This window comes from Rhodococcus sp. UFZ-B548 (genome assembly GCF_903819475.1).
GTDB classification, from domain to species: domain Bacteria; phylum Actinomycetota; class Actinomycetes; order Mycobacteriales; family Mycobacteriaceae; genus Rhodococcus_F; species Rhodococcus_F erythropolis.
Genome location: NZ_CAIJDS010000009.1, coordinates 114,577 through 161,487 on the forward strand (window position 1 = coordinate 114,577; position 46,911 = coordinate 161,487).

Annotated in this window: 51 protein-coding genes (1 of these 51 only partly in view); 33 read left to right on the forward strand and 18 right to left on the reverse strand. The window is 63.0% G+C overall.

The genetic code is table 11. The annotated features are described in order from the left end of the window. On the reverse strand, positions 1-323 hold the 5' portion of the coding sequence (locus tag H7C86_RS11180; protein ID WP_019748023.1) for a hypothetical protein. 76 nt of this gene lie to the left of the window's left edge; only the first 323 of its 399 coding nucleotides appear in the window; the start codon lies at positions 321-323; the stop codon falls past the left edge of the window. Positions 324-485: 162 nt separating this feature from the next. Here H7C86_RS11180 and H7C86_RS11185 point away from each other — a divergent pair, with 162 nt between their 5' ends. After that, positions 486-1,079: a GNAT family N-acetyltransferase gene (locus H7C86_RS11185; RefSeq protein WP_135000349.1), complete on the forward strand. Its 594-nt coding sequence runs from the start codon at positions 486-488 to the stop codon at positions 1,077-1,079. Between the two features lie 17 nt (positions 1,080-1,096). Here H7C86_RS11185 and H7C86_RS11190 read toward each other — a convergent pair whose 3' ends face one another. The 4 genes from H7C86_RS11190 to H7C86_RS11205 form a co-directional block, all read right to left on the reverse strand. After that, complete coding sequence (locus tag H7C86_RS11190; RefSeq protein ID WP_225989566.1) at positions 1,097-2,173, reverse strand: ABC transporter substrate-binding protein; 1,077 nt, start codon at positions 2,171-2,173, stop codon at positions 1,097-1,099. Between the two features lie 142 nt (positions 2,174-2,315). Then, the gene (locus tag H7C86_RS11195) at positions 2,316-3,134 is read right to left on the reverse strand and encodes an AraC family transcriptional regulator (RefSeq protein WP_020907402.1); all 819 of its coding nucleotides are present in this window, start codon (positions 3,132-3,134) and stop codon (positions 2,316-2,318) included. Between the two features lie 54 nt (positions 3,135-3,188). Next, positions 3,189-3,515 carry a multidrug efflux SMR transporter gene (locus H7C86_RS11200; RefSeq protein ID WP_019748027.1) on the reverse strand — a complete coding sequence of 109 codons (327 nt, stop codon included), beginning with the start codon at positions 3,513-3,515 and terminating at the stop codon, positions 3,189-3,191. Then, on the reverse strand, positions 3,512-3,862 hold the full coding sequence (locus H7C86_RS11205) for a multidrug efflux SMR transporter (RefSeq protein WP_019748028.1): 351 nt from the start codon (positions 3,860-3,862) through the stop codon (positions 3,512-3,514). The genes H7C86_RS11200 and H7C86_RS11205 overlap by 4 nt, the downstream gene beginning before the upstream one ends. A gap of 53 nt (positions 3,863-3,915) precedes the next feature. Here H7C86_RS11205 and H7C86_RS11210 point away from each other — a divergent pair, with 53 nt between their 5' ends. From H7C86_RS11210 to H7C86_RS11230, 5 genes are all read left to right on the forward strand, one after another. Further along, positions 3,916-4,635, forward strand: a complete 720-nt coding sequence (locus H7C86_RS11210; RefSeq protein ID WP_042951657.1) for a transglutaminase domain-containing protein — start codon at positions 3,916-3,918, stop codon at positions 4,633-4,635. Positions 4,636-4,664: 29 nt separating this feature from the next. After that, the gene (map, locus tag H7C86_RS11215; protein ID WP_182261077.1) at positions 4,665-5,522 is read left to right on the forward strand and encodes a type I methionyl aminopeptidase; all 858 of its coding nucleotides are present in this window, start codon (positions 4,665-4,667) and stop codon (positions 5,520-5,522) included. An 8-nt stretch (positions 5,523-5,530) separates the two neighbouring features. Further along, positions 5,531-7,042, forward strand: coding sequence for a cobyric acid synthase (locus tag H7C86_RS11220; RefSeq protein ID WP_182261076.1), 1,512 nt, complete (start codon positions 5,531-5,533; stop codon positions 7,040-7,042). A gap of 84 nt (positions 7,043-7,126) precedes the next feature. Further along, the gene (locus H7C86_RS11225) at positions 7,127-7,696 is read left to right on the forward strand and encodes an RNA polymerase sigma factor (RefSeq protein ID WP_020969378.1); all 570 of its coding nucleotides are present in this window, start codon (positions 7,127-7,129) and stop codon (positions 7,694-7,696) included. 76 nt (positions 7,697-7,772) lie between these two features. Further along, on the forward strand, positions 7,773-8,606 hold the full coding sequence (locus H7C86_RS11230) for a GAF and ANTAR domain-containing protein (protein WP_019748033.1): 834 nt from the start codon (positions 7,773-7,775) through the stop codon (positions 8,604-8,606). On the opposite strand, the gene H7C86_RS11235 is transcribed toward H7C86_RS11230, so the two are convergent. Together H7C86_RS11235 and H7C86_RS11240 are read right to left on the reverse strand one after the other, a co-directional pair. Beyond that, a complete protein-coding gene (locus H7C86_RS11235; RefSeq protein WP_182261075.1) occupies positions 8,603-9,028 on the reverse strand; it encodes a DUF6069 family protein in 426 nt (141 codons plus the stop codon). The genes H7C86_RS11230 and H7C86_RS11235 overlap by 4 nt on opposite strands. A gap of 88 nt (positions 9,029-9,116) precedes the next feature. Next, the gene (locus H7C86_RS11240; RefSeq protein ID WP_259349030.1) at positions 9,117-9,986 is read right to left on the reverse strand and encodes a PhzF family phenazine biosynthesis protein; all 870 of its coding nucleotides are present in this window, start codon (positions 9,984-9,986) and stop codon (positions 9,117-9,119) included. A gap of 121 nt (positions 9,987-10,107) precedes the next feature. Between H7C86_RS11240 and H7C86_RS11245 the strand changes: the two genes are divergently transcribed. The 3 genes from H7C86_RS11245 to H7C86_RS11255 are packed head-to-tail and all read left to right on the forward strand — an operon-like array spanning position 10,108 to position 12,038. After that, positions 10,108-10,569 carry a PPOX class F420-dependent oxidoreductase gene (locus tag H7C86_RS11245; protein ID WP_020969381.1) on the forward strand — a complete coding sequence of 154 codons (462 nt, stop codon included), beginning with the start codon at positions 10,108-10,110 and terminating at the stop codon, positions 10,567-10,569. A 45-nt stretch (positions 10,570-10,614) separates the two neighbouring features. After that, positions 10,615-11,235, forward strand: a complete 621-nt coding sequence (locus H7C86_RS11250; protein ID WP_020907410.1) for a TetR/AcrR family transcriptional regulator — start codon at positions 10,615-10,617, stop codon at positions 11,233-11,235. Next, positions 11,232-12,038, forward strand: coding sequence for an enoyl-CoA hydratase/isomerase family protein (locus tag H7C86_RS11255; protein WP_020907411.1), 807 nt, complete (start codon positions 11,232-11,234; stop codon positions 12,036-12,038). Before H7C86_RS11250 ends, H7C86_RS11255 begins: the two co-directional genes overlap by 4 nt. Positions 12,039-12,072: 34 nt before the next feature. Here H7C86_RS11255 and H7C86_RS11260 read toward each other — a convergent pair whose 3' ends face one another. Both H7C86_RS11260 and H7C86_RS11265 read right to left on the reverse strand, forming a co-directional pair. Continuing rightward, positions 12,073-13,104 carry a phosphotransferase family protein gene (locus tag H7C86_RS11260; RefSeq protein ID WP_020907412.1) on the reverse strand — a complete coding sequence of 344 codons (1,032 nt, stop codon included), beginning with the start codon at positions 13,102-13,104 and terminating at the stop codon, positions 12,073-12,075. Continuing rightward, positions 13,097-14,242 (reverse strand): hypothetical protein, encoded by a 1,146-nt coding sequence (locus tag H7C86_RS11265; RefSeq protein ID WP_021343973.1) that lies wholly within the window; start codon positions 14,240-14,242, stop codon positions 13,097-13,099. The genes H7C86_RS11260 and H7C86_RS11265 overlap by 8 nt, the downstream gene beginning before the upstream one ends. Before the next feature lie 27 nt (positions 14,243-14,269). Between H7C86_RS11265 and H7C86_RS11270 the strand changes: the two genes are divergently transcribed. Both H7C86_RS11270 and H7C86_RS11275 read left to right on the forward strand, forming a co-directional pair. Continuing rightward, positions 14,270-14,974 (forward strand): TetR/AcrR family transcriptional regulator, encoded by a 705-nt coding sequence (locus H7C86_RS11270; RefSeq protein ID WP_259349029.1) that lies wholly within the window; start codon positions 14,270-14,272, stop codon positions 14,972-14,974. A gap of 233 nt (positions 14,975-15,207) precedes the next feature. Then, positions 15,208-15,753 carry an alpha/beta fold hydrolase gene (locus H7C86_RS11275; protein ID WP_003942671.1) on the forward strand — a complete coding sequence of 182 codons (546 nt, stop codon included), beginning with the start codon at positions 15,208-15,210 and terminating at the stop codon, positions 15,751-15,753. 77 nt (positions 15,754-15,830) lie between these two features. Here H7C86_RS11275 and mtr read toward each other — a convergent pair whose 3' ends face one another. Both mtr and H7C86_RS11285 read right to left on the reverse strand, forming a co-directional pair. Next, the gene (mtr, locus tag H7C86_RS11280; protein ID WP_070386967.1) at positions 15,831-17,207 is read right to left on the reverse strand and encodes a mycothione reductase; all 1,377 of its coding nucleotides are present in this window, start codon (positions 17,205-17,207) and stop codon (positions 15,831-15,833) included. After that, a complete protein-coding gene (locus tag H7C86_RS11285) occupies positions 17,204-18,253 on the reverse strand; it encodes an alpha/beta hydrolase (RefSeq protein ID WP_182261073.1) in 1,050 nt (349 codons plus the stop codon). The genes mtr and H7C86_RS11285 overlap by 4 nt, the downstream gene beginning before the upstream one ends. 146 nt (positions 18,254-18,399) lie before the next feature. Here H7C86_RS11285 and mqo point away from each other — a divergent pair, with 146 nt between their 5' ends. The 10 genes from mqo (at position 18,400) to H7C86_RS11335 (ending at position 29,802) form a co-directional block, all read left to right on the forward strand. Beyond that, entirely contained in the window at positions 18,400-19,938 is a 1,539-nt protein-coding gene (gene mqo / locus H7C86_RS11290) for a malate dehydrogenase (quinone) (protein ID WP_020907417.1), read from the forward strand. An 11-nt stretch (positions 19,939-19,949) separates the two neighbouring features. Continuing rightward, entirely contained in the window at positions 19,950-20,426 is a 477-nt protein-coding gene (locus tag H7C86_RS11295; RefSeq protein ID WP_003942808.1) for a GNAT family N-acetyltransferase, read from the forward strand. A 224-nt stretch (positions 20,427-20,650) separates the two neighbouring features. Further along, complete coding sequence (locus tag H7C86_RS11300) at positions 20,651-22,615, forward strand: magnesium chelatase subunit D family protein (RefSeq protein WP_259349028.1); 1,965 nt, start codon at positions 20,651-20,653, stop codon at positions 22,613-22,615. A 21-nt stretch (positions 22,616-22,636) separates the two neighbouring features. Further along, a complete protein-coding gene (gene cobO / locus H7C86_RS11305) occupies positions 22,637-23,251 on the forward strand; it encodes a cob(I)yrinic acid a,c-diamide adenosyltransferase (protein WP_019748043.1) in 615 nt (204 codons plus the stop codon). Next, positions 23,245-24,621, forward strand: a complete 1,377-nt coding sequence (locus H7C86_RS11310; RefSeq protein ID WP_182261072.1) for a cobyrinate a,c-diamide synthase — start codon at positions 23,245-23,247, stop codon at positions 24,619-24,621. The genes cobO and H7C86_RS11310 overlap by 7 nt, the downstream gene beginning before the upstream one ends. Then, entirely contained in the window at positions 24,605-25,018 is a 414-nt protein-coding gene (locus H7C86_RS11315; protein WP_080910479.1) for a cobalamin biosynthesis protein, read from the forward strand. Before H7C86_RS11310 ends, H7C86_RS11315 begins: the two co-directional genes overlap by 17 nt. Continuing rightward, positions 25,015-26,241, forward strand: a complete 1,227-nt coding sequence (gene cobA, locus H7C86_RS11320; RefSeq protein ID WP_047271356.1) for a uroporphyrinogen-III C-methyltransferase — start codon at positions 25,015-25,017, stop codon at positions 26,239-26,241. The genes H7C86_RS11315 and cobA overlap by 4 nt, the downstream gene beginning before the upstream one ends. 11 nt (positions 26,242-26,252) lie before the next feature. After that, positions 26,253-27,749: an MFS transporter gene (locus tag H7C86_RS11325; RefSeq protein WP_020969389.1), complete on the forward strand. Its 1,497-nt coding sequence runs from the start codon at positions 26,253-26,255 to the stop codon at positions 27,747-27,749. 80 nt (positions 27,750-27,829) lie between these two features. Continuing rightward, on the forward strand, positions 27,830-28,258 hold the full coding sequence (locus H7C86_RS11330) for a CBS domain-containing protein (RefSeq protein ID WP_007735005.1): 429 nt from the start codon (positions 27,830-27,832) through the stop codon (positions 28,256-28,258). 35 nt (positions 28,259-28,293) lie between these two features. Then, the gene (locus H7C86_RS11335) at positions 28,294-29,802 is read left to right on the forward strand and encodes a YdiU family protein (RefSeq protein WP_182261071.1); all 1,509 of its coding nucleotides are present in this window, start codon (positions 28,294-28,296) and stop codon (positions 29,800-29,802) included. Positions 29,803-29,814: 12 nt separating this feature from the next. Here H7C86_RS11335 and yaaA read toward each other — a convergent pair whose 3' ends face one another. Further along, complete coding sequence (yaaA, locus tag H7C86_RS11340; RefSeq protein WP_182261070.1) at positions 29,815-30,558, reverse strand: peroxide stress protein YaaA; 744 nt, start codon at positions 30,556-30,558, stop codon at positions 29,815-29,817. Between the two features lie 55 nt (positions 30,559-30,613). Here yaaA and H7C86_RS11345 point away from each other — a divergent pair, with 55 nt between their 5' ends. The 5 genes from H7C86_RS11345 to H7C86_RS11365 all read left to right on the forward strand — a co-directional run bounded on the left by H7C86_RS11345 (position 30,614) and on the right by H7C86_RS11365 (position 36,357). Continuing rightward, complete coding sequence (locus H7C86_RS11345; RefSeq protein ID WP_182261069.1) at positions 30,614-32,359, forward strand: proline--tRNA ligase; 1,746 nt, start codon at positions 30,614-30,616, stop codon at positions 32,357-32,359. A 79-nt stretch (positions 32,360-32,438) separates the two neighbouring features. Then, positions 32,439-33,110, forward strand: coding sequence for an O-methyltransferase (locus H7C86_RS11350; protein WP_182261068.1), 672 nt, complete (start codon positions 32,439-32,441; stop codon positions 33,108-33,110). A gap of 22 nt (positions 33,111-33,132) precedes the next feature. Next, positions 33,133-33,792: a rhomboid-like protein gene (locus tag H7C86_RS11355; RefSeq protein ID WP_182261159.1), complete on the forward strand. Its 660-nt coding sequence runs from the start codon at positions 33,133-33,135 to the stop codon at positions 33,790-33,792. Between the two features lie 58 nt (positions 33,793-33,850). Continuing rightward, positions 33,851-35,581, forward strand: a complete 1,731-nt coding sequence (locus H7C86_RS11360) for an acyl-CoA dehydrogenase family protein (RefSeq protein ID WP_182261067.1) — start codon at positions 33,851-33,853, stop codon at positions 35,579-35,581. Next, positions 35,578-36,357: a nuclear transport factor 2 family protein gene (locus H7C86_RS11365; RefSeq protein WP_021333004.1), complete on the forward strand. Its 780-nt coding sequence runs from the start codon at positions 35,578-35,580 to the stop codon at positions 36,355-36,357. The genes H7C86_RS11360 and H7C86_RS11365 overlap by 4 nt, the downstream gene beginning before the upstream one ends. A 76-nt stretch (positions 36,358-36,433) precedes the next feature. Here the strand turns inward: H7C86_RS11365 and H7C86_RS11370 are convergent, their stop codons facing one another. Beyond that, positions 36,434-36,859, reverse strand: a complete 426-nt coding sequence (locus tag H7C86_RS11370) for a pyridoxamine 5'-phosphate oxidase family protein (protein WP_020907428.1) — start codon at positions 36,857-36,859, stop codon at positions 36,434-36,436. Between the two features lie 159 nt (positions 36,860-37,018). Between H7C86_RS11370 and H7C86_RS11375 the strand changes: the two genes are divergently transcribed. Both H7C86_RS11375 and H7C86_RS11380 read left to right on the forward strand, forming a co-directional pair. Further along, positions 37,019-38,314 (forward strand): aromatic acid/H+ symport family MFS transporter, encoded by a 1,296-nt coding sequence (locus H7C86_RS11375; protein WP_099697944.1) that lies wholly within the window; start codon positions 37,019-37,021, stop codon positions 38,312-38,314. 91 nt (positions 38,315-38,405) lie between these two features. Continuing rightward, positions 38,406-39,362, forward strand: a complete 957-nt coding sequence (locus H7C86_RS11380; RefSeq protein WP_070386731.1) for a DMT family transporter — start codon at positions 38,406-38,408, stop codon at positions 39,360-39,362. Here H7C86_RS11380 and H7C86_RS11385 read toward each other — a convergent pair. From H7C86_RS11385 to H7C86_RS11395, 3 genes are all read right to left on the reverse strand, one after another. Further along, positions 39,324-40,163 (reverse strand): SDR family NAD(P)-dependent oxidoreductase, encoded by an 840-nt coding sequence (locus H7C86_RS11385; RefSeq protein ID WP_029255177.1) that lies wholly within the window; start codon positions 40,161-40,163, stop codon positions 39,324-39,326. The genes H7C86_RS11380 and H7C86_RS11385 overlap by 39 nt on opposite strands. After that, entirely contained in the window at positions 40,160-40,657 is a 498-nt protein-coding gene (locus tag H7C86_RS11390) for a nuclear transport factor 2 family protein (protein WP_182261066.1), read from the reverse strand. The genes H7C86_RS11385 and H7C86_RS11390 overlap by 4 nt, the downstream gene beginning before the upstream one ends. 93 nt (positions 40,658-40,750) lie before the next feature. Continuing rightward, positions 40,751-41,386, reverse strand: coding sequence for a TetR/AcrR family transcriptional regulator (locus H7C86_RS11395; protein ID WP_020969397.1), 636 nt, complete (start codon positions 41,384-41,386; stop codon positions 40,751-40,753). Between the two features lie 85 nt (positions 41,387-41,471). Between H7C86_RS11395 and H7C86_RS11400 the strand changes: the two genes are divergently transcribed. Next, complete coding sequence (locus H7C86_RS11400) at positions 41,472-42,896, forward strand: MFS transporter (protein WP_182261065.1); 1,425 nt, start codon at positions 41,472-41,474, stop codon at positions 42,894-42,896. Positions 42,897-42,950: 54 nt separating this feature from the next. On the opposite strand, the gene H7C86_RS11405 is transcribed toward H7C86_RS11400, so the two are convergent. Together H7C86_RS11405 and H7C86_RS11410 are read right to left on the reverse strand one after the other, a co-directional pair. Further along, positions 42,951-43,406, reverse strand: coding sequence for a ferritin-like domain-containing protein (locus H7C86_RS11405; protein ID WP_078377414.1), 456 nt, complete (start codon positions 43,404-43,406; stop codon positions 42,951-42,953). Next, positions 43,403-43,852: a hypothetical protein gene (locus H7C86_RS11410; protein WP_031331238.1), complete on the reverse strand. Its 450-nt coding sequence runs from the start codon at positions 43,850-43,852 to the stop codon at positions 43,403-43,405. Before H7C86_RS11410 ends, H7C86_RS11405 begins: the two co-directional genes overlap by 4 nt. A gap of 272 nt (positions 43,853-44,124) precedes the next feature. On the opposite strand from H7C86_RS11410, the gene rimP reads away from it, so the two are divergent. From rimP to H7C86_RS11430, 4 genes are all read left to right on the forward strand, one after another. Continuing rightward, positions 44,125-44,745 (forward strand): ribosome maturation factor RimP, encoded by a 621-nt coding sequence (gene rimP / locus H7C86_RS11415; RefSeq protein WP_182261064.1) that lies wholly within the window; start codon positions 44,125-44,127, stop codon positions 44,743-44,745. Further along, a complete protein-coding gene (gene nusA / locus H7C86_RS11420) occupies positions 44,742-45,773 on the forward strand; it encodes a transcription termination factor NusA (protein ID WP_003942738.1) in 1,032 nt (343 codons plus the stop codon). The genes rimP and nusA overlap by 4 nt, the downstream gene beginning before the upstream one ends. Before the next feature lie 44 nt (positions 45,774-45,817). After that, positions 45,818-46,168 (forward strand): YlxR family protein, encoded by a 351-nt coding sequence (locus H7C86_RS11425; protein WP_019748063.1) that lies wholly within the window; start codon positions 45,818-45,820, stop codon positions 46,166-46,168. A gap of 108 nt (positions 46,169-46,276) precedes the next feature. Then, on the forward strand, positions 46,277-46,911 hold a 635-nt coding region (locus H7C86_RS11430; RefSeq protein ID WP_259349086.1), incomplete at its 3' end, for a translation initiation factor IF-2 N-terminal domain-containing protein.

A 46,911-nucleotide genomic window follows, 5' to 3' on the forward strand; every position in this document is an offset into this window, starting at 1 on the left:
CACGGAGAGTGGGGTAGCCACAGGAAATTCGCGAGGATCGAGAGCGAACAGAAGATTATCGCGCCTACCCGTGCCCACGTCGCGCCGGTGAAGAGCATGATTCCGACAGCGGTGACGAGCACGCCGAGTACGAGGTGAATCCATCCCCAGGAGGTGAGGTCGAATTGGTACGCGTATTCAGGGCCGACAACGGTCACATCGTCCTTGGATATCGCCGAGATGCCTTGGAGAATTTCGAGCACGCCGACGGTGACGAGAAGAACGGCTCCGCCCAGCGCGCTTCCTTTTGCCACACCTTGCTTGACCAGTGATTCCTCGGCCATGACCGCCCCTTGGTATCAAGTGCGAAATTGCCTGGCGTAACTCCGTATTGCGACTATTTACGGTGGTGAAGTATCCCGCCACGGGGCAAATCAAACATTGAGCGCTGGACATCCTCGCGATATTCGCTCGCCCACGAATCCGAGAGGATCTACCGTGACGGCATGGATGTGGAGGACGCAGGCATGACGCCGACGACTGCGCCGGTAACAATTCGGACGGATCGACTGGTGCTTCGTACCTACCGTCCCGGCGATCATCAGGACCTTCTCACCTTCTACGGGCGTAGCGACGTGTGCCGGTATTTGTTCAACGAACCCTGGAGCCCGGACGATGCGCGAGAGGCAGTGCAGACCAGAATGTCTCGCCGCGACCTGAGAGCGGGCGCGGTGGCTCTTGTCGTCGAATACGAGGGCCGGGTTGTCGGAAGCGTGAGTGCCTGGCTAGTCGACGAATCAGGGGACGCTGTCGACACCGAGCGCACCGCCGAAGTCGGGTGGGCATTCTCGCCCGACTTCGGCGGCCGAGGATTCGCGACGGAAGCTGTGACCGCTCTGATCGACCTGGTCTTCGCGACACCCCGATTGCGCCGCGTGGTCGCGCAGATGGATGCGAGAAACGAATCCTCGGCGCGACTCGCGCGGCGAATCGGGTTGCGGCGAGAGGCACATTTTCGGCAGAACGCGTGGATCAAGAACGAGTGGACCGACACTGTGGTTTTTGCAACGCTGCGCAGTGAGTGGCCTACAAGTCTCTGATCAGGAGGGCCGAGCTGCTACTTCGCAACCAGTTCGGTCAACTGGGGGACCAGCTCGTCAGTTGCCCATGGAACGCTCAAAACGCTGACGTACATGGTGGCGGCTGTCAGGCGATTGTCGGTGATCCACAAGTCCTTCCCGTTGGCGATAACCGGCCACCGTGCGAACAGGGTGTTGGCCAACGTGCTGTCGACTTCCGACTGATCGCTTGCCCATCCGAGATATACGTCGGTGTTTATCGTGTCGAGCTTTTCCATGCTGATGCCGAACAGGAACGAGTCGCCTGCAAAGTTCTTGGCACCGTTGACCACGTCGGGAGCGACTGTGAGTCCGAGGTTTTCGACGAACTTCACGCGCGGATCGTCCGGGCCGTAGATGGCCGTTTCGGTTTCGCCTTCGCGGATGTAAGACCCGAAGGCGAACGTGACTCCATTGAATTCAGGATGGCTGGTCTTCGACTCTTCCACCGTCTTTTCGACGGACTTGATCAAATCCGCGGTCTGGGCCGGGCGCCCCAAGGCCTTGCCGACATCGGTGGCGAGGTTTTGCCACGAACTCGGCTGGTACGGCTTGGTGTCGTAGGGGAGTGTCGGGGCGATCGAGCTCAGACGCGAATAGTCCTGCTCGGAGAAACCGGAGTACGGGGCCAGAATCAGGTCGGGTGCGGCATTGAGGATCTGCTCGAACAGAAGCTCACCGCTGTCGGAGTAGTACGGCGCCGGTGTGGGCAGCGGCTGGCCCGACTTCTCGAGTTCCGCGCGCGTCCACGGGAGGAAGCCGTCGGCGTCGCCGGCCCACGAGTCCTTCTGCATTGCAATCGGAGTGACGCCGAGGGCGATGACAGTGTCGGCCGCTGCGGAATCGAGGGTGAGGATCCTGGTCGGTTCCTTGTCGATGGTGGTGCCGCCGAATGCGTGCTCGATCGTGACGGGGTATGCGCCGTCCTCGACAGCAGATGCCGACGAACTATTTTCCTGGGCGTCCGATGACGACTGCGTGCAGGCGGTCAGAGGCAGTGCGGCCGCCACCATCAGCGCAACGACAATTCGCCTCTTCCGTTGGGGACGAATTCTCTGACGGGCAGATCTGAACACGCGAAACTCCTCGGGATTGATCGGGGAAGTGCTTGCACGACTCAGTGCGGTACGCACATGAGAGCAGGCTTACCTAAGTGAATGTAGGGCGCGTGCGTGTAGCGAAGGGGCCAGCAGATGTCGACAACAGGTCAGGCTCGAGTCAGTTGACAGCGGCGAGCGCATTGCCAGGGGTGTAGCCGACCGTCTTACGGAAAGCAGCGATGAACGAGCTCGACGTCCCGTACCCGACTCGACGGCTGACGGCGTTCACACTCATCCCGGTCCCGAGCATGCCCAGTGCTGTGCTCATGCGAACCAGAGTGCGCCATTGCGCAAAACTGAGCGCAAGTTCCGCGGCAAAAATCCGGGTGACCGTGCGTCGGCTGAGGTTGAGAACGTGCGCCCACTGGTCGAGTGACCGATCGTCGGCGGGATCCGACAACACTTTGTCGACGAGTTGTCGAAGCCGGGGATCGCGGGGGATCGGTACATCGAAGTGAGGTGCCGATGCCGGGGTGAGGAGATCGACACAGACCTGCTGTGCCCGAAGGCGTTGTTCTGCAGGCATTCCGGTATGGGCGAGGTGTATCAGCAGTACCCGGGCTGCCTCACTCAAGGTCACGATGCACGGTTCGTTCCAGGTGGGAGTCCACAACTCGGGGGTGAAGAGAGTGGCGCGGAATGCGACGTGGGGATTGGCTTGACCTTCGTGGAGGACCCCGCGAGGGATCCACAGGCCGACGCCGGGCGTGACGGTCCAGAGTTGATTGTCGATGATCATGTTGACGACGCCGCGGTCGGACCAGATGAGTTCGTGCTCGGCATGAGCGTGCTGTGGCCACTGGGTGATGTGGTCGGTCTCGACGATGTACGTCGTCAGTTGGAACGGCGCCGGGACGGCGCGCGCCATCGGAGTGTGGCGGTCGGAATCCGACAGGTGGAGGCCACCGTCGATTTCACGAAGGGCAGGGATCGGCACTGCGGACTACCTCCAAAGCAAAGTTAGGTAAACCTTACACCCTGTTTGCTGGGTTCAGTGGCCCGCACCGAGTTCGATGAGAAGCACGCCTGCCGCGATAAGGCCGATCCCCACGATCATGAGCTTGGTCAGCGGTTCGCGAAAGAGAATGCGGGATGCGATTGCTGTTAGCGCCACCCCGCAAGCAGTCCAGATGCCGTACGCAACGCCGATCGTCAGGCCCGCGTCGAGTGCGAGCGTGAGGAAAGCGAAAGCGGCGAGGTACCCCACGGTGACAACCGCGAGCCATCGTTTGTCGCTGCCGTCCTGCGACGCCATCCGTAGTGACAACGTCGCGGTGACCTCGGAAATAATTGCAGCGATCAGAAATACGAAAGTCATGCCGGGTCCGCCGGCCCGCTGTCGGCAGCAACCTGGGAACCGAGTTCAACGCAGAGGACTCCGCCGATGACCAGGGCAATGCCGACGCCCATCGTGGCTGTCAGGGGGTCGCCGAAAAGGAAAGTCGCGAACACCGCGGTCAGGACAACTCCGGTTGCGCCCCAGATTCCGTATGCAACACCGAGTCCCATGCCCTCCCGCAGGACGAACGACAACGCGGTGAATGCTGCGAGATATCCGCCGACGACCACGACGTACCAGGCGGGGTGATCGAGGGCCGCGCGCAGAGACAGAGTCGCAGACACCTCGGTCAGGATCGCGGTGATCAACAGGAGCCATTTCTTCACGGTTCGGATTCTGTCAGGCTCCACCGATTCCGGTCGCGCACTACGGTTGAGACATGACGTGCGTGCTGCTCGGCGGAATCCGCCAAGGTGACATCCGCCACGATGTGTCCGGTGGCGATATAACCGCGACGCCGATTCTCGACTGGGGCCACGATGACGTGGCTCGCCTCTACGAGGACATTGCAGAAGGTGCGATCCAGTCGGCGCAGGAGTTCCTGGTGTCGGCGCATCGCAGCGTCGCTGCAAATATTCGGCCGGTGTACGGCCTCGACGACCGGCAACCCGTCTCGGTGACATTGAGCCGAGGACGCGGATCCTGCAGTCAGAGACTGGCTATCGTCGAAGCGTTGTCTCGCCGCCGAGGTATCGCCACCCGAGTTCGCGGTCTCGTACTTCGTGGGGAGTTCTGGTACCCGAGATTTCGGCGTCTACATGCGGTGATTCCGAAGTCAGTGCTGCTGGCGTGGCCGGAATTTCTGGTCGACGGGCGCTGGCAGGACATCTCCGAGATCGTTTCACCTGCGGTGGTCTCAGCGCTCGAACCGTTCACGAATACCGGCGAGGAGACACTGTTCGACGCGATCGGACGCGCTCCGATCAGTTGGGGCAAATCAATTTCGTGCGATTGCTTGGACTTCTCCGAATTCGTCGACCGTGATCTGGGCACCTTCGAATCTCGCGACAAGCTCTTCGAGGAATTCGGACAGACGATGTCGACCCCCATCAGAATTCTCGTCGATCCGGTTTTCCGGAACTGGAGTGCATCCGGCTGACGCGCGACGCGAGGTCTAGGCTGTTCTGCATGTCTGTGCGTACCCCATTGGTCCCTGGAACCGTCTCTCCCGTCCTCGCTGTGCCCTCGAAGATCGAGCGGCCCGAGTACGCGTGGAAGCCGACCGCCAAAGAGGGCAACGAGCCCTGGGTTCAGACGCCGGAGACGATCGAGGCGATGCGCATCGCCAGCAAGATCGCTGCCGGCGCGCTGCAGGAAGCCGGCAAGGCTGTCGCTCCCGGTGTCACGACCGACGAGCTCGACCGCATCGCACACGAGTTCATGCTCGACCACGGCGCATACCCGTCGACGTTGGGCTACAAGAGCTTTCCCAAGTCGTGCTGCACGTCTCTCAACGAGGTGATCTGCCACGGAATCCCCGACTCGACCGTGATCCAGGACGGAGACATCGTCAATATCGACGTCACCGCGTACATCAACGGGGTGCACGGGGACACCAATGCGACGTTGCTCGCCGGTGACGTGTCCGAAGAGAACCGCTTGCTCGTCGAGCGCACACACGAGGCAACGATGCGGGCCATCAAAGCCGTCAAGCCCGGCCGCGCGCTCAACGTGATCGGACGCGTCATCGAGTCCTACGCCCATCGGTTCGGGTACGGCGTCGTCCGGGACTTCACCGGACACGGAATCGGCGAGACCTTCCACAACGGCCTCGTGATCCTGCACTACGACGAGCCCGCGGTCGAGACGATCATCGAACCGGGCATGGTCTTCACGATCGAACCGATGATCAACCTCGGTGGTATCGACTACGAGATCTGGGAGGACGGCTGGACCGTCGTCACCAAGGACCGTAAGTGGACGGCGCAGTTCGAGCACACCTTGGTGGTCACCGAGACCGGTGCAGAGATTCTCACCCTGCCTTGAGTTCGGCGATGCGCGGCGCTCTGCTGGTAGCCGGCACTACTTCCGACGCAGGCAAGAGCGTTCTGGTAGCCGGATTGTGTCGCATGTTGGCGCGTCGAGGCGTCCGAGTGGCGCCGTTCAAGGCACAGAACATGTCGAACAACTCCGTGGTCACGCTGGACGGCGGAGAGATCGGCCGTGCGCAGGCACTTCAGGCGCGGGCATGCGGTCTGGAGCCGAGTGTTCGATTCAATCCCGTGCTGCTCAAGCCGGGGAGTGATCGCACTTCGCAACTGGTCGTTCGGGGCAAGGCGATGACCACGGTGGGTGCTCGCGATTACATGCAGCATCGGCAGTGGCTTCGCGCCGTCGTGGCCGAAGATCTCGAATCGCTTCGATCCGAGTTCGACGTCGTGATCTGTGAAGGCGCCGGTTCACCGGCCGAAATCAACTTGCGCGCAACGGATCTTGCCAACATGGGATTGGCTGAGGCTGCGCAGATTCCGGTCGTCGTCGTCGGTGACATCGATCGCGGCGGCGTCCTGGCCCATCTGTTCGGGACCGTTGCTGTGCTCTCGCCGAGCGACCAGGCATTGATCGCGGGATTTGTGATCAACAAATTCCGCGGTGACGTTGCACTGTTGGAACCCGGACTGGATCAACTGCGCAGCCTCACCGGTCGACCCACTCTCGGAGTGATCCCGTTTGCCGACGATCTTTGGCTCGACGCCGAGGATTCGCTTGGCGTCACCGGCAACGCCCCGGTAGGGCGCCCTGGCCCACCCGTCGGTTCGGCCTGGCTCACCGTTGCTGCGGTTCGGCTCCCGCGCATCTCCAACTCGACGGATGTCGAGGCGCTGGCATGTGAACCGGGCGTGGCAGTTTCGTGGGTGACCGATCCGTCGCGGATCCGCGACGCAGACCTCGTGGTGATCCCCGGTAGTAAGTCCACCGTGAGTGACCTCGAGTGGTTGCGGAGTACCGGCCTGGCTGACGAGATCATCGCCCGAGCGAGCCGCGGGCAGGCGGTGCTGGGAGTCTGCGGCGGATACCAGATGCTGGGTAATTCCATCGTCGATGACGTCGAATCAGGATCAGGGATCACCGCAGGACTCGGTCTGCTGGACCTCGACATCGAATTCGCTTCGGACAAAGTGCTGGCGCAGGTAACCGGTTCCGCCGACGGTATCTCGGTGTCGGGGTACGAGATTCATCACGGACGCGTCGTGCACAACGGGGACCGTCCATTGCTGGCGGACTCGGGCGGTGTGCCGGAAGGCAGTGTGCGAGGGTCTGTTCGAGGGACACACTGGCATGGTCTCCTGGAAAGTGACGACTTTCGGCGCAGCCTGCTGCGTGAGATCGCGGTTCCCGGTTTTGTTGCTGCACCCGACACCTCGGTTGCCGCGGTGCGAGAACAACAACTCGACCTTCTCGCTGATCTCGTCGAGCAGCACCTCGATCAGGATCTACTCGAGAAACTGATCAACGGTGGGGCGCCGATCGGGCTTCCCGTCATTGCCTCCGCACTCGAAGCCTGAGAGCGCTCCCGCGGGCGTCGACGTGGACGCGGTAGAATAGCCAGGCCTCACTCCCGCGACGGCTCCCTAGTAGGAGTGTGCGCGGTGACAGATCAATTCGACGGCTTGCTTACCGACTTCAGTGACGAGGTGCTGGTCGACTCGGCAATGCTCGGCGATCATGCGGCCTTCGACGTCATCGTTCGCCGATACGGCCCGCACTTGTATCGATTTGCCCGTCGACTCGTCACCAGTGAGAGTGACGTCGACGACATCGTCCAGGAAACCTGCGTTGCCGCCTGGCGCCAACTTCCGGGGTTTCAGCGGCGCTCGAGCATCAAGACCTGGTTGTTCGCGATCTGCTCTCGCAAGATCGCGGATGTCCATCGAAAAGTCGGCTCCTGCGCCGCCGATGTGGACGGACTTCGGGACGAAGTCGATACTCGATTGCGCGATCCGAGCGAGGAAGTATGCGGCACAGCATTTCTCGACGCTCTTGAAGCCGAACTCGATCGTCTACCGCTGCGTCAGCGCGCCGCCTGGGTCTTGCGGGAAGTCGAGGGCATGACGTATCCACAGATCGCAGTTGTCCTGGAACTGAGTCCGGACGCGGTTCGTGGCCAACACACTCGGGCGAGGCGGAATCTGGGTCTCGCGCTCGACCGATGGCGTTGACGACTCGGCGGTTTGCCGGGTTCTGTCACCGAACTCACTCTCCTGACGGCCCGGGTAGCTGGAAGAATGCTTCGTCGTGGATACCGCTTTCGACCCCAGAGGCTTCGACCCGAGAACCGAGGATTCGGTGCCGTCGGTAATGCCGGACGATGCGACGGCAACGGGTGCTGACGTCGCCGTCGAGGCTGCGGAAACTCGGCTGACTGCAAGCGCGGTCCGGGAGTTGCTGGCAGCGCTCGGAGGAAGTATCGGCGACGAGGACGAACTCGTGGTTTTGCTCCAGCGCGCCGTCGAAATCGCGAACGACGCCATCGAGGGCGCCGACAGCATCGGCGTCACCATCGATCTGGCCGGGCAGACCTACACCGCCGTTCATACCGATTCGCGGACTCTGCGTGTCGACATCGAGCAATACGACGCCGGCGACGGACCATGTCTGCACGCCGCTCGAACCGGTGAAACCGTTGTCGTCGATGCCGAGACCAGCGCGGAACGCTGGCCGCGGTTCGCGGCGGCGGCGAAGGACGAAGGGATCAAGTCCTTTCTCGCGGCGCCGCTCTTCACGCCGGATCAGCGACTGGGTTCGTTCAACCTGTACGGACGCGCCTCAGCGGCATTCGACCGCGTCGACGCGGATGTCATGGAGATTCTCACGACAACGGTCTCACGCGCGATCGGCGACTTCTCTCGTTTCAAGTCCGCCAAGGCGGTGGCTGATGCCTTGCAACGTGCGCTCGAGACCCGGGCGCCGATCGAACAGGCCAAAGGCATGCTGATGGCCATCCATCGGATCGACGCCGACACCGCATTTCACATGCTGCGCAAGCAGTCTCAGACGACGAATACCCGGTTGCGCGACGTGGCAGCCGAGATCGTCGAGACGTATTCGGCGCCGCCTACCGCTGTCTAGTTCGAGGGGGACCGACGTACAGCCTCGAGCGCGACGACGACGCCCGCGGCGACAACCACGTGCATCAGCGCGAGCATGACCGTGCTGGCGGCGTCGAAGTCCGCGGCAATGGTCAAAGCGATGGTGCCGAGCGCCACGACTGCACCCACGATCTGGGCGCTGCGGATGATCGGCTCCCACTTCAGTGAGATCAACATTGCGACCGACAAACCGACCAGCAGTGGCACCACCGTCAATGTGATGACCCCACCAGGCGCGACGCTCGCCGGCTTTCCCTGATCTGTCATCTCGAAGGATCCGCCCAATGCGAGGCCGATCAACCACAGGATCAGATTGACGACGAGAGCAATTACCGTGGCGCCGAGTACGGCACGTGGCTTGGTGACGTGGAGGTTGTGTGCGGTTGACGTGATTGCAGACATGGTGTTCTCCCGGCTCGATGCGATGGTCTTGTGACGTCGCTCTGGTGAATAGACCCGCCGGCTGGGAGAAACTCATCGCTGAGGTTGACTATTGCCCGTCGACGACGGGCACTGCGGTGCCGGTGACCGAGGTACCGCCGTCGACTGGGATGTCGACCTCGAGCACACTGGGACGCCCGACGTGTCGGCCCTGGTGGATGGTGATTCGCCGCGGAGTGGCCGCGGGTTCGAGTTTGCGCAGGTAACCGCCGGTCGACGCCGCTGCGGACCCGGTTGCGGGATCCTCGACGATGTTTCCCACCGGAAACAGATTTCGGGCTTCGAAGGTGTTGTCGTCGAGGGGATGCAGGATTGTCACCGTGCCGGCCCACCCCTGCGCGTCCATCAGAATTCGCATTGCGGATGGATCGAAGGTGAACTCGTCGAATGTCGACTGATCACGAAGTACGACGATCGGGTGAGTGTTGCCGGCGTACGAAAGCATTGCGGGATACCGCGCGTCGAGCGCAGACGAATCGACGCCGATGAGCCCGAGCAGCGCTGTCAGCACGGCGTGATCGATCGGCGAGACCGACGGTTCGACGCTGATGAAGGTCGCGGTCGACCTTCCGTCCTCGTCGGTCGCCGTGTCGATGGATACCGGTCCGATCGGTGTTTCGAATGTGAAGGTTCCGTCGCCGTCTCGCTCGGTGAGAGCGATGGCCGTCGCAATAGTGGCATGACCGCAGAACGGTACTTCGGCGATAGGGGAGAAGTACCGGATCCGGCTGTGGCGCGGGTTGCCTCCGAGTTCCGGTTCGATGAGGAACGCCGTCTCGGCATACCCGACTTCGGCTGCAACGGATTGTAATTCGGGGTCGTCGAGTCCGCGGGCGTCGAGCAGCACGCCGGCGGGATTACCGCCGGCCGGATCCGAACTGAACGCAGTCAGTCGGAGGATGTCGTGAGAAGTTGCCATGTCGACCATCTTTGTCCGCTGTCGTCCATCGGGGGAAGAGACATCGCGCGATTGCGGTCCGCGATCTTCGAACTGGACTGCCTCCGGAACAAACCGGCCGCACGGCGTCGTTGGTGCAGATATGAGCAATGACACAGACACCGACGACGCGTTGTTCGCACTCGTGGCCCAGGGAAAACAAGGCGTGCTGGCAACCGTCAAGCGTGACGGCCGCCCACAGTTGTCCAACATCATTTACCGCTGGGACGTCGAGTCGAAGACGGCTTCCGTGTCCATCACAGCCGATCGCGCCAAGAGTAAAAATGCGATCCGCGATCCGCGGGTTTCCCTTCACGTCAGCGCGCCCGACTTCTGGAGCTACGCCGTGATCGAAGGACTTGCCGTGGTGACACCCGTCGCGGCCGATCCTCACGACGAAGTGTCTGACGCACTGGTCGAGCTGTACCGGGACATCAGCGGTCAGGAGCATCCCGATTGGGAGGAGTACCGCGAAGCGATGGTTGCGGAGCGTCGACAGATCCTCACGGTGCGCGCTGATCACGTCTACGGAATGACGAGGCTCCCCAAGCCGTCCGGCACCTGAACTGCGTTCGTTCAGGTAGGAGATAACGTTACGAGTTAATATGTAATGGTGAAAACCGAGTCTCCCGCCCGTATCGGACGACCACGCGACCCAGGCAAGGACGAGGCTGTGCTGCTTGCAGCTCGCACACTGCTGGCCGAAGTCGGGTATCAGCAGACGACCATTTCGGCGATTGCCAGGACTGCCGGTGTCAATACGCCGGCCATCTACCGTCGCTGGTCGTCACGGGAAGCCCTGATCGAAGAAGCAGTGCATGGACCGGGCGGACATCCGTTGCCTCGGTCGACCGGTGATTTGCGGGTGGATCTGACGACGTGGGTGCACATCTTCCTGGTCCGCGCTGCCCGACCCGCGGCGCGGGCCGGAGTTCCTGGCCTGCTTGCCGATTCGCGGACGGCGGAGGCGCGACAACGTCTGTTGGCTATCGGTGCGCCGGTTCGTGCAGCGTTTCAGGATCTGCTGGACGACGCGGTGAGGCGTGGTGAGATCCCGGCAGGTGCAGACGCGATGTTCTTGTTCGATCTGCTGGCCGGAACGACGACAATGCAGGGGCTGACCCGTGGGCTCGAGGGTCAGGACCGCTTTGTAGATGCCCTCGCACGATCTCTGTACGTCCTGGCTGCGCATCCGGCCGACGCCGTCGGGACGGAAGCGGTGGGGCAATGATCTCGGTTTCGGTGGACGGCGGCGTTGCCGTCGTGACCCTCGACAGGCCTGACAAACGGAATGCCTTCAACAAGCGCATGGGTCGAGAATTGGGGCAGGCGTACCGAAAGCTCGACGAAGACGATTCCGTTCGCGTGATCGTGCTGACCGGTGCGCCACCAGCATTCTGCGCGGGTGCAGATCTTGGCGACGGCGCCGGCACCTTCGATTCACCTGACGGCGAGCAGTTTTCGTCATCACCGGTGGATCCGCCGGCGTTCGAGTTGCGAAAGCCGGTCATCGCAGCGGTGAACGGACATGCGATCGGAATCGGCCTCACCATCGCGATGCAGGCCGATATCAGAATCTTTGCAGCTGACGCCAAGTATGCAATTCCGCAGGTTCGCCTCGGTGTGTTGCCGGATGCGATGGCGCATTGGACGGTTCCGCGCATCGCAGGAATGGCTGTGGCCGCCGACATCCTTTTGACTGGAAGGACGTTCGACGGAGCCGAGGCAATCGCGCTCGGGTTGGGTAGCCGTTGCCTGCCCGCTGACGAAGTCCTTTCGGCGGCGTTGGTGATCGCCCGAGACATTGCGACGAACACTGCACCGATGTCGGTGGCACTCTCGAAGCGACTGCTCTGGCAGAGCCAGAGCAGCAGCTGTCGACCAGAGACGGTGGCGGCCATCGAAACGGACCTGCATCTACGCGTCATGGGGAAGCCGGACGCGGTGGAAGGTGTTCGTGCATTAATGGAACGGCGCACGCCTGTGTGGGTTTCGCGCTTGTCCGCCGAGTGGCAGGAAATCCCGTCGGAATGATTCGGGAGCCTTGCGGAAAATCACACGCGGACGACTACGCGTCTCGCAGCAACTGTTCGAGACGATGTTTGCAGAACGCGGTGATATCCGTATGTTCGCCGAGTTGGAGATGCGTGGACAGGCGCAGGAGCGGAACAGCGAGTAGAACCGCAGCGAGTACCTCGTTGAACAAAAGGTTCTCGACCCTCCAGCCGGTCAGTTCCTCGTAGCGGGCAATGGTCTCTTCTCGGCTGGGAGTGCCTGGCAAAGGTGTGTGTCCCTCGAATTCGCTACACGCCCAATCGAGAAACAACAGCCAGGCGAGGTCGGCCTCGTGATCGCCGAGGTAGGCCATCTCCCAGTCGAGAACCCCGGCGATCGACTGGTCCGGACCATAGAGGATGTTCGACATCCGGGCATCGCCCCAGCACAGTGTCACATGTTCGGGTTGGTAGATATTCTCCCTCAGCCAGGCCAGTGCTTTGTCGAATATCGGCGGTAGGTCCGGCGATGCCCAACGAACGGCCCAGTCGAGGTAGTTCACCGCCTGTTCGACCGGATGGGTGCCGAACTTGGGGTAGGCGAGGAATCCGAGTTCGAGCTTGTCCGGGTCCAAGCGATGAATCTGCGCAATCGTCTCGACGCATCCCCACCACATCTTCGCTCGGCCTGCCTCATCGGCTTCGAAGTATGTTCCGGCACTGTGATACGACGGAAAGTCGCTGGGCGCCTCGGCATTACCGATGCGGTCCATGACGTAGTAGGGGCTGCCGAGTGGGTTGTCGCCGCTGTCGATCCACCGAACGTGGGGGACTGCGAGGTCGGACTTCGCGAGCCTTTGTGTCACGAGGAACTGGCGGCGGAGATCGTAGTCGGGGAACAGCGAAACCTCCGGTGGACGCCGGAAAACAAAACCACTCGACTCGCCAGTGGCGCCATCGAGGTCGAACAGGTATGTCTCCGTCGAGAATCCGCGTTCGGTGCGCTTGAAGTTGACGATCTTGGCGCCCCGAGTACCCGGAATGTGCTCCCGGACAAGTGGTTCAAGGGCGGGTGCGATGTCTTCTGCGGCTGTTCGGTCAGTCATTGTTCGTACCTGTCCGTGTGTTGCTCCAATCGGTGTACCCGTAGCGGGGATTCACGCCCATGAAGACCATTTCCACGAGCCCGTATCCGACTTTGTCTCCCATGCGGACCTCGCACAGCGTCTCGCTGAGCATGCTCACCTGCCGGATTTCATCGAGGTTCGTGATGTCGACGGTGAAGCTGTCGCTGAAGTCCTTGCCGCGGTACATGCCGGAGGCGTACCCCCGGTACTCGTCGTAACCGGCCAGTCCGGGCCAGAAATCGCACACTGGATTCACCTCGATCACATCGGTGGTCCGGTCCGCTCGGTGCACGGTGAAAGTGCCGGATTCGACCACCCGCATGTCGTCACGGAATTTCAGGTCGTGCTCGACGTCGATGATCGGTAGCGCGTCCTTGCCGGAACCGATCGGGAAGAGCACCTCGCCCTCGAACTGCCAGCGCGCGCCGGTACTGGTTTCGCGCTGCGCGAAATGCACTACCTCGTCGTCGAATTGGAATATCCCCATGTAATAGAGGACTCCGTCCGGAACCTCGGACGGCTGCAGGTTCGCGCCCTCGGACAGACTGCCGCCGCCACCGCCGTGTCGTACGCCCCACGAGTGATCGCGGCCGAACCACCAGTTGTCGGGATCGATGTCGATGCGGGTGCCGTCGATTTCGATCCAACCCGTGATTGTGCCGTTCTGGTAGAAGCGTCGGGCGTCTTCGCGAACGCGGCCGCGCGTGCGATGGAACGCTGCCGTCTGCTCGTACACCGGGAAGTCGCCGTGGAAGTCGAGTTGCAGGCTCAATCCGTGTTCGTTTGCGTCGACCGTGGAACGTACCTGGCGGAGTGGTTCGACGATTTCATAGGTGTACGGCCCCACACTCCACGCTGCCAGTCCTCCGGTCTGAGGGTTCAACTCGGTGGACAGGCGCACCACGCGGGCTTCCTCACCCTTGCGCGTCACCATCGCGTAGGCGTCGAGGACGTTGCGGTTCGGGTATTTGGCCAGTCCCGTCATGATGCTGATCTCGCCCGTTTTGTCGAAGCCGTACATCACGATGCGTTCGGTCCAGCGCAGGTCACTTTGGGAGACGTGGTCGAGTGTCGTCGGGAGTTGATGAATGAGTAGTTCGTCGTGCGGTGTGATCACAGTCGGTCCTTGTGTCGACGGAGTGGGGTGTTCACAATCTATTACGGAGCGCTACGCAACGTAATGGTTTTCGGCGAAACCGGTCGGGTACTGTCCGCAGTTGTGGACGAACGCAAAGATCGACGCATCGGCACCGTCGGAGTCGGGCGCCCTCGAGATCCGCAAGTGGACGACGCCATCCTCACCGCCGCCCGCGACTTGCTGGCGGAGCAGGGTTACCAGAAGACCACGATCACAGCCATCGCGCGAAGGGCCGAACTGGGCACTGCCGCAATTTATCGGCGCTGGGCGACCAAGGAATCCATCATCGAGGATGCGGTCTTCGGAATGCAGGATGCGGCGCTACCGGTGACCACGTCGAATTTGCGTGACGACATGCAGGCCTGGACGAGATGGTTCCTCGCGAGAGTTGCCGAACCGGCAACGCGCGCAGCGATTCCCGGCCTGCTGTCGGCCTACCACCAAGAAGACGGCGCCTACGAACAACTGGTTCGGAGATCGGAAGACCCGGCCCGGCTCGCGCTCGCCGAGCGCGTGCGTGTCGAATTTCCCGAGCGGTCCGACGCGGAAATCGTGTCGACCGCCGATGTGGCCTTCGACATTCTCGTTGCAACCACCATCGTGCGGGGCCTCACGAGTGGCCTCGCCGACGGTGACGCGTTCTGCGCGCGCACTGCGGACGCACTGGTTCTGCTTGTTACGTCGACGGGAACCGAGATCAGCCGGCAATGAGGGGCTGACCGAGGCGCTTCCTCCGGTCAGGCGCTCGTTGCTTCGCCCACCCCCCCACTCGAGCGAACGGTACGTCGGTCGCCTCAGATGCGCCGAAAGCCACTTTCGCTCAGGGGAGAGGCGGTGCAGAGCGAACAAATCGGACTCGCCGGCGGTGGTGAGAATGTATGAGTGGTCATACTTCTGTCGACTCCAGGGTCCTCCACAGTGTGGATCGCGTACCGTTTCCAGACATGGAATTGACTCGAGTAGCGGTGGGCAGTGGTTCGTGCACCGTTCGGATCGACGGGCCGGTCAGCAAGCATGCGGTACTCCTGCTCCCCGGCAAGGGCGACCCCGTCGACTTGTACGACGATGTGTGTGAGCGACTGCACCATTCGGATCTGCGGACCGTCGCGGTGGAATCGATCGAGAATCTCGACGAGACCTCGGCCGTGGTACTTCTGGACGAGTTGAACATCGCCTGGGTGAACCTGGTCGGTCACCGGGAGGGCGCCGATCTCGCGTGGCTGTTGGCTGCACGTCAGTTCGGCCGCTTCGCGAGTTTGATCGCCGTGGACCGTGGACATCCGTCGGCGAGCGATATTGCCGGCGTACCGCCGGTCGAGGTTCCGACCACCGTCGTCGTGGGCAGTGGAGGTCGGGCCATCGCCGACGCCAGCGGTCGTTTCGTGTACTCCGACTTCCGCGTGACGGAACTTCCGGGTGTCGACGACGTCGTCAAGTCGGCACCGGCCGAACTCGCAACCGAGATCGTGCTGCGTACCAGCCCCTGGTGAAACTCTGACCTACGAAAAGGCGGGCACTCCCAATGTGCGGAGTGCCCGCCTTTTCGGCGTCATTAGGGCTGCGGGGCTCAGATGTCGAGGCCGAGCAGCGCGTTCTCGACCACTTCGGCCAGGGCCGGGTGGATCCAGTACTGGCCGCGTGCCATGTCCTGAGCTGACAAACCAAAGCTCATCGCCTGAATGAGCGGCTGGATGACGGTCGGAGCCTGCGTACCCATGACGTGGGCACCCAGGATGCGTCCGGTGCCGCGCTCGGCGATCACCTTGCAGATGCCTTCCTGATCCTCCATCGCCCAGCCGTACGCGACGTCGCCGTATGCCTGCACCTTGACGGTGATGTCGAGTCCGGCGTCGCGAGCCTGCTTCTCCGTCATTCCGACGTCGGCGATCTGCGGGTCGGTGAACACGGCTGCCGGCACGAAGCGGTGATCGGTGCTGCGAAGCTCGGACGTGTCCTTCCAAGCGTCCTGGAGCAGGTTGTGCTGAACAACGCGCGCTTCATGGTTGGCGACGTGCTTGAGCTGGTATGGCGACGAGACGTCGCCGAGTGCGAAGACGCCCTCGGCGGTGGTGCGTTGGTATTCGTCGACCACGATCGAGCCCTTGTCGTCGAGTTCGACGCCGGCCTTGTCGAGACCGAGTAGGTCACCGTTCGGCTGACGACCCACCGCGACGAGAAGGACGTCACCGGAAACGACTGTGCCGTTTGCCAGTTCGACGGCGATGTTGTCGCCGTCGCCGCGTACCGACGTGAGGGGGGAGCCCAGATGGACGTCCCACTTCTGTTCGGCCAACTCGGTGAAGCGCTCGGAGATCTCGTCGTCGAGGTGCCGCAGCAGTCTCTGGCTGCGACCGATGATCGAGACGCGAGAACCCAACGCGGAGAACACGTGTGCGAACTCGGTGGCGATGAATCCGGAGCCGACGATCACCAGGTGCTCGGGAAGTTCGGGCAGTCGCATGATGTCTTCGTTGGTGTAGTACTTCACACCGCTCGACGCGATCTCTTCCGGGATGATCGGCCGCGAACCGGCAGCGATGACCACCTGGTCGGCGGTGATCGTCTCGCCGGTTCCGGTGTCGATCGTCTTGTCGCCGGTGAACGTGGCGTGGCCGCGGTAGACGGTGGTGTTGGGACTGTCTTCGCTGCGGTACCGCTCACCACCTGCGGAAATGGGATCGATGCGGCCGAAGACGCGCTTGACGATGTCGGACCAACGGACGCCGTCGAGCGTGGCGTCGACGCCGTACTTCTCGGCAGTGGTGATGGTGCGTGCCACCTCGGCGGCGTAGACGAACATCTTGGTCGGGATACACCCGACATTGAGACACGTTCCGCCGAAGGTGCCCTCTTCGAGGATTGCGATCTTCTTGCCGTCGAACCGCTCGTCGGGCAGCGAGTTTCCGGATCCGCTGCCGATGATTGCAAGGTCGTAGTGCGTCACTGCGCGATCTCCTGTGTGTTGCTTGCTGTGCTTGCCGAACTTTCTGCGGCCGGAGTGAGGTGGCCGTCGAGCCACTCCAGCCACAGGTCGAGTTCGGAAAAGGCTGTGGCCAAGGGCTTCTCGGTCGAAAGAAACACGTCGTGACGGGCGCCGTCGATCGGGACGATGGTGGTGCGATCGCCGAGGCAACCCGCCCAGCGTGCGATCTGCTTGACGTCGAGAACGGAATCGGCGAGGTCGACGCTCGGGTTGTACGCCTTGGCGAACTGCGACTTCTTCGAGCGCAGAATCAGCGCAGGCACTCCGATGGCGAGGCCGCGGTGAAGTTTCGCGTGACCCGCTCGGACGGCCCGCATCCAGCCGAAGGTGACGGGGCAGCCGGCCAGAGGCTTCCAGTCGAGGTTGTAGTCCCACACTCCGTTTGCCGAAACATGAAGGCTGGAACCGTAAGTCGGTAGTCCGGTTCCCGGAATCACCGTCTTCGCCGATACCCGTCCGAGGGCGTCGATCGCCGTGGTCCCGACGTTGCGCACCACCGAGGGGCCCTGAAGATCGAACCAGGGACTGTTGAGCACCAGCCCGCAGATTCCGGCGCCGTCGCTGCCACCGGGCTTGCGCTGCAACCGGTTCAGCCACAGCGGAACGATCAGACCGCCGGTCGAGTGCGCCATGAGCAGCACCTCGCTCCCGTCGGTCTCGCTGCGGACGATGCGCAGCGCCTCGTTCAGTTCGGCGTCGTAGAGCGCAAGGTCGGAGACGTAGTGCGCCGTGTGTCCCGGCTTGAGGGATCGCCCGCACTTGCGCAGGTCGAGTGCGAAGAATGCGTAGCCCTGCTCGGCAAAATGCTCGGCCAGGTGCTTCTGGAAGAAGTAATCGGTGAATCCGTGCACGTACAAGACGGCACGACGTGTCTTCACCGCCTCCTTCCGCGGTTGGTAGCGGACCAGTGTTGCGTCCACCTCGCCTTCGCCGTCCGGATCCGTTCCGAGCGGGATCGTCAGCTGCTGATATCCGTCACCGAGGACGTCTGGAACCCAAGTAGTCACAAATCACAATCTAATCGTCGTTTCGGGTGCGCGTTGTAGAGCACAATTGGGGGTGGTGAACCGCGCGAGTACGCACGGGTAACCTATTCGGCGTAACACAGCAGGCGGATGCGCGCACGGCTAATGACAAGGAAGTCGATTCTCCAGTGTCGAATCAGAACGCGGTAGAGACGAAGACGGATGTAGTGCTCGTGGGCGCAGGCATCATGAGCGCCACGCTGGGTGCATTGCTGCGCCAGCTGCAGCCCGATTGGTCGATCTCGACCTTCGAGCGGCTCGATGCCGTCGCAGCCGAGAGCAGCGACCCCTGGAACAACGCGGGAACCGGTCACTCCGCCCTGTGTGAGCTCAATTACACCCCGGAGAACTCCGACGGCACGGTCGACATCAAGAAGGCCGTCAACGTCAACGAGCAGTTCCAGGTGTCCCGCCAGTTCTGGGCACACGCGGTCGAGCAGGGCGTCCTGACTCAGCCCAAGGAATTCATCAACCCCATCCCACACGTGAGCTTCGTTCACGGTGAGGCCAACGCCAAGTACCTGCGTGCTCGCTACGACGCACTTGCCGGCCACACGCTCTTCCGCGGCATGGAGTACATCGACGATCCGGCCGAGTTCAGCGAGCGTTTGCCGCTCATGGCCAAGGGACGCGACTTCTCCGATCCCATCGCCCTGAACTGGAGCCAGGACGGCACCGACGTCGATTTCGGAGCGCTCACCAAGCAGCTCATCGGCTACATCGGTAAGACCGGTGGCAAGATGTACTTCGGCCACGAGGTCACCAACCTGACCCAGAACTCGGACAAGTCCTGGACCGTCAAGGTCACCAACCGTCGCACCGGTGAAAAGCGCACCGTTCGCTCGCGCTTCGTGTTCGTCGGTGCCGGTGGCGGCGCCCTGCACCTGCTGCAGAAGTCCGGCATCAAGGAAGCCAAGGGCTTCGGTGGCTTCCCGGTCAGCGGTGCTTTCCTGCGATGCACAAACCCCGAACTCATCGACCAGCACAGCGCCAAGGTCTACGGCAAGGCTGCCGTCGGCGCCCCGCCCATGTCGGTGCCGCACCTCGACACCCGTGTCATCGGCAACAAGCCGGGTCTGCTGTTCGGCCCATACGCCGGATGGTCGCCGAAGTTCCTCAAGCAGGGTCGCGTCACGGACCTGCCCGGCTCGGTCAAGCCGAACAACATCCTCTCGATGCTCGGCGTCGGCGTCAGCGAGCTCGGCCTGGTCAAGTACCTGGTCAGCGAACTCGCCAAGAACGAAGCCGGTCGCATCTGGGATCTGCGTGAATTCGCGCCCAAGGCGCAGGCTCAGGACTGGGAGCTCATCACCGCGGGCCAGCGCGTCCAGGTGATCCGCCGTGCCAAGGGCAAGGGCGGCGTCCTCGAATTCGGTACCGCTGTGGTCGCCGCTGAGGACGGCTCCATCGCCGGCCTGCTCGGCGCTTCGCCCGGTGCGTCCACGGCCGTCCCGGCGATGCTGGACGTCCTCGAGCGCTGCTTCCCGACCGAGTTCCAGGGTTGGAAAGGCAAGCTTCGTGAGATGGTTCCGTCCATCGGCGTCAAACTCACTGACAACGAAGGCCTGTTCAACCAGGTCTGGGATTGGTCCTCGAAGGTTCTCGAGCTCGATTCCGCTGGTGCTTCCGAATCGGCTCCGGTCGCGGATACCGTCGCGACTGTGTGATAGTCCAACCCATGACGGCAACAGCAGCTTTGAAGCGTTCATGGGCACTCGACCTCGACAACAAGACGTTCTACGAGTTGTTGAAGCTTCGAGTGGAGGTCTTTGTCGTCGAGCAGGCCTGCCCGTATCCCGAGTTGGACGGGCGGGACCTGCTGACGGAAACACGCCACTTCTGGCTCGAGCAGGACGGCCAGGTGGTGTGCACACTCCGTCTGCTCGAAGAGCACGACGACGGAAACAAGAGCTTCCGAATCGGACGCCTCTGCACGTCGCGTCAGGCTCGCGGTCAGGGCCACACGACCCGCCTCCTGCAGGCCGCACTTGCCGAGGTCGGCGAAGCGCCGTGTCGGATCAACGCCCAGACCTACCTGGTCGAGATGTACGCCAAGCACGGATTCAAGGCTGACGGCGAAGAGTTCATCGAAGACGGCATCCCGCACACCCCGATGCGCCGTGGCGGGGGAGAGCCTTTCGTGGCTGTCAGCTAGTTTGTCGGAGATTTGACCCTGGTCGGCTCGTGGAAAAGCGAGCCGACTAGGGTTTTTTCGATACCGAATGTTCGCGGGGAAGTCCTGTTCGATCCAGGCGCGGTCCCGCCACTGTGAAAGATCTCTCCTCTACCGACTGACCGGGAGATCTCAGCCAGGTTGCCGCGACATTCGAGTGCAGCCAAATTCTCGGCGAGGAAACCGAGAGGTGGAGGGATATCGACGTGCGAAGTGAAGAAGATCGACCAGTGGCGGGCTTCCCGTTCAGTGCTGTGGTCGGCCAGGATCAATTGCGGTTGGCGCTGATTCTGTGTGCTGTGCATCCGGGGATCGGTGGAGTCCTGGTCCGCGGCGAGAAGGGAACTGCCAAGTCGACGGTCGTGCGCGCGCTGACTGCGCTGCTGCCCGCGGTCGACGACGCCGGAACGACACGACCGGCCCGCTTGGTGGAACTGCCCGTCGGCGCCACCGAGGACCGAGTGATCGGGTCCATCGACCTCGAAAAGGTTCTCCGCGACGGTGAGCGCGCTTTCCAACCTGGACTGCTCGCCGCGGCTCACCAGGGAGTTCTGTACGTCGACGAGGTGAATCTGCTTCACGACCACCTGGTCGACGTGCTTCTCGACGCCGCGGCGATGGGTCGCGTTCACATCGAGCGTGACGGAATCTCCCATTCGCACCCGGCCAAATTCGTACTCGTCGGCACGATGAATCCCGAAGAGGGAGAACTGCGTCCACAGTTGTTGGACCGTTTCGGACTGGCGGTCGATGTCGCAGCTTCCCGCGACGTCGACGTACGCATGGAAGTGGTGCGTCGCCGGCTCGACTACGAGCGCGACCCCGAGGCGTTTGTCGCTCGGTACGAATCCGCCGATGAAGAGCTCGCGTCCGAAATCCTCACGGCGCGTGGGAAACTGGACTCGGTCGAGCTGAGCAACCGCGAGCTGCGTCGTATCGCCTCACTGTGTGCGTCGTTCGACGTCGACGGTATGCGCGCGGACTTGGTGCTGGCGCGCACCGCGACCGCCCACGCTGCCTGGCGAGGCGACAGTGAGGTCACTGCGGAGGACGTGCGAGTGGCTGCGGAACTGACGCTGCCGCATCGCCGCCGCCGCGATCCGTTCGACGAGCCCGGCCTGGATCAGCAGCAGTTGGACGATGCACTCGAGCAGGCCGATCAGGACGCCCAGTCGCAGGTAGAGGACGACGCGCGCGACGGAGAGCCCGAACCTCCCGAGAATCCCGAAGACCGTGGCCCTGACGAAGACCGTGGCCCGGAAGATGGTGGCCCCGAAGACGGCGGTCCGGACGACGAGGGTCCGGACGACGACGGCCCGGAAGACCCTGACGGACCTGGTGGGGGAGTACGCGCTACCGATCGCCCCTCGGCGCCACCGGCCGGCGAATTCAAGGCCAAGCTCCTCGAGGTTCCTGGTGTCGGCGAAGGTGCACCGGGACGCCGCTCGCGGTCCATGTCGTCCCGTGGACGAGTCGTGCGGTCCACGCGGGAACGTGGCCACGGATTGCATCTGACGAGCACGGTCTTCGCCGCAGCCGAGTCTCAAGTTGCGCGCGGCCGCACTGCTGGACGGCTGCGGCTGGCACCTGCTGATCTCCGCGGCGCGATTCGTGAAGGGCGAGAAGGCAATCTGATCGTCTTCGTTGTCGACGCGTCGGGGTCGATGGCAGCACGCGACCGCCTCTCCGCGGTCACCGGTGCGGTTGTCTCGTTGCTCCGCGACGCCTATCAGCGCCGCGACAAGGTCGCGGTCATCACTGTCCGTGGTCGTGAAGCAGAGCTCGTACTGCCGCCGACCTCTTCGGTGGACATCGCCGTCCGTCGCCTGCAGTCGATGCGTACCGGCGGCAAATCCCCACTCGCAGAGGGATTCCTGCGTGCTCGCGAAGTGGTTCTGCGGGAACGGCTTCGTGACCCGCAGCGCCGCGCCCTCGTCGTCACGCTCACCGACGGCCGGGCTACCGGAGGCAAGGACGCGCTGCATCGCGCCCGCGTAGCCGCGCGTCTTCTTGCCGACGCGTCCGTCGCTTCCATCGTCGTCGACTGCGAGACCGGCCTCGTGCGTCTGGGGCTGGCAGCCGAGTTGGCCCGAGAACTACGTGGCGGTTACGTCCGCCTTGCCGAATTGTCAGCGCAGCAGGTCGCGGGTGTCGTCCGCGCCGCAGCCTAGATCCCAGCTCAGGAGTTCACGATGCCCAAGGGTGTTCCCGAGACAGTTCCCGACGACGGTCTGACCACGCGTCAGCGTCGTAACGCGCCGGTACTTGCCGTGCACACCGGCCCGGGAAAGGGTAAGTCCACCGCCGCTTTCGGCATGGCGCTGCGTGCCTGGAATCAAGGGTTCGACATCGGCGTGTTCCAGTTCGTGAAGAGCGCCAAGTGGAAGGTCGGCGAGGAAGCCGCGTTCCGCGCGCTCGGAAACCTGCATGACGAAACCGGCGTCGGTGGGCCGGTGCAGTGGCACAAGATGGGCGAAGGTTGGTCATGGACACGCAAGGCCGGTAGCGAGGAAGATCATGCTGCTGCCGCTGCGGAGGGTTGGCAGGAGATCGCGAGAAGGCTTGCAGGCGAGGAGCATCGATTCTATGTCCTCGACGAGTTCACGTACCCGCTCAAGTGGGGTTGGGTGGACGTGGACGAGGTAGTGCAGACACTGCGCGATCGCCCAGGCAACCAGCACGTCGTCATCACGGGGCGTGACGCCCCGCAGGCGCTGATCGACGCCGCCGACCTCGTGACCGAGATGACGAAGATCAAGCACCCGATGGATGCCGGCCGAAAGGGTCAACGGGGCATCGAATGGTAAGTCCTTCCACTCCGGCCGTAGTGATCGCCGCTCCTGCCTCGGGTAGCGGAAAGACCACGGTGGCAACGGGATTGATCGGTGCGCTGCGACGGTCCGGTAGCAGCGTTGCCCCCTTCAAGGTGGGGCCGGACTACATCGACCCGGGTTATCACGGACTCGCGGCAGGGCGGCCCGGACGCAACCTCGACACTGTTCTGGTCGGCCCGGATCGCATCGGACCGCTCTACCGGCATGGAACCGCCGGCTGTGACATCGCCGTGGTCGAAGGCGTCATGGGTCTGTTCGACGGAAAGATCGACGAGGCCAACTCGCAGCCGTCGGCGGAGGGATCGACGGCGCAGGTAGCGTCGATCCTCGGTTCGCCGGTAATCCTCGTGATCGACGCCCGTGGGCACAGTCAGAGTCTGGCCGCCGTACTCCACGGCTTCGCGACCTACGACGCAGGTGTGCGCATCGGCGGCGTCATTCTCAATCGCGTCGGGAGCGCTCGTCACGAGCAGGTGTTGCGTCATGCGTGCGACAAGGTCGGCGTCGCAGTGCTCGGAGTTGTGCCACGGTTGACGGAACTCGAAGTTCCCTCCCGGCACCTCGGTCTGATTCCGGCAGCCGAGCACGGCGCCGCCGCTGTGGCCGCAGTGGACGCGATGTCCGACTTGATTGCCTCGCACGTCGAACTGGACGCTGTTCGCGCACTGGCCGCCTCGAACGTGGGTGCAGCTGCATGGGATCCGGTTGCCGAGGTCGGCGCACACGCAGTGTCTCGCCCTGTGGTTGCCATGGCGGGCGGCCCGGCCTTCACCTTCGGCTATGCCGAGCACCGTGAACTCCTGAATGCCGCCGGCGCGGACGTGCAGGTGTTCGACCCGTTACGGGACGAGCTTCCCGCGGGAACTGCTGCTCTTGTCCTTCCTGGCGGGTTCCCGGAAGAGCATGCGGTGGACCTCGCGGCCAATACCGTTCTGCTGCAGCAGGTTCGTGACCTGGCGGACGGCGGCGCACCGATCCACGCCGAGTGTGCCGGTCTGCTCTACCTCGCTCGCAGCTTGGACGGTCACAGCATGGCCGGTGTTGTCGGGGTGGATGCCACATTCGGGAAACGCCTGACCCTCGGGTACCGCGAAGCAGTGGCGATCAGCGACTCCAGCCTCTTCGAAGCAGGCTCCCGCGTCACCGGTCACGAGTTCCACCGAACGTCTCTCGTCTCGGCAGACGCGGACGGTTGCGGAAGTGCGTGGGGGTGGCGGCCCTGGGACGGCGGCAGTGTCCGCGAAGGATTTGTTCGCGGCGGCGTCCACGCGTCGTATCTCCACACTCATCCGGTGGGGCAGCCCGAATCGATCGCGAAGTTCGTCGATGCCGCACGGGGATGACCTCTGTATAGGCGTTGGATTCACGTCGAGCGCCACCGCGAAGGACATCGTCGCTGCGGTGAACGCGGTGCTGCAGGAGCGAGCGAGGATCGTGGTCCTCGCCACTGCGACCGGCAAGGCGGCGTCTGCAGCTCTGCTCGCTGCCGCCGATGAACTGAACGTCCCGATTGTGAGTTTCGACCCGGACGTACTTGGGCGAGTTCAGGTTCCGTCACCGTCGACTCGCGTCGAGCACGCGATCGGGACGGCAAGCGTCGCGGAAGCGGCGGCGATCCTCGCCTCCGGGGGCGGCCCGCTCCTAGTGGCCAAGACTGCCAGGGATGGAGTGACCGTGGCGGCGGCCCGTAAAGTTCCCTCCAGCTTGAACAATTCTGACGACGAAACGGAGTGCGAGTGAGCGAGTCCACCGCAGACGAGACCAACTACTTGGTCGGCCTCAACCTGACCGATCGACGCGTGGTCGTGTTCGGTGGCGGCACTGTGGCTCAGCGCCGACTCGGACTGCTGGTCGCCTCTGGTGCCCGTGTTCACGTCATCAGTCGCGCGTTCACTCCAGCCGTCGAAGGTATGGCCACGGCCGGGCAGATCACGGTCGAAGAGCGCCCGTACGCCGACGGCGACCTCGAAGGTGCGTGGTATGCCATCGCCTCGACCGACGAGCCGGAAACCAATGCGGCGATCGTCGCCGAAGCGGAGCGTCGCCACATCTTCTGCGTGCGCGCCGACAACGCGAAGCACGGCACCGCGGTAACTCCCGCCAGCGCCGAGTACGACGGTATGAGTATCGGAATTCTTGCCGGCGGCGATCACCGTCGTTCGGCAGCAGTCCGCACCGCGGTCGTCGAAGGTCTTCAGTCGGGCGTGCTCGCCGATACGGCCGAGCCGGCCGCTGCGGGCGTTGCTCTCGTCGGTGGTGGCCCCGGTGACCCCGACCTGATCACCGTGCGCGGACGCCGTTTGCTCGCACGCGCTGACGTCGTCGTGGCCGACCGATTGGCTCCTCCGGAGTTGCTCGCCGAACTGGGTCCCGACGTCGAGGTGATCGACGCCGCGAAGATCCCGTACGGCCGTGCCATGGCTCAGGAGGCCATCAACGCCGCGCTGATCGACAACGCGAAGGCAGGCAAGTTCGTGGTCCGCCTCAAGGGCGGGGACCCGTACGTCTTCGGGCGGGGATACGAAGAACTCGAAGCGTGTGCCGCTGCCGGCGTTCCGGTGACCGTAGTGCCCGGAATCACGAGCGCGATCTCGGTCCCGTCGGCCGCAGGCATCCCGGTGACCCACCGCGGTGTCACCCACGAGTTCGTCGTCGTCAGTGGGCACGTGGCTCCGGATCATCCGGATTCGCTGGTCGACTGGTCGGCACTGGCCAAGTTGCGCGGCACGATCGTGCTGCTCATGGCGGTCGAGCGCATCGATCAGTTCGCGAAGGCGCTCGTCGACGGTGGACGCCCGTCAACAACGCCGGTCACCGTGATCCAAGAGGGCACTCTGCGCACTCAGCGTGAACTTCGGGCCGATCTGGCGACCGTTGCTCAGCGCGTCAAAGACGAGGAGATCAAGCCTCCGGCGATCATCGTGATCGGGCCGGTCGCGGGCTTTTCCGTCGACGCTGGGTAACGTGAAGTCTTGTGTCTGATTCCCCAACATCTGAAACCGCTTCGGCGAATGCCCCGGTAGCCACTCGAGTCATCGGGCTCGCCATCATCGTCCTGAGTGGTTTGCAGATGATGGTGGTGCTCGACGGCACTGTCGCGAACCTCGCGCTGGCGCCGTTGCAGTCTGATCTCGGATTGAGCGACAGTGGCCGTAACTGGGTCTTGACCTCCTACGCGCTGGCGTATGGAGGTCTCATGCTCCTCGGTGGTCGCCTCGGTGACGCGTACGGGCGCAAGAAGATGTTCATCGCGGGAGTCTCGCTGTTCACGGTGGCGTCGTTGCTCTGTGGTCTCGCCCTGAACGAGGGCATGTTGATCGCAGCGCGGGCGCTTCAAGGCGTCGGCGCAGCTGTGGCGTCGCCCACCGCCTTCGCCCTTGTTGCCACGACTTTCGCCGCGGGTCCGGCTCGTAATCAGGCCATCGCGATTTTTGCCGCCATGACGGGCGTCGGATCGATCGCCGGTCTGATCATCGGCGGCGCATTGACCGAGGTGTCATGGCGACTGATCTTCCTTATCAACGTCCCGATCGGGATCGCGCTCGTCGGCATGGCGTTCCGCGCCCTTCGAGAGACGAATCAGACGCGTCTGGCTTTGGATGTCCCCGGCGCGATCCTCGCGACTCTCGGGTGCACCGGTGTTGTTTTTGCTCTCACCGAAGGCCCGGAAATGGGATGGGGGAGTATCGCCGTCATCGGTGCATTGGCGGCCGGATTGGTCGCCCTCGCCGCCTTCCTCTTCGTCGAGCGAACTGCGGACAACCCGCTCTTGCCCTTCTCGTTGTTCGCCGATCGCAACCGTGTCGCGACGTTCCTCGCCATCTTCTTCGTCGGTGGCGCGATGTTCAGCATGACGGCCTTCGTCGCACTGTTCGTGCAGGACATCATGCAGTATTCGCCGTTGCGTGCCGGTATCGCGTTCATTCCGTTCGCGTTCGGATTGGGCGCTGCCGCGTCGGTTGCTTCCAAGCTCGCCGTAAAGGTTCAACCCCGTTGGCTGGTCCTCACCGGCGTCGTGATCATGATCGTCGGACTCCTCTACGGATCTACTCTCGATTCCGATTCCACCTACCTGGCCAACTTGTTCGTGCCCGTGATCGGGATCGGATTCGGTATCGGCCTCGCGATGGTGCCCTTGCCACTGTGCGCGATCGCCGGTGTGCCGGAGACCGAGATCGGCCCGCTGACGGCCATCGCTCAGGTTGCCCAGACGCTCGGTGGACCACTGGCGCTGTCGGTGATCGGTGCGATGGCGACGTCGAAGACGCTCTCGCTCGGCGGCACTTCGGGCAAGGCAGCGGACATGAATCCGGCGCAATTGATCGCACTCGGAGAGGGATACACCTTCGCACTTGTGGGCTGCGCGGTCTGCGCGGTGTTCGCCGGTATCGCGGCGCTGTGCATCAGGTTCACACCTTCTCAGGTAGCCCAGGCTCAGGCTGCGGAGAAGGCAGCTCAGGGAATCGCCTGATCAGTCCTGTTTTTCCGCTTCGCTAGCCGATACGATCGTTGCAGGACGTGCCGAGAGTCTCGACGAATCGGGGTGCCGTGATGCGGATCGCGGACATATTGCGAAACAAGGGCAACAGCATCGTCACGATCGACGCCCACACGACGGTCAACGGGTTGCTGTGCGATCTTGCCCGCCACAACATCGGAGCCATGGTGGTGGTCGACGACGACGCGGTGGTCGGCATCATCTCCGAACGCGATGTCGTTCGACGCCTCCACGAGCGTGGCCCGGACCTTCTCGGGATCCAGGTGTCCGAGGTCATGACCGCTCTGATGTACACGTGCGTTCCGGCAGACGCGGTGGACAGCATTGCCGCGATCATGACCGAGCGTCGAATCCGGCATCTGCCGGTGATCGAGGACGGCAACCTCCTCGGCATCGTCAGTATCGGTGACGTGGTGAAGAGCCGCATCGACGAGCTCAAGAGCGAACGCGATCAGCTCGAGTCGTACATCGATCAGGGCTGATCGATAGGTTGTCGCACGGTGACTACTCTCGTGTGATGGCCGCATTCCAGGAATCCACAGCAGAGACGGTCACCATCGTGGCCGGCCTCGAGAGCACCTTCGCCGACGAACTCGGCGCTCTGACGGTGCCGTGGCAAGGTGCTGCCGCGCCCGACCCGCAGTTGCTCGTGCTGAACGAGCAACTGGCTGCGTCGTTGAGATTGGACGTAGCAGCGCTGCGAAGTGTGGACGGGATCGGCGTCCTGTCCGGTTCGACGGTGCCGGTCGGGGCCACACCGGTGGCGATGGCATATGCGGGTCATCAGTTCGGTGGGTACGCGCCAATTCTCGGGGACGGTCGGGCGTTGTTACTCGGCGAACTCGTCAGCAGTGACGGGCAGCGTGTGGACTTGCATCTGAAGGGCTCTGGGCGCACCCCGTTCTCTCGGGGCGGCGACGGGTATGCGGTCGTAGGGCCGATGCTGCGCGAATATCTCGTCAGCGAGGCGATGAATGCCCTCGGTGTCCCCACTACGCGCGCGCTGTCGGTGGTGGCGACGGGCCGAGACGTTCGCCGCAACGGCGCAGAACCCGGTGCCGTGCTTGCTCGGATCGCGTCGAGTCACCTACGCGTTGGGACCTTCGAGTTCGCGGCCCGGCAGGGCGAGGTATTGCAGCCGCTCACCGATTACGCGATTGCCCGGCACTACCCGGAGCTGACCGAACTTCCGGCAACGGGTACACACAATCGCTACCTGAAGTTCCTCGAGGCGGTGGTCGAGGCTCAGGCATCACTGGTGGCGAGGTGGATGCTCATCGGTTTCGTGCACGGGGTCATGAACACCGACAACACGACAATTTCGGGGGAGACCATCGATTACGGTCCGTGCGCCTTCCTCGACGCGTTCGATCCGGCGGCAGTGTTCAGCTCGATCGACCACGGGGGCCGCTATGCATTCGGCAATCAGCCCGCTGTACTGAAGTGGAACCTGGCGCGCTTGGCAGAAACGCTGTTGCCACTGATCGATTCCACACCCGACGAAGCAATTTCCGCGGCGTCAGCAGTTCTCGAGACCTTCGACGAGCGCTACGAGGGTCACTACGCGGCCGGTCTCGCGGCAAAGCTCGGTCTGGCCCAGCCGTTTGTCGATCGGGCGCTCGTCGACGATCTGCTGACGTTGTTGGCGGAACACGGTGCTGATTGGACGGGCAGTGTCCGCGCTCTCGCCGACGAATTGCGCGGAAATTCGGTGCCTCTCGACAACCTCGTGCCACGGGAGCACATCGCGCCCTGGTTGCAGCGGTGGCAGGGAGCCCTGACCGAAAACGGACACGGGGCCGCGGAGACCGCGAGCGCGATGGATCGCGTCAACCCGCTGTACATTCCGCGTAATCATCGGCTCGACGCTGCCCTGCGCGCCGCGACCGACGGCGACCTCGCTCCCTTCGAGAAGCTGCTGGAGGTGGTCACGCATCCCTTCGACCGACGCGACGAGTGGGCTGACTACACCGAGGCGGCTCCGCAGTCTTTCAGCGAAACATTCCAAACCTTCTGTGGCACTTGACAGACGAAGCCATCAATCCGTCAGGATGATCAATTCACGCTCCGACGCGATTTCGACGCGCAAGCCCGCCTTCGACGCCACCCGCGCAACCCCCTTGATGTCGGTCGGTTCGGCACGCGAGACCACCAGCGCACGGGCGAGCAGACCTTTGTGGTGCTTGTTGAAGTGACTGACGACAGTGCGGGTGCCGTCCGGCTTCTCGGTGAGGACCGTTGCGATCAGTGCGTCCGGAACCGGTCCGAGGTCTTGGTAGGTGCCGGACCGTAGATCGATGACAAGGCCGTCGGCTTCGGCCGCCAAGGCCTTCGGCAACTCCGGCTTCCACAGTGAGCGGAGCGTGCCCATCCCGGGCAGCTTGGACCCGCCGGAAAGGCGGTAGGCGGGGATCAGATCTCCCGCACGGACTGCACCGAACAGGGCGGAGCCGATCGCGATCCGATCGAGAGCCTTGGCCTTCTGGGCACGGGTGAACGACTTGGCGTCGAGGGCGTCGAAGAGCACCCCGGTGTAGCGCTGCAGCGCGGGCCGCGTCGCGGACACCCACAGCTTGGCGTTGCGTTCCACTTCGTCTGCTTGCGTCGGACCGAGCCCGAGCGCTTCGCACGACGCCTCGACGTCAGCGGCCAGATCGACCAGCGTCTGAACCAGCAATTCGCGCGTTTCGGTCAAGTGTGGCATCGACAGTTCGGCCAGATCGAGGGGCGCATCCTTGCCGCCGTCGGACTTGGTTTCTGAGGGAGGCAGCAGTACAAGCACGCTGTAACCGTACCGAGGCCCGCTCGGCCGACTGCGGCGACTATCCTTACACCTCGTGATTACCCGTCTGTCCCACCTGTTCCTGCGTACCCTGCGTGACGATCCCTCGGACGCCGAAGTTGCCAGCCACAAATTGCTGGTTCGTGCCGGCTACGTGCGTCGTATCGCTCCAGGCGTCTACTCGTGGTTGCCGCTGGGATTGCGGGTGCTGCGCGAGGTTGAGCGTGTTGTCCGCGAAGAAATGAATGCCATTGGTGGGCAGGAAATTCTGCTGCCTGCTCTGCTCCCGCGCGATCCGTACGAGGCGTCGAACCGCTGGACCGAGTACGGCCCCAACCTGTTCCGCCTCAAGGACCGCAAGGGCAACGACTACATGCTCGGCCCGACCCACGAGGAGCTCTTTGCTCTGACGGTCAAGGGTGAGTACAACTCGTACAAGGACTTCCCAGTCACCCTGTACCAGGTGCAGACCAAGTACCGCGACGAAGAGCGTCCGCGTGCGGGCATTCTGCGTGGTCGCGAGTTCCTCATGAAGGATTCGTACTCCTTCGACCTCAGCGACGAAGGCCTGACGGAGTCGTACCAGGCGCACCGCGGTGCCTACGAGAAGATCTTCACGCGTCTGGGCGTCAAATACGTCATCGTCTCGGCGACCTCCGGTGCGATGGGCGGCAGCGCGTCCGAGGAGTTCCTTGCCGAGAGCGAGATCGGCGAAGACACGTACGTGCGCTGCCTCGAATCCGGCTACGCCGCCAACGTCGAGGCCGTCAAGACTGTTGTTCCCGACTCGATTCCGTTCGACGGGCTGCCCGAAGCCAAGGTGTACGACACCGCGAACACACCCACCATCGACACGCTCGTGGACTGGGCGAACGGTGCCGACCTCGGCCGCACCATCACCGCCGCCGACACTCTCAAGAACATCATGGTCAAGACCCGCCTGCCCGGCGGCGAGTGGGAACTGCTCGGTATCGGCATCCCCGGCGACCGTGAGGTCGACGAAAAGCGCCTCGAAGCTTCGCTGGAGCCGGCCGAGTTCGTGATGATCACCGAGACCGACTTCAAGAACAACCCGTTCCTGGCCAAGGGTTACATCGGCCCGAAGGCACTGCAGGCCAACGGCGTTCGCTACCTTGTCGACCCGCGCGTCGTCGACGGCACCAGCTGGATTACCGGCGCCGACGAAGACGGCAAGCACGTGGTCGGCCTCGTTGCCGGTCGCGACTTCACCCCTGACGGAACCATCGAAGCCGCCGAGGTTCGTGACGGCGACGCCTCTCCCGACGGCGCCGGCACGCTGGTCTCGGCTCGCGGTATCGAGATCGGGCACGTCTTCCAGCTCGGCCGCAAGTACACCGATGTCTTCACCGTCGACGTCCTCGCCGAGAACGGCAAGCCCGTCCGCCCGACCATGGGTTCGTACGGCGTCGGCGTCTCGCGTCTGGTGGCCGTCATTGCCGAGCAGCACCATGACGAGAAGGGTCTGCGCTGGCCTGCCGAAGTTTCACCGGCCGACGTCTACCTCGTCATCGCGAACAAGGACGAGACTGCACGCGAAGGCGCCGAAGGCCTCGCCGCGCAACTCGACCGTGCCGGACTCGAAGTAATCCTCGACGACCGCAAGGCATCGCCGGGCGTGAAGTTCAAGGACTCCGAGCTGATCGGCGTTCCGCTGATCGTTGTCGTCGGCCGTGGTTGGGCCGACGGCAAGGTCGAGATTCGCGACCGCTTCACCGGCGAGAGCCGTGAGATCGACGCCGTCTCGGCGATCGAGGAGATCATCAGCGCAGTTCGCGGCTGATTCGAATAGTCGTCTGGGCCGCCGCAGCCACCTTCCGAGGTGTCTGCGGCGGCCCTTCTTTTCTGCCACAATCGTGGCTATGGAACGCGAACCGGATTGGGCAGAAGTCGACGGTTACCTTGTCTCCACGTTGGTAGGTGAAGATCCGGTTCTCGACGCGGCACTCGCCGCCAACTCCGAGGCCGGCCTCCCTCCGATCGACGTGGCGCCGAACCAGGGCAAGCTCCTCAACCTTCTGGCGCGAATGTGCTTGGCGCGCAATGTCCTCGAGATCGGAACGCTCGGCGGATACAGCACGATCTGGCTCGCTCGCGCGGTCGGCCCCTCGGGCCAAGTCATCACGCTGGAATTCGATCTCACCCATGCGGATGTCGCTCGGGCGAATATCGAGCGCGCCGGCTTGGCTGACCGTGTCGACATCCGCGTCGGGGCTGCGCTCGACAGCCTCCCGTCGATCGCGAAGGAAGAGTTGGGACCTTTCGACTTGGTCTTCATCGACGCCGACAAGGAGAACAACACCGAGTACGTGCGGTGGGCGTTGGCCCTTTCGCATCCCGGAACCGTCATCATCGTGGACAACGTGGTGCGTGGGGGACATGTGTCCAACCCGGATATCGACGATGAGCGCGTCAAAGCGAGCCGAGCGGTGTTGGAGATGATCGCGGCCGAGCCGAAACTCGACGGCACCGCCATTCAAACCGTGGGTTCGAAGGGATGGGACGGGTTTGCCGTTGCAGTAGTGAACGAGTGAGCGCAGACTCGAAGCGGTGAGGATGCTGGGGGCAGCAAAGGCGGCATGGCGATGGGTGCGCAGTGCTCCCGGTACCTACGTCTGGTTGCTGGCCCTGCTGTTCACCACACTGTTCCTGCGGCATCTGCCTGACAATGTCGAGGAGCGTTTTCTCGGCAAGCGCTCGACCAATCTGCATCACCTGGCCGAAGACCCGCTACGAGTCCTGTTCTCGAGTGCCTTCTGGCTCGAAGGTGGCGGTTGGTTGGGATACCTGCTTCTCTTCACCATCTTTCATGCAACGGCTGAGCGTTGGCTCGGGACGTGGCGGTGGCTGTGTGTTGTCGTCATCGCCCACGTCGGAGCCACGTACATCAGCGAAGGTGTTCTGTACGAAGGTATTCGGCACGGATACGTGGCGGAGTCGGCGGTCAACACTCTCGACGTGGGAGTGAGCTACGGTCTGGCCGGCATCATGGGGATTCTGGTGTACCGCATCGTCGATCCGTGGCGATACGTCTATCTCGCGGGGCTGTTGGTCTTCTACGGTGTACCTCTGATTTTCGCCACCAATTTCACCGCCATCGGCCACATGTCTGCGTTGTTGCTGGGATTGGCGTGCTATCCGATCACGCGTGCTCGGGCGGGCACGTGGAATCCGATGGACCTGTGGCATTCGCGAAGAATCGCAGGTCTTCCATGAATCGCACCGCGGAAAGTTACCCGCTGGTAGTTTAGCGTCATCGACGAAAGGTAATGACGTGTCTGGCACCGATGGATTGCTCTTCAACCCCCATACTTACGACCCCGCTCAGTTCGATCCGGAGACCCGCCGTTTGCTGCGAGCCACCATCGAATGGTTCGAGAACCGCGGCAAGAAGCAACTGCTTCAGGACGACCTCGACGCAGTGTGGGTCTCCGACTTTCTCGAGTTCGTCGGCAAGGAGAAGTTGTTCGCGACGTTCCAGACTCCGGCGGCATTCGCCGACGGTGACGAGAACCGTCGTTGGGACGGTGCCCGCAACGCGGCCTTGAGTGAGATCTTCGGTTTCTACGGACTCGCTTACTGGTACGCCTGGCAGGTCACGATCCTCGGACTCGGACCGATCTGGATGAGTGACAACGACGCAGCGAAGAAGCGTGCAGCGCAGGAACTCGTCGACGGTGGTGTCATGGCGTTCGGCCTGTCCGAGCGTGATCGCGGCGCCGACGTGTACTCCACCGACATGCTTCTCACTCCCACCGACGGCGACGTCGCCTTCCGCGCGAGCGGCGAGAAGTACTACATCGGAAACGGCAACGTAGCCGGAATGGTGTCTGTGTTCGGGCGTCGTACCGACGTCGAGGGTCCCGAAGGCTACGTGTTCTTCGTCGCCGACAGTGCACATCCGAACTATCAGCTTGTGGACAATGTCCTGCGCGGCCAAATGTACGTCAGCAATTTCCGCCTCGACGACTACCCGGTGCGCGAGGAAGACATTCTGCACACCGGCGTCGCCGCATTCGAGGCCGCGCTCAACACGGTCAACGTCGGAAAGTTCAACCTGTGCACCGGCTCCATCGGGATCACCGAACATGCGTTCTTCGAAGCAATCACTCACGCGCAGAATCGAATTCTCTACGGTAATCCGGTCACCGACTTCGCCCATGTACGCGCCGCCTTCGTCGACGCGTACTCACGTCTGATCGCGATGAAACAGTTCAGCGCGCGGGCGGTCGACTACTTCCGCAGCGCCAGCCTCGAAGACCGTCGCTACCTGCTGTTCAATCCCATGACCAAGGCCAAGGTCACCTCGGAAGGTGAAAAGGTCGTCGGGTTGCTGCACGACGTGATCGCGGCAAAGGGGTACGAGAAGTCCACGTACTTCCGTGAAGCAGCGCAGATGATCGGCACGCTGCCCAAGCTCGAGGGCACCGTCCACGTCAACGTCGGCCTGATCCTCAAGTTCTTGCCGAACTACCTGTTCAACCCCGCGGAGTTCCCGGAGATCGTCACGCGCGACGACGCAGCCGACGACGAGTTCTTCTGGAATCAGGGACCGACCCGCGGCGCTGCGAAGATCCAGTTCCACGAGTGGAAGCCCGTCTACGAGAAGCACTCTTCGATCCCGAACGTCGCTCGTTTCTACGAGCAGGCGATCGCACTCACCGAATTGCTCACTGCCGCAGCGCCGGACGCGCAGCAGCAGAAGGATCTCGATTTCATGCTCAATGTCGGGCACCTGTTCTCCCTCGTCGTCTACGGTCATCTGATTCTCGAGCAGGCCGAGATCAGCGGACTCGACGCCGACGTTGTCGATCAGATCTTCGACTTCCAGATTCGCGACTTCTCGGGATACGCGATCGCACTGCACGGAAAGCCGTCGTCGACGCCGGAGCAGCAGAAGTGGGCCTTGGCCGCAGTGCGGAAGCCTGTTGTGGACAGTGAACGCTTCGACCGGGTGTGGCAGCAGGTCAAGGCGTACGACGGTGCATACGAGATGCGCGCATGACCGCGCCGGTGGTGCGTGAGCAGTTGATGGCCGTCGTGGAGGGATCCCCGAAAGCCGTCGGCGCGCATGATCGCTCGACCTGGGTTGCGCTGTTTGCCGAAGACGGCCAGATCAACGACCCTGTAGGTTCACGTCCGCATAACGGGCAGGCGGCGATCGAGAGTTTTTACGACACGTTCATCGCCCCCAATTCGATCACCTTCCACGTCGAGCGCGATATCGTGTGCGGCCGCACAGTGTGGCGCGATCTGAGCCTCGCTACCGAGATGTCGACCGGAGTCGTCCTCGACGTGCCGATGCATTTGCGCTACGACTTGGTGGGGGAGCCCGATTCCTTGCGGATCGGAACCCTCTATGCGCATTGGGAATTGGCAACGATGCTGAGCCAGCTCGCTACCGCCGGCGTTGCCGGGGTGAAGGCTGCCGCGAAATTGACCCCGCAGCTGCTCTCGAACCAGGGGATCGGCGGAGCGCTCGGATTCTCGCGCGGCATCTTCGGAGTCGGAGACAAAGGCAAGAAGGCGGCTTCGCGGTTCCTCGATGCGGCCGCTGTCGGTCGAACGCCGCCGGTACCCGTCGAGCTTCCGGCGGGGACGCAGTTGTCCAATGCTGACGTCAACGCTCTGCTCACCGGCGTGACGAAGAGCAAGATGCTGGTTGCCGGTCGAACTGTGACGGCGAGCGTAATCGTGTGCGGGGAACCGGCCATCGCCCTGTTCGGCTTCGAGGCGAGCGGTCATCGCCTCAATCGGGTGCGCTTCTTCACCGAGAGCTGATACCGAGAACACTCGAATGCAGGTCAGGCTCGGCGCGCCACTCCGGCGCGCCGAGCCTTCGCTTTTCGGTGAAGTGTCAGATCGCCCCGAGATCCGCAGACAGCCAGTGCTGCGGATTCATGTAGATCGCTACCTGCTCGCCCAACTGCGATCGCGCGAATTCGAGATATCCGTCGACCTTGTCCGGGGTCAGGTATCGCCGCGAGACTTCGACCAGCATCTCGTCGGTGCCCGGAACGATCTTGTCGACGGATCCGCTGACGCTGACGTAACGGATTGTCGGATCGAGCCTTTCGGCCATCAACGAGAAATGCCCGGCCGACTCGATGAGTCGTGCCTTTCGTGAATCCTTGCCCGTGAGGATCCATGGTTTGCCACCGGGTGAGTACAGGTACCAGATCGGGACGGTCAACGGACCGCGTTCGGTGCCGTCCGCTACGGACAGCGCCCCGATGTGGGGTTCGGCCAGAAACTGTTCACGCTCATTTTCGGAGAGTGCCATTCCTCGAGATTACCGCGACGTTTGACATGGCGTTGTGACTCCGTACACAATCGATGTGCTCATTATGAACATGCGTTCGCAATGCGAACAGATCTCGATCTGGACTACTGGATCTGAACCGGTAGCGAACGCCCACAAGCAGTGAATGTCGAGGATCCGATGACCGCACCGCATACGCAATCGAGTTCGATCACCGGTTCGCCTGGGGCGCGTGCCGCAATGTGGGTAGCACCGTTGTGTTGGATAGCTGTGCTTCTGGACGGATTCGATCTGGTCGTACTCGGCGCGGTCATTCCTTCACTTCTCGACTACGACGCGTGGGGATTGAGTACCGGCACGATCACGATGATCTCGACCTTCGGGCTCATCGGCATGACCATCGGCGCCCTCGTGATCGGCACTCTCACTGACGTCATCGGTCGACGCCGCGCGCTGCTGTACGCCGTTGCCGCATTCTCGATTCTGACTCTGTTGTGCGCAATTGCGCCCAATCCGTTCATCTTCGGTCTGCTGCGCTTCCTCGCCGGGGTGGGACTGGGTGGCGCCCTTCCGACGGCATTGGCTCTGGTCAACGAATTCTCGAAGAAACAAGGCGGTGGATCTGCGTCGACCATGCTGATGACCGGCTATCACGTCGGCGCCGTTGCCACCGCCGCGCTGGCGCTCGTCGTGATCGAACCTTTCGGTTGGCGAGCGATGTTCGTTGTCGGCGCACTTCCTGCCGTCGTCCTGATTCCACTCATGTTGCGGTATCTGCCGGAATCCCCGTCGTACCTTCTCGCTCACGGAAAGCGTGCCGAGGCCGAGGAAATCGCTGCCCGCTACGGTGTCGAGCTCGAGGCTGCGCCTACGTCCGAAGCTGGGCGCGCCGAAGCCGCCAACCCCGTTCGCGCACTGTTCTCTTCGAAGTTCCTGCGCAACAGCATCGCCATCTGGATCACCAGTTTCATGGGCTTGCTGCTCGTCTACGGATTGAACACGTGGCTTCCGACGATCATGCGCGAGGCCGGTTACAACCTCGGAGCCTCGTTGACGTTCCTTCTGATCCTCAATGCCGGAGCCGTCGTCGGACTGTTGATCGCCGGGGGCGTCGCGAACAAGATCGGCCCGCGGACTGCAGCCATCGTGTGGTTCACGGGAGCAGCGTTGTTCCTGGCGCTTCTGAGTGTGAAGGTGTCGTTCGGAATCTACGTGATGGTCTTCCTCGCCGGATGCTTCGTTTTCAGTGCACAGGTACTGGTCTACGCCTTCACGAGCGCCAATCACCCACCGCAGATTCGCGCGACAGCGCTCGGATGGTCGGCGGGTGTCGGCCGGGTCGGTGCGATCTGTGGCCCGATTCTGGGCGGAGTTCTCCTGGGTGCGGGTTACGCCGTGCCGTGGGGCTTCTACGCTTTCGCGCTCGTCGGACTGCTCGGTGCAATTTCGATCTCCTGCACACGGGTTCGCGCCTGAAATACCAGTTTCGCAGGTTGGTGCGCTACTGCTATCGTTGAATATGAGTATGAAGAGTAGCGCTATCGTCACGTCACGGGCACCGCTACCGATGCCATCGTCTCGATCCGGTTTGTGGTGGGGCTTGCTCGGTGTTCTGGCGTTCTCGTTCACCGTTCCGCTCACGAGGGTCGCCGTCGCGGATCTCGACCCCCTGTTCGTCGGCGCGGGCCGCGCCGTCGTTGCCGGGGCCCTTGCGATTGTGATGCTGTCGGTTACTCGCGCGACGCTTCCGACGCTTCGGCAGTGGTTGCGCATCGCACTCGTGACCGTTGGCGCGGTACTGGGGTTTTCACTGTTCACCACGTTTGCGTTGCAGACATCGCCGGCGAGTCACGCGGCAGTCGTGATCGGACTACTTCCCGCTGCGACCGCGGTATTTGCCGTCGTCCGAGGAAAAGAGCGTCCCAGTAAGGGATTCTGGTGGGCAAGCGCCGCCGGCGCGGTATCGGTCGTAGGGTTCGTGGCCGTCGCAAACGGCGGACTCGGCTCGTTTCATCTCGCTGATCTTCTTCTGTTCGCCGCGGTTGTGTGTGCAGCGCTGGCATATTCGGAAGGTGCGTTGCTGGCCCGCGAGATCGGGTCGTGGCAGACGATTGCCTGGGCATTGATTCTCGGACTGCCGGTCACGATTGCGTTGACGGTGGCGTCCATGGCCCAGGCTCCGGTTTCTGCCGATGTGAATTCGTGGCTTTCGTTTGCCTACCTGGGATGCGTGAGTATGTTTCTCGGGTTCTTTCCCTGGTACCGGGGTCTGGCGATCGGTCCCATTTCCACTGTGAGCCAAACACAGTTGGTTCAACCGGTGCTCAGCATTGCCTGGTCGGCGCTGATACTCGGTGAGGCGTTGTCACCCTCGATCGTGGCCGGCGGCGTCGTCGTCATCGGGTGTGCCTGGCTTGCCCTGAAGGCGCGAGTGGCAGCGCCGCGTGCTGTGCCGGCACGCGACGCGACCACCGCCACCGATGATTCAGAAAAGCGGGCCGCCACCGAAGGCACTGCGGTGTGACGCAGGTTGTTTCCCGTTGGCGTCGGTGATTCCGTACTCGACGGCCGTCTCGGCGGTGATCAGTGTGTGACCGCTGCGCGCGTTCACTTCTGGATCGTTGGCCAATGCAGTGATGACCTGGCCGACGAATTCCGGGGTTTCGGCCTCGGCCAGTGAGAAGCCTTCGAAGCTCTCGATCCCACTCGCCTCCATCCGCTCGTTGCGGATCAACCCGAGCCAGAAGGAAAGTGCGGTGACGCCGGTTCCCTTCAATTCGACAGCCATGTCGGCGGCCATCTTGTCCAAACCTGCTTTTGACATCCCGTACAGGACAGAGTGCAGGTACCCGCGGGTGCCGAATGACGAGATATTGCCGATCACTCCACTGCCCCGGGGGACCATCAACTTCGCCGCTTCCACCGAAGCAACGTAGTGGGCGCGCAGTCCGATTCCGATCAGCGAATCCCAATCGTCGATCGGCCTCTTCCAGAACGGATCGGCGAAGCCGGCATAGCCCGCCGGGTTGGCCCAGACGTTGTTGACCAGAAGATCGAGGCGGCCTGACTGTTCCTCGGCGATGCGTGCAAACAGGTCGACGATCTGTTGATCGTCGGCGTGATCGCACTGCACGGCAATGCCGTGACCGCCGCGCTCGGTGATCTCCGCTGCGGTGCGATCGAGCGGGCTGTCGGCGCCGACGGTGCCTCGGGCCGTCACGTACACCGTCCATCCGTCGCTTCCCAGTGCGAGTGCAATGCCTTTACCGACGCTCCTACTCGCGCCGGTCACGAGCGCTACTTTGCCGTTTGTCGACGTGGTCATCGGGGGCCTCCCAACGAACCCTCAGGGATATCAGTGTCGGGGGACAGGGGAGTGGTGATCGACCACGTCTCCGTGAAGTGACATTGACTCATTTTCCACACACCGTCCTCGATCACGTATTTGTCGTCGTATTCGCCGGTCATCAACTTCTCGGTGCGTCCGACAGTGTCGACCTGGCGGAACTGCAGGGTCCATCGCCCCACTGCCGACGTCTCCGAGGTCAGTGTGATGTCGGGATGCAATCCGTGATGCATGTCGAGTACCGCGTACCGGCCGTCGACCTTGCGAAGAGCGATCTTCTCGAAGATGTCCGCCATCGGCCCGGCGTCGTCGAACGCGCCGAGACGGCCGTAGTCGATCGACGCTCCTGAACGGATGAAGCTGCTGCGGAACCGAACCGGATCCTTGGCGTCACATGCTCGCCAGTAGCCATGTTTGAGCTTCTTGATTTCCTCGATCTGTTCGAGCGCGTCGAGGCGTTGTGCGAGATCCACCGTCGGTCCTTTTCGTCTGGGTTTCCCGGAGACATGTCGGATCGACTGTAGGGTGTCCTCAGTCACATGTGTGTAGTTTTTCCCAGTGACCGGTCAGGAAACGGTGTCGGTTTCGCTCGAGGATTCGTCGCCGGTGAGAGTGATCGCAGTCGAGTCGCTGAAGACGCTGCCCCAGAGTTCGCCGAGGGCCGGATCTTCTTCGGCGTGTTCGGGTGCCATCATTGCGAGCAGATTGTTGATCAGCATGCCGTTCGCGATGAACAAGCGGGCTTGCTCGGGCGTGCAACCGGTGCGCTCGCGCAGCAAGGTGTAGATGCCGGACATGGCGGTCCGGGACACGGCGGCGACGTCGTCGGTGCTGGTTGCGAAGCCGTGCAACATGACGAGCAGCAGGTCTCGATCGAGGACCAGCTCGCCGTAGGCGGATCCGAGTTCGGCCCAGAACTGCGGATTGCTCGGATCGATTGTGACGGTGTCCAATTTGTCGTTGAAGGTGCGGACGATTTCGTCGAGCGCACGCGTGAACACCGCGTGGAACAAATCTGCCTTGGTCCCGAACATGCGCACGACGTAGGGCTGCGAGACGCCGGCTTCCTTGGCGACGGCGTCCGTGCTGGTGCCGGAGTATCCGCCCTTTGCAAATGCCCGCGTTGCCGCGGCAAGGACCAGTGCGCGACGTTCCGGTGCGCTCATCCTGCGGGTACGTGGTTCAGCTGCACCGATCGACATATTGACACGTTATCACCGGATAGCTTAGTTTCGACTTAAGTAATCAATTGATGCCTTAAGGCACCTTCACCATCGAGGAATCACGATGACCGTTTTGACGAAGTCCGGATCGGACGCCGCATCCGGGTCGGAAAACAGTGGAGGACGTAAGGTTCCGATCGCGATAGCGATGGTTGCTGCTTCTCTGCCCATGTTCATGGCTACCCTCGACAACCTCGTGATGACGAGTGCGCTGCCGGTGATCGAGAAGGAACTGAACGCGTCCGTCGGGCAGCTCCAATGGTTCATGAATGCGTACACGCTCTGCTTTGCGACGCTGATGCTTTCGGCGACGACGCTCGGCGATCGGTGGGGACGCCGCCGGATGTTCGTGTTCGGAATCGGGCTGTTCACGGCTGCATCGATCGCTTCGGCGCTGTCGACAACTCCCGCCCTGCTGATTGCGGCCCGGGCATTTCAAGGCGCGGGCGCAGCCGCGATCATGCCGCTTTCGCTGACCCTCCTCGTCGCAGCGGTACCGGAAGCCAAGCGCGCCATGGCAATCGGCGTCTGGGGTGGCGTCTCCGGACTGGGAATCGCGATGGGTCCCGTGGTCGGTGGAGCGGTAGTCGACGGGTTCTCGTGGCAGGGGATCTTCTGGATCAACGTCCCGGTTGCGATCGTTGCCGTTCCTCTCGCGTTGTATGCGTTGCGTGAATCGACCGGTCGCACACAACCTCTCGACCTTCCCGGTGTCGCACTCGCCGGACTCGGTGTGTTTCTGGCGGTGTGGGGGATCGTTCACGGCAACGACGACGGCTGGGGATCGCTTGGAGTGGTTGCGTCGTTGGTCGGTTCCGCAGTCGCGTTGGCGCTGTTCGTTCTTCGCGAGAAGAAGACGTCACATCCGGTCATGCCCCTACGTCTGTTCCGTTCACGCAGCTTCTCGATGGCGAACGTCATCGGCTTGACCTTCTCGATCGGGATCTTCGGAGCGGTGTTCCTGCTGTCGCAGTACCTCCAGATCGTGATGGGCTACAGCCCGTTCCAAGCAGGCCTGCGGACGCTTCCGTGGACGGCAGCGCCGATGATCTTCGCTCCTCTCGCCGGTTTTCTGGCGCCGAAGGTCGGGCTCCGTTCACTTCTGCTGACCGGTCTGCTGCTCCAGGCCGGAGCATTGTTCTGGTTGGCCGCGTTGATCGGTCCCGACGTGACGTACGGTTCGCTGGTTCCGGCTCTACTGATGGCGGGCATCGGCATGGGCCTGACCTTCGCGCCGAGTTCCACGGCTGTCCTCGTCGACATGGACGAGCCTGATCACGGAACGGCCAGTTCGACCAACTCGACGCTTCGCGAGATCGGTGTTGCGCTGGGAATCGCGGTTCTCACCGCAGTCTTCCTTGCCGCTGGTGGCGCGCTCACGCCGCTGGGCTACGGAGATGCGCTGACACCTGCACTGCGCGTCGGCGGTTGCTTCGTGTTGGTGGCCGTGGTTGCGGCTTGGTTCGTGCCCTCGCATCGCAAGGCCTGAGCACTGCTGTGCGCCTTTATTAACCGCCGGCGGTTAATAAAGGCGCACAGCAGTCTACGAAGCCGGGTCCCCTGGGAACGCTGAGGTGGACGGAGCGGTTCCCAGCGCGGACCGCCATCCGGCGCCGCGGATTGCCGCATCGGTCAGGCCGTCGATTCCGAACGCGCGGAGTTGGTCGGTATCGACCTGTTCGACGAATGCCCGGTAGGTCACGGCGGTGTCGGATTCGATCTGTGCTGCCAGTTGTGCCGCGGTTACGGCGTCCGTCACCGGGAACGGGATCTCGTAGGCTGCCGCGGCTGTCGGCGGGGTCTCGCCTGCGTCGGTCGACAGGGCAACCAGCGCATCACGTCGCGCGCGGTGCGCGGCTGTATGTGTGGCAACTTCGTTGACACGGGCAGGATTCGAAAACGCGGCAACCACTCCGTAAGCGAAGATCGCGGCATTCTCTGATTCGATTGCGGTCAGCAAGGCAGAACTCTCGGTTCGACGGGTGTGCGAAGTGATCATGGAAGCAACACCGCAACCTGGGTCGAGCACGACGCGCTGATCGAACCGAGCAAGCCCGCGCGATAGCCGGACATCGTGCGAGCGAGATCCGCGGCACTGCGCGCCGAATCGTTAAGCGAGGTCCTCAAGGTGTCGACGCCCGTCGGAGCGTTCGCGACCGAGGTCGACGGGGGCGCAGTGGTCGTAGCGCCGCCGCCCGCTGCTCGCGCAATCTCGGCGTCGAGTTCGAGTGCATGCGCTGTGCGTTCGGCGCTGATCGTGGTCAGTGATGCCGACTTGTCCGGCGCAAGAGCGATGGCGGCGGTTGCGGCTGCCGCGTCGGAGCGAGCTCGCTCGGCCTGGGCCGTCAACTGGTCGACTTCTGCAGCCGCCTCCGCTGTGCCGGTGTCGGTGCAGGCGGACAACGAGAAGGCTGCAGCGCCCAACGCTGCTGCGGTTCCCGTCATCTTGAGCGCACTCCGCCGGGAGAGTGGGGTAGTAGTCATGGGCGTCAGCACCAGTCCATCGTGCCAGGTGGTCGGCCGATCGTTCGAATCCGCGGCACGTGTTCAAGTGTGACGTGCGTCGGGCACTCTGGTCACGGAGACGCGTAATGAGCGGTACTCTTGGATGCTTGCAGCATTGAGGCACCTGGTGTCTTTTCATGCTCGCAGCCGCCCACGTCGACAGTCGACACAAGTCGGACAATCGACGACAACTGAAATGAGGAGTTCGCGAGATGCCGGTGCCATCCAGGGAGAGGGTGATCGAGCTGATCTCCGAACTCGTGCACGCCCAGGGTTACGACGTCGAAGACGTTGTCGTGACCAGTGCGGGCAAGCACAGCGCGGTGCGCATCATGGTCGACAGCGATGCCGGGATCGAACTCGATGCCGCCGCAGAGATCAGCAGACTCGTTTCGGAACTTTTCGACAGCCTCGAGGAAATCGGTGAAACGCCGTACACCCTCGAGGTGACCTCCCCGGGAATCGATCGTCCACTGACGCTCGAGCGTCACTGGCGTCGAGCTCGTGGACGCAAAGCGCGTATCGATCTGGCCGGCGAGACCGTGGTCGGCCGTATCGGAACGTTGAACGACGATTCCGTGGCGGTTGTCATCGGTGGCCGTGGCGGACTGACCGTGCGAGAGATTGCACTGGGCGACGTTCAGAAGGCCGTAGTTCAGGTGGAGTTCTCGAAGCCCAGTGAGGCGGAGTTGGAACTCGCGGGCGGCATCCCGGACGGGCGCGCAGTTCCCTCGGATGCGGTTGACCTCACCGACGACTCGGGCGTGGACAGTGTCGAAGACGACGAAGCAGAATTAGAAGACGTAGAAAACGAAGAAGGGTTCGACAAGTGAATATCGACATTGCAGCGTTGCGAGCGATCGAAGCCGAAAAGGGCGTTTCGATCGAAACTGTGATCGCCACGATCCAGACCGCGCTGCTGACGGCGTACCGCCACACCGAGGGGCACAAGCAGAACGCTCGGATCGATGTCAACATCAAGACCGGTTCGGTGCGAGTGATGGCACACGACACCGATGCCGACGGCAACATGATCGGCGAGGAGTGGGACGACACTCCCGAAGGATTCGGTCGAATCGCGGCGACCACCGCACGCCAGGTCATCCTGCAGCGTTTGCGCGACGCCGAGCACGAGCGCAGTTTCGGTGAGTTCTCCACCCATGAGGGTGAAATCGTCGGCGGTGTCATTCAGCGCGACACGCGTGCAAACTCTCGCGGGATGGTCGTCGTTCGAATCGGCAGCGAATCCAATGGCGCCGAAGGATTGTTGCCGCCCGCAGAACAGGTTCCCGGCGAGAACTACGAACACGGCGAGCGCATCAAGTGCTACGTCGTCGGGGTTGCTCGCGGCGCCCGTGGCCCCCAGATCACCCTCTCGCGGACCCATCCGAACCTGGTTCGCAAGTTGTTCGCACTCGAGGTTCCGGAGATCGCGGACGGCAGCGTCGAGATCATCAACGTCGCGCGCGAAGCGGGACACCGTTCCAAGATCGCCGTTGCCTCACGCGTGCAGGGGCTGAACGCAAAGGGCGCATGCATCGGCCCCATGGGTCAGCGCGTACGCAACGTCATGAGCGAACTTGCGGGGGAGAAGATCGACATCATCGACTTCGACGAAGATCCCGCGACGTTTGTGGGCAACGCACTTTCCCCGTCGAAAGTGGTCTCCGTCACTGTCGTCGATCCCGAGGCTCGTGCGGCCCGTGTCATCGTGCCCGATTTCCAGCTTTCGTTGGCCATCGGAAAAGAGGGTCAAAATGCCCGCCTGGCTGCACGGTTGACGGGTTGGCGTATCGACATTCGGAGCGATGCGGCACCCGTTGGCGACGCGTCCGACCGGCCCGCCACGTCCAACGGATAACGGTGGAATGCAGTGATCGAGACGGTTCGGCGGTAGAGTGGACAATGGTTCGACGTGAGTCCTCGGATTCTGCGCGCGTGAAACCCGGTTCGCCGGTCAGAACGTGTGTGGGGTGCAGGGAACAAGGGTCGGCTGTCGATCTGTTGAGGGTCGTGGTTGGTGAGCAGGGGCCGGAGGGTTCCCCGCTCGTCCCCGACGTATCGCGAAGACTCCCCGGTCGAGGTGCATGGCTGCACCTGGATCCGAGTTGTCTGAGCCTGGCAGAGCGGCGCCGAGCATTCAGCAGAGCACTGCGAGTGTCCGGAAATCTGGACACGTCCGCTGTCGACCAGCTGGTCGACGCAGTTCACACAAAAGCAGTACCTCTCGAGAAGAACAGGCACAAGCACTCATGAGCACACCGTGAAGCACCAACGATGAACGTCCATCGGCGATAACCCGAGGTCGTGCGGGACCCACATCTGTGGGATGCCTCCTGCTCGACCTCATCAGTGAGGAGAGCAGTGGCAGGCAAGGCCCGCGTGCACGAGTTGGCTAAAGAACTCGGTGTCACCAGCAAGGAACTACTCGCAACGCTCAAGGAGCAAGGCGAGTTCGTGAAGTCTGCGTCATCCACAGTGGAGGCGCCCGTCGCCCGTCGTCTGCGGGAGTCATTCCCGTCGGCAGGCGGAGCAGAAACCAAGTCCGAGACCGGCGCAGCCGCTCCGGCGGCTCGCCCCGCGGCAAAGCCCGGCGCACCGTCGCCGTCAGCTGCAAAGCCCGGTGGCCCGCGTCCCGGCCCCAAGCCGGCCGCACCCGCACCGGCTGCTCCCGCAGCTCCGGCACCGGCAGCCCCCGCGGCTCCCGCAGCCGCTGCTCCGGCAGCACCGTCGGCGCCGGTCCCCACCCCGACGTTCAACGCTCCGAAGCCGGCACAGCCGGCACGCCCGGCTCCGGCTGCTCCCGCAGCATCGGCACCGGCAGCCCCCGCGGCTCCGGCGGCACCGTCCACCGGCGCAAAGCCCGGCGGACCGCGTCCGGGACCGAAGGCACCTCGCGTCGGTAACAACCCGTACTCCTCGGCACCCGCCGAGCGTCCGGCACCTCGTCCGGCTCCCGGCGCACCGCGTCCGGGTGCAGGCCAGGGCGGTTCTCGTCC

Bases quoted from the DNA above. Each gene is read 5' to 3' on its own strand.
- H7C86_RS11335 (WP_182261071.1), top strand. From the start codon at position 28,294: ATGGCCGCATTCCAGGAATCCACAGCAGAGACGGTCACCATCGTGGCC.
- H7C86_RS11220 (WP_182261076.1), top strand. From the start codon at position 5,531: ATGCGCGGCGCTCTGCTGGTAGCCGGCACTACTTCCGACGCAGGCAAG.
- cobO (WP_019748043.1), top strand. From the start codon at position 22,637: ATGCCCAAGGGTGTTCCCGAGACAGTTCCCGACGACGGTCTGACCACG.
- H7C86_RS11245 (WP_020969381.1), top strand. From the start codon at position 10,108: ATGAGCAATGACACAGACACCGACGACGCGTTGTTCGCACTCGTGGCC.
- H7C86_RS11375 (WP_099697944.1), top strand. From the start codon at position 37,019: ATGACCGCACCGCATACGCAATCGAGTTCGATCACCGGTTCGCCTGGG.
- H7C86_RS11310 (WP_182261072.1), top strand. From the start codon at position 23,245: ATGGTAAGTCCTTCCACTCCGGCCGTAGTGATCGCCGCTCCTGCCTCG.
- H7C86_RS11315 (WP_080910479.1), top strand. From the start codon at position 24,605: ATGCCGCACGGGGATGACCTCTGTATAGGCGTTGGATTCACGTCGAGC.
- H7C86_RS11295 (WP_003942808.1), top strand. From the start codon at position 19,950: ATGACGGCAACAGCAGCTTTGAAGCGTTCATGGGCACTCGACCTCGAC.
- rimP (WP_182261064.1), top strand. From the start codon at position 44,125: ATGCCGGTGCCATCCAGGGAGAGGGTGATCGAGCTGATCTCCGAACTC.
- H7C86_RS11425 (WP_019748063.1), top strand. From the start codon at position 45,818: ATGGTTCGACGTGAGTCCTCGGATTCTGCGCGCGTGAAACCCGGTTCG.
- H7C86_RS11330 (WP_007735005.1), top strand. From the start codon at position 27,830: ATGCGGATCGCGGACATATTGCGAAACAAGGGCAACAGCATCGTCACG.
- H7C86_RS11400 (WP_182261065.1), top strand. From the start codon at position 41,472: ATGACCGTTTTGACGAAGTCCGGATCGGACGCCGCATCCGGGTCGGAA.
- H7C86_RS11250 (WP_020907410.1), top strand. From the start codon at position 10,615: ATGGTGAAAACCGAGTCTCCCGCCCGTATCGGACGACCACGCGACCCA.
- H7C86_RS11200 (WP_019748027.1), bottom strand. From the start codon at position 3,515: ATGACTTTCGTATTTCTGATCGCTGCAATTATTTCCGAGGTCACCGCG.
- H7C86_RS11350 (WP_182261068.1), top strand. From the start codon at position 32,439: ATGGAACGCGAACCGGATTGGGCAGAAGTCGACGGTTACCTTGTCTCC.
- H7C86_RS11395 (WP_020969397.1), bottom strand. From the start codon at position 41,386: ATGTCGATCGGTGCAGCTGAACCACGTACCCGCAGGATGAGCGCACCG.
- H7C86_RS11255 (WP_020907411.1), top strand. From the start codon at position 11,232: ATGATCTCGGTTTCGGTGGACGGCGGCGTTGCCGTCGTGACCCTCGAC.
- H7C86_RS11380 (WP_070386731.1), top strand. From the start codon at position 38,406: ATGCCATCGTCTCGATCCGGTTTGTGGTGGGGCTTGCTCGGTGTTCTG.
- H7C86_RS11210 (WP_042951657.1), top strand. From the start codon at position 3,916: ATGACGTGCGTGCTGCTCGGCGGAATCCGCCAAGGTGACATCCGCCAC.
- H7C86_RS11260 (WP_020907412.1), bottom strand. From the start codon at position 13,104: ATGACTGACCGAACAGCCGCAGAAGACATCGCACCCGCCCTTGAACCA.
- H7C86_RS11185 (WP_135000349.1), top strand. From the start codon at position 486: ATGGATGTGGAGGACGCAGGCATGACGCCGACGACTGCGCCGGTAACA.
- H7C86_RS11275 (WP_003942671.1), top strand. From the start codon at position 15,208: ATGGAATTGACTCGAGTAGCGGTGGGCAGTGGTTCGTGCACCGTTCGG.
- H7C86_RS11370 (WP_020907428.1), bottom strand. From the start codon at position 36,859: ATGGCACTCTCCGAAAATGAGCGTGAACAGTTTCTGGCCGAACCCCAC.
- H7C86_RS11235 (WP_182261075.1), bottom strand. From the start codon at position 9,028: ATGTCTGCAATCACGTCAACCGCACACAACCTCCACGTCACCAAGCCA.
- H7C86_RS11355 (WP_182261159.1), top strand. From the start codon at position 33,133: ATGCTGGGGGCAGCAAAGGCGGCATGGCGATGGGTGCGCAGTGCTCCC.
- H7C86_RS11410 (WP_031331238.1), bottom strand. From the start codon at position 43,852: ATGACGGGAACCGCAGCAGCGTTGGGCGCTGCAGCCTTCTCGTTGTCC.
- map (WP_182261077.1), top strand. From the start codon at position 4,665: ATGTCTGTGCGTACCCCATTGGTCCCTGGAACCGTCTCTCCCGTCCTC.
- H7C86_RS11240 (WP_259349030.1), bottom strand. From the start codon at position 9,986: ATGGCAACTTCTCACGACATCCTCCGACTGACTGCGTTCAGTTCGGAT.
- H7C86_RS11365 (WP_021333004.1), top strand. From the start codon at position 35,578: ATGACCGCGCCGGTGGTGCGTGAGCAGTTGATGGCCGTCGTGGAGGGA.
- H7C86_RS11405 (WP_078377414.1), bottom strand. From the start codon at position 43,406: ATGATCACTTCGCACACCCGTCGAACCGAGAGTTCTGCCTTGCTGACC.
- H7C86_RS11385 (WP_029255177.1), bottom strand. From the start codon at position 40,163: ATGACCACGTCGACAAACGGCAAAGTAGCGCTCGTGACCGGCGCGAGT.